General features: G+C 39.7%; 54 protein-coding genes (2 of these 54 running past the window's edge). 46 read left to right on the top strand and 8 right to left on the bottom strand.

The features are described from left to right. The 4 genes from thiI to NON16_RS01940 all read left to right on the top strand — a co-directional run. Positions 1–746, top strand: partial view of a tRNA uracil 4-sulfurtransferase ThiI gene (gene thiI, locus NON16_RS01955; protein WP_257346611.1) — the 3' portion only. It extends 463 nt beyond the left edge of the window; 746 of the gene's 1209 nt are visible here — the last part of the coding sequence; its start codon lies off the left edge, out of view; the stop codon is at positions 744–746. Positions 747–866: 120 nt separating this feature from the next. After that, positions 867–1055, top strand: a complete 189-nt coding sequence (locus NON16_RS01950; protein WP_257346609.1) for an alpha/beta-type small acid-soluble spore protein — start codon at positions 867–869, stop codon at positions 1053–1055. 120 nt (positions 1056–1175) lie between these two features. After that, a complete protein-coding gene (mbcS, locus tag NON16_RS01945; protein WP_257346607.1) occupies positions 1176–2771 on the top strand; it encodes an acyl-CoA synthetase MbcS in 1596 nt (531 codons plus the stop codon). Between the two features lie 55 nt (positions 2772–2826). After that, positions 2827–4416, top strand: coding sequence for an amidohydrolase (locus NON16_RS01940; protein WP_257346606.1), 1590 nt, complete (start codon positions 2827–2829; stop codon positions 4414–4416). Between the two features lie 66 nt (positions 4417–4482). On the opposite strand, the gene NON16_RS01935 is transcribed toward NON16_RS01940, so the two are convergent. Continuing rightward, entirely contained in the window at positions 4483–5280 is a 798-nt protein-coding gene (locus tag NON16_RS01935; RefSeq protein WP_257346604.1) for an NAD kinase, read from the bottom strand. Positions 5281–5712: 432 nt separating this feature from the next. On the opposite strand from NON16_RS01935, the gene sppA reads away from it, so the two are divergent. The 9 genes from sppA (at position 5713) to NON16_RS01890 (ending at position 13178) form a co-directional block, all read left to right on the top strand. Continuing rightward, positions 5713–6717, top strand: coding sequence for a signal peptide peptidase SppA (sppA, locus tag NON16_RS01930; RefSeq protein ID WP_257346602.1), 1005 nt, complete (start codon positions 5713–5715; stop codon positions 6715–6717). A gap of 10 nt (positions 6718–6727) precedes the next feature. Next, a complete protein-coding gene (locus tag NON16_RS01925; protein WP_257346601.1) occupies positions 6728–7222 on the top strand; it encodes an RDD family protein in 495 nt (164 codons plus the stop codon). A gap of 116 nt (positions 7223–7338) precedes the next feature. Further along, entirely contained in the window at positions 7339–8034 is a 696-nt protein-coding gene (locus NON16_RS01920; protein ID WP_257346600.1) for a DUF2953 domain-containing protein, read from the top strand. After that, the gene (gene ytfJ, locus NON16_RS01915) at positions 7982–8470 is read left to right on the top strand and encodes a GerW family sporulation protein (RefSeq protein ID WP_257346598.1); all 489 of its coding nucleotides are present in this window, start codon (positions 7982–7984) and stop codon (positions 8468–8470) included. The genes NON16_RS01920 and ytfJ overlap by 53 nt, the downstream gene beginning before the upstream one ends. A gap of 186 nt (positions 8471–8656) precedes the next feature. Then, complete coding sequence (gene tpx / locus NON16_RS01910; RefSeq protein WP_257346596.1) at positions 8657–9157, top strand: thiol peroxidase; 501 nt, start codon at positions 8657–8659, stop codon at positions 9155–9157. A 196-nt stretch (positions 9158–9353) separates the two neighbouring features. Beyond that, positions 9354–10343, top strand: a complete 990-nt coding sequence (locus NON16_RS01905; protein WP_257346595.1) for a class I SAM-dependent methyltransferase — start codon at positions 9354–9356, stop codon at positions 10341–10343. A 137-nt stretch (positions 10344–10480) separates the two neighbouring features. Beyond that, positions 10481–11668 carry an acetate kinase gene (locus NON16_RS01900; RefSeq protein ID WP_257346593.1) on the top strand — a complete coding sequence of 396 codons (1188 nt, stop codon included), beginning with the start codon at positions 10481–10483 and terminating at the stop codon, positions 11666–11668. Positions 11669–11782: 114 nt separating this feature from the next. Beyond that, positions 11783–12619: an EcsC family protein gene (locus NON16_RS01895; RefSeq protein ID WP_257346592.1), complete on the top strand. Its 837-nt coding sequence runs from the start codon at positions 11783–11785 to the stop codon at positions 12617–12619. Positions 12620–12665: 46 nt separating this feature from the next. After that, positions 12666–13178, top strand: coding sequence for a MogA/MoaB family molybdenum cofactor biosynthesis protein (locus NON16_RS01890; RefSeq protein ID WP_257346590.1), 513 nt, complete (start codon positions 12666–12668; stop codon positions 13176–13178). 556 nt (positions 13179–13734) lie between these two features. Here NON16_RS01890 and NON16_RS01885 read toward each other — a convergent pair. Beyond that, positions 13735–14049, bottom strand: a complete 315-nt coding sequence (locus NON16_RS01885) for a hypothetical protein (protein ID WP_257346589.1) — start codon at positions 14047–14049, stop codon at positions 13735–13737. Positions 14050–14209: 160 nt separating this feature from the next. On the opposite strand from NON16_RS01885, the gene NON16_RS01880 reads away from it, so the two are divergent. Both NON16_RS01880 and ald read left to right on the top strand, forming a co-directional pair. Then, on the top strand, positions 14210–14371 hold the full coding sequence (locus NON16_RS01880) for a hypothetical protein (protein ID WP_257346587.1): 162 nt from the start codon (positions 14210–14212) through the stop codon (positions 14369–14371). A 255-nt stretch (positions 14372–14626) separates the two neighbouring features. Further along, complete coding sequence (ald, locus tag NON16_RS01875; RefSeq protein WP_257346585.1) at positions 14627–15742, top strand: alanine dehydrogenase; 1116 nt, start codon at positions 14627–14629, stop codon at positions 15740–15742. A 121-nt stretch (positions 15743–15863) separates the two neighbouring features. Here ald and NON16_RS01870 read toward each other — a convergent pair whose 3' ends face one another. Further along, positions 15864–16964, bottom strand: coding sequence for a M24 family metallopeptidase (locus NON16_RS01870; protein WP_257346583.1), 1101 nt, complete (start codon positions 16962–16964; stop codon positions 15864–15866). A 242-nt stretch (positions 16965–17206) separates the two neighbouring features. On the opposite strand from NON16_RS01870, the gene NON16_RS01865 reads away from it, so the two are divergent. The 3 genes from NON16_RS01865 (at position 17207) to NON16_RS01855 (ending at position 19669) form a co-directional block, all read left to right on the top strand. Next, entirely contained in the window at positions 17207–17887 is a 681-nt protein-coding gene (locus tag NON16_RS01865) for a metal-dependent hydrolase (RefSeq protein ID WP_257346581.1), read from the top strand. A 137-nt stretch (positions 17888–18024) separates the two neighbouring features. After that, positions 18025–18270 carry a hypothetical protein gene (locus NON16_RS01860; RefSeq protein ID WP_257346579.1) on the top strand — a complete coding sequence of 82 codons (246 nt, stop codon included), beginning with the start codon at positions 18025–18027 and terminating at the stop codon, positions 18268–18270. A gap of 82 nt (positions 18271–18352) precedes the next feature. Beyond that, positions 18353–19669: a DRTGG domain-containing protein gene (locus NON16_RS01855; RefSeq protein ID WP_257346578.1), complete on the top strand. Its 1317-nt coding sequence runs from the start codon at positions 18353–18355 to the stop codon at positions 19667–19669. A gap of 84 nt (positions 19670–19753) precedes the next feature. On the opposite strand, the gene NON16_RS01850 is transcribed toward NON16_RS01855, so the two are convergent. Next, positions 19754–20050 (bottom strand): YtpI family protein, encoded by a 297-nt coding sequence (locus tag NON16_RS01850; RefSeq protein WP_257346577.1) that lies wholly within the window; start codon positions 20048–20050, stop codon positions 19754–19756. Between the two features lie 120 nt (positions 20051–20170). Here NON16_RS01850 and NON16_RS01845 point away from each other — a divergent pair, with 120 nt between their 5' ends. Continuing rightward, complete coding sequence (locus NON16_RS01845) at positions 20171–21106, top strand: DHH family phosphoesterase (RefSeq protein ID WP_257346576.1); 936 nt, start codon at positions 20171–20173, stop codon at positions 21104–21106. A 391-nt stretch (positions 21107–21497) separates the two neighbouring features. Here NON16_RS01845 and NON16_RS01840 read toward each other — a convergent pair whose 3' ends face one another. The 3 genes from NON16_RS01840 to NON16_RS01830 all read right to left on the bottom strand — a co-directional run bounded on the left by NON16_RS01840 (position 21498) and on the right by NON16_RS01830 (position 22626). Beyond that, the gene (locus tag NON16_RS01840; RefSeq protein ID WP_257346574.1) at positions 21498–21680 is read right to left on the bottom strand and encodes a YtzJ family protein; all 183 of its coding nucleotides are present in this window, start codon (positions 21678–21680) and stop codon (positions 21498–21500) included. A 103-nt stretch (positions 21681–21783) separates the two neighbouring features. Beyond that, positions 21784–22287: a sporulation membrane protein YtrI gene (ytrI, locus tag NON16_RS01835; RefSeq protein WP_257346572.1), complete on the bottom strand. Its 504-nt coding sequence runs from the start codon at positions 22285–22287 to the stop codon at positions 21784–21786. Positions 22288–22290: 3 nt separating this feature from the next. Further along, complete coding sequence (locus tag NON16_RS01830) at positions 22291–22626, bottom strand: YtrH family sporulation protein (protein WP_308216568.1); 336 nt, start codon at positions 22624–22626, stop codon at positions 22291–22293. Between the two features lie 164 nt (positions 22627–22790). On the opposite strand from NON16_RS01830, the gene NON16_RS01825 reads away from it, so the two are divergent. The 8 genes from NON16_RS01825 (at position 22791) to NON16_RS01790 (ending at position 33498) form a co-directional block, all read left to right on the top strand. Continuing rightward, complete coding sequence (locus NON16_RS01825; protein ID WP_257346568.1) at positions 22791–26162, top strand: DNA polymerase III subunit alpha; 3372 nt, start codon at positions 22791–22793, stop codon at positions 26160–26162. A gap of 179 nt (positions 26163–26341) precedes the next feature. Continuing rightward, positions 26342–27580, top strand: coding sequence for an NADP-dependent malic enzyme (gene ystJ, locus NON16_RS01820; protein WP_257346567.1), 1239 nt, complete (start codon positions 26342–26344; stop codon positions 27578–27580). 32 nt (positions 27581–27612) lie between these two features. Beyond that, positions 27613–28248 carry a FadR/GntR family transcriptional regulator gene (locus NON16_RS01815; protein WP_257346565.1) on the top strand — a complete coding sequence of 212 codons (636 nt, stop codon included), beginning with the start codon at positions 27613–27615 and terminating at the stop codon, positions 28246–28248. A gap of 41 nt (positions 28249–28289) precedes the next feature. Beyond that, complete coding sequence (gene accD, locus NON16_RS01810) at positions 28290–29147, top strand: acetyl-CoA carboxylase, carboxyltransferase subunit beta (RefSeq protein WP_257346563.1); 858 nt, start codon at positions 28290–28292, stop codon at positions 29145–29147. Next, a complete protein-coding gene (gene accA, locus NON16_RS01805) occupies positions 29147–30124 on the top strand; it encodes an acetyl-CoA carboxylase carboxyl transferase subunit alpha (protein WP_257346562.1) in 978 nt (325 codons plus the stop codon). The genes accD and accA overlap by 1 nt, the downstream gene beginning before the upstream one ends. A 175-nt stretch (positions 30125–30299) precedes the next feature. Next, positions 30300–31259 carry a 6-phosphofructokinase gene (gene pfkA, locus NON16_RS01800; RefSeq protein ID WP_257346560.1) on the top strand — a complete coding sequence of 320 codons (960 nt, stop codon included), beginning with the start codon at positions 30300–30302 and terminating at the stop codon, positions 31257–31259. 24 nt (positions 31260–31283) lie between these two features. Beyond that, complete coding sequence (gene pyk, locus NON16_RS01795; RefSeq protein ID WP_257346558.1) at positions 31284–33038, top strand: pyruvate kinase; 1755 nt, start codon at positions 31284–31286, stop codon at positions 33036–33038. A gap of 64 nt (positions 33039–33102) precedes the next feature. Then, the gene (locus tag NON16_RS01790; RefSeq protein WP_257346556.1) at positions 33103–33498 is read left to right on the top strand and encodes an FxsA family protein; all 396 of its coding nucleotides are present in this window, start codon (positions 33103–33105) and stop codon (positions 33496–33498) included. A gap of 100 nt (positions 33499–33598) precedes the next feature. Here NON16_RS01790 and ytvI read toward each other — a convergent pair whose 3' ends face one another. Continuing rightward, positions 33599–34717 carry a sporulation integral membrane protein YtvI gene (gene ytvI, locus NON16_RS01785; protein ID WP_257346555.1) on the bottom strand — a complete coding sequence of 373 codons (1119 nt, stop codon included), beginning with the start codon at positions 34715–34717 and terminating at the stop codon, positions 33599–33601. 337 nt (positions 34718–35054) lie between these two features. Between ytvI and NON16_RS01780 the strand changes: the two genes are divergently transcribed. The 19 genes from NON16_RS01780 to thrS (NON16_RS01690) all read left to right on the top strand — a co-directional run. Next, a complete protein-coding gene (locus tag NON16_RS01780) occupies positions 35055–35519 on the top strand; it encodes a DUF441 domain-containing protein (RefSeq protein WP_257346553.1) in 465 nt (154 codons plus the stop codon). A gap of 220 nt (positions 35520–35739) precedes the next feature. Continuing rightward, positions 35740–36855, top strand: coding sequence for a citrate synthase (gene citZ, locus NON16_RS01775; RefSeq protein ID WP_257346551.1), 1116 nt, complete (start codon positions 35740–35742; stop codon positions 36853–36855). Positions 36856–37028: 173 nt separating this feature from the next. Continuing rightward, positions 37029–38303, top strand: a complete 1275-nt coding sequence (icd, locus tag NON16_RS01770) for an NADP-dependent isocitrate dehydrogenase (protein ID WP_257346648.1) — start codon at positions 37029–37031, stop codon at positions 38301–38303. A 12-nt stretch (positions 38304–38315) separates the two neighbouring features. Continuing rightward, positions 38316–39254 carry a malate dehydrogenase gene (gene mdh / locus NON16_RS01765; RefSeq protein ID WP_257346548.1) on the top strand — a complete coding sequence of 313 codons (939 nt, stop codon included), beginning with the start codon at positions 38316–38318 and terminating at the stop codon, positions 39252–39254. A gap of 389 nt (positions 39255–39643) precedes the next feature. Then, positions 39644–40120, top strand: a complete 477-nt coding sequence (locus tag NON16_RS01760; protein ID WP_257346546.1) for a MaoC/PaaZ C-terminal domain-containing protein — start codon at positions 39644–39646, stop codon at positions 40118–40120. Positions 40121–40241: 121 nt separating this feature from the next. Further along, on the top strand, positions 40242–40952 hold the full coding sequence (locus NON16_RS01755) for a response regulator transcription factor (RefSeq protein ID WP_257346544.1): 711 nt from the start codon (positions 40242–40244) through the stop codon (positions 40950–40952). Continuing rightward, a complete protein-coding gene (pnpS, locus tag NON16_RS01750) occupies positions 40953–42671 on the top strand; it encodes a two-component system histidine kinase PnpS (RefSeq protein ID WP_257346542.1) in 1719 nt (572 codons plus the stop codon). It begins immediately after the preceding gene. A gap of 239 nt (positions 42672–42910) precedes the next feature. Continuing rightward, positions 42911–45547: a DNA polymerase I gene (gene polA, locus NON16_RS01745; protein WP_257346540.1), complete on the top strand. Its 2637-nt coding sequence runs from the start codon at positions 42911–42913 to the stop codon at positions 45545–45547. Positions 45548–45566: 19 nt separating this feature from the next. Further along, positions 45567–46394, top strand: coding sequence for a DNA-formamidopyrimidine glycosylase (gene mutM / locus NON16_RS01740; protein ID WP_257346538.1), 828 nt, complete (start codon positions 45567–45569; stop codon positions 46392–46394). 137 nt (positions 46395–46531) lie between these two features. Next, positions 46532–47182 (top strand): sporulation membrane protein YtaF, encoded by a 651-nt coding sequence (gene ytaF / locus NON16_RS01735; protein WP_257346536.1) that lies wholly within the window; start codon positions 46532–46534, stop codon positions 47180–47182. Between the two features lie 9 nt (positions 47183–47191). Beyond that, positions 47192–47782 (top strand): dephospho-CoA kinase, encoded by a 591-nt coding sequence (gene coaE / locus NON16_RS01730; RefSeq protein WP_257346535.1) that lies wholly within the window; start codon positions 47192–47194, stop codon positions 47780–47782. Positions 47783–47911: 129 nt separating this feature from the next. Next, positions 47912–48961 carry a glyceraldehyde-3-phosphate dehydrogenase gene (locus NON16_RS01725; RefSeq protein WP_257346534.1) on the top strand — a complete coding sequence of 350 codons (1050 nt, stop codon included), beginning with the start codon at positions 47912–47914 and terminating at the stop codon, positions 48959–48961. Between the two features lie 341 nt (positions 48962–49302). Then, positions 49303–49683 (top strand): adenosylmethionine decarboxylase, encoded by a 381-nt coding sequence (gene speD / locus NON16_RS01720; protein WP_257346532.1) that lies wholly within the window; start codon positions 49303–49305, stop codon positions 49681–49683. Between the two features lie 510 nt (positions 49684–50193). Beyond that, positions 50194–50655, top strand: coding sequence for a transcriptional regulator NrdR (nrdR, locus tag NON16_RS01715; RefSeq protein WP_257346530.1), 462 nt, complete (start codon positions 50194–50196; stop codon positions 50653–50655). A gap of 203 nt (positions 50656–50858) precedes the next feature. Beyond that, positions 50859–52253: a replication initiation and membrane attachment family protein gene (locus NON16_RS01710; protein ID WP_257346528.1), complete on the top strand. Its 1395-nt coding sequence runs from the start codon at positions 50859–50861 to the stop codon at positions 52251–52253. Positions 52254–52265: 12 nt separating this feature from the next. Further along, positions 52266–53201, top strand: a complete 936-nt coding sequence (dnaI, locus tag NON16_RS01705) for a primosomal protein DnaI (RefSeq protein WP_257346526.1) — start codon at positions 52266–52268, stop codon at positions 53199–53201. A gap of 71 nt (positions 53202–53272) precedes the next feature. Further along, complete coding sequence (gene ytxC, locus NON16_RS01700; RefSeq protein ID WP_257346524.1) at positions 53273–54178, top strand: sporulation protein YtxC; 906 nt, start codon at positions 53273–53275, stop codon at positions 54176–54178. 464 nt (positions 54179–54642) lie between these two features. Continuing rightward, positions 54643–56571, top strand: coding sequence for a threonine--tRNA ligase (gene thrS, locus NON16_RS01695; protein ID WP_372508721.1), 1929 nt, complete (start codon positions 54643–54645; stop codon positions 56569–56571). Between the two features lie 12 nt (positions 56572–56583). Beyond that, positions 56584–57671, top strand: partial view of a threonine--tRNA ligase gene (thrS, locus tag NON16_RS01690; RefSeq protein WP_257346520.1) — the 5' portion only. It continues 847 nt past the right edge of the window; only the first 1088 of its 1935 coding nucleotides appear in the window; the start codon lies at positions 56584–56586; the stop codon falls past the right edge of the window.

Genomic DNA, 57671 nt, shown 5'->3' with positions numbered 1-57671 from the left:
AACCTGAGGCTACCTTTATTAGTTGTCTAGACTTTCCAGGTGCAGGTGGCCTTCCAATCGGTGCAGGCGGAAAAGCGATGTTAATGTTGTCTGGTGGTATCGATAGTCCGGTTGCTGGTTATCTTACGATGAAGCGTGGCATTAGAGTTGAAATGGTCCATTTTCACAGTCCTCCATTCACAAGCGAACGAGCAAGACAAAAGGTCGAGGATCTAACAAAGGTTCTAACTCGATATGGTGGGACAATTAGATTACATGTCGTACCGTTTACAGATGTTCAACAAGCAATCAAAAAACAAATTCCAGATAATTATAGTATGACGATAATGAGACGATTAATGATGCGAATAACGGAACGGCTAGCTGCACAAAATGATGCACTTGCAATTACAACAGGAGAAAACCTTGGGCAAGTGGCAAGTCAAACACTACCAAGTATGCATACCATCAATGAAGTAACGAACCTTCCGATTATCCGCCCATTAATCACGATGGATAAACTAGAAATTATAGACCTATCCCATAAAATCGGCACGTATGATATATCTATCCGTCCATATGAAGATTGCTGTACAGTCTTTTTGCCATCTGCACCAAAGACAAAGCCAAACCGTGATAAAGCCAATCGGTTTGAACGCAATATGGATATTGAACAACTTATTGAAAAGGCAGTAGAAAATACGGAAACGGTTTATTTTACTGAAGCTGATGAAGAGAAAAAGGATGACTTCAAAAATCTTCTTTAGGAGAGGTATAAGGTTCAATAAGCAAGCCGACTAATTTCTTCTTTATCAACATTTACCACCATATGTTTGGTATGATTATCGCCTCAAATCACATCCTATGGTTACAAGGAGGTGAGAAACATGCCTAACAATAATCAACTTGTCGTACCAGGAGTTCAACAAGCAATTGATGCTATGAAGACAGAAATCGCATCTGAATTCGGTGTGAATCTTGGACCAGACTCTACTTCTCGTTCTAACGGTTCAGTTGGAGGAGAAATCACAAAACGTCTTGTTCAAATGGCTCAACAACAACAGCAAGGTCAATAATCAACAACTTTATAAATAATTGGCTTAAGGACTGACATTAATTGTCAGTCCTTATTTAAATGAAAATTTTCTAAAGATTATGTATAATGGGGATAAATATAAACAAGGAGGCAATCCATTTTGACTAACGAAAATTTAATCGCTCCTCAATCGTACAATGCAACTGAGGAAATGGAGAAATTTACGAAAGATCCTGCTCGTACAGCAATTAGATGGCGAGATGATGAGGGAAATGAACAACAAATTACATACAAAGATCTTTTTGGTCAAGTCAATCGATTGGCTGCATCTTTTCTATCGCTCGGTTTGGAAAAGGGTGACCGTGTTCTTGTCATGATGCCTCGGTTAATTGATACATATATCGTGTATTTAGCGAACTTAAAAGCTGGACTTGTAGTCATACCATGCTCAGAGATGCTTCGGCCAAATGACCTTAGTTATCGGATCAACCACGGTGAAGTGAAGGCTGTTATTGCTTATCACCCTTTTGCCTCAATCGTAGATGAAATAAAAGACCCGATTCCAAGTTTAACCTTTAAAGTTTCTGTTGGTGGTAATAAAGAGGGTTGGACAACGCTTGATCAACTGAAAGCAGATTCCGATTATGATGCAAATTATGAGTTTCCAGAAACAGATCGGGAAGATATGGCATTCTTATCTTATACATCAGGTACAACAGGGCAGCCAAAAGGAGTTGTACACACACATGGATGGACTTATGCCCATATACGGACAGCAGCCCGATCTTGGTTAGGGATTAAAGAAAACGACACCGTTTGGGCAACGGCTGGTCCAGGGTGGCAGAAATGGATTTGGAGTCCTTTTGTTTCTGTGCTTGGAATGGGTGCAACAGGATTTGTGTATCAAGGGAAGTTCGACCCAAACACATATCTAGATCTGCTTGAACAATATCAAATAAATGTATTATGCTGTACACCAACGGAATATCGTCTAATGGCAAAAGTTGATAACTTATCAGAATATAAATTGTCGAAATTACGTAGTGCCGTTTCTGCAGGAGAGCCCCTTAACAGGGAGGTCATTGATACATTTCAAAGATGTTTTTCAATAAATGTTCGAGATGGCTATGGTCAAACTGAGAATACATTGCTTGTAGGAATTGTTGAAGGGATGGAAGTACGACCAGGCTCTATGGGAAAGCCAACACCTGGAAATCGAGTTGAAATTATTAATGAAGAGGGTGTGCCTTGTGGAATAAACGAGGTTGGTGATATTGCTGTTCATCGGGATGCTCCTGCCCTGTTCAAGGAATATTTGAAAAACCCTGATCGAACAAAGATGGCGTTTAGGGGAGATTATTATTTGACAGGCGATAAGGCGAAAAAGGATGAGGATGGCTACTTCTGGTTTGAAGGTCGTGGCGATGATATTATAATTAGCTCGGGATACACAATTGGTCCTTTTGAGGTCGAGGATGCATTGGTGAAGCACCCCTCTGTCAAAGAGTGTGCGGTTGTATCAAGCCCTGATAAGGTTCGTGGCAATATCGTAAAAGCGTTTGTTGTACTGAAAAATCCCGCAGAATCTAATTCTAATGAACTTGTTGAAGATCTTCAAAACCATGTAAAAAAATTAACTGCACCATATAAGTACCCCAGAAAAATCGAGTTTATTAATGAGTTACCTAAGACGACTTCAGGGAAAATACGACGGATAGAGTTACGGATGAAAGAAAATCAATCTACGATAAATTGACCGATAAATCATAAATTTTATTAGCAATATTTGTGTGAGTGAGGATGATGAAGGCATGAGAACCTTATGGACGAATGGAACCATTTATACAATGGAAACAGAGGGTGAAACCGTAGAAGCAGTATTAGTAGAAAATGATAAGATCATTGCTATAGGAAATCGAGTGCAAATTGAAGGCGATTTTGAAATCGATGTCGTCAATGATCTTAAAGGTTCTGTCATGTATCCTGGTTTTGTCGATAGCCATCTTCATATGATTGGACATGGTGAAAAATTGCTTAGGTTAGACCTATCAGACTTGAGTTCTGCAGAAGAGATGCGTACTCGATTGAAAGAAAAGGTTTATTCGACTTCTGTTGGAGAGTGGATTATTGGGGAAGGGTGGAACGAAAACAATTTTGTCGACCGTAAAATTTTTCATCGCTTCGAACTTGATGAGCTTGCATCCCATCACCCAATGATGTTAACTCGAATTTGCAGGCACGCAATTCTCGCAAATACAAAGGCATTAGAACTAGCAGGAATTAAGGAGGATACACCTGATCCTCCTGGAGGTGTAGTTGTTCGGGATGCGAATGGATCACCGACCGGTTTTTTACTCGATACTGCCCAGGATCTTGTCAAAAATGTCATCCCAAAAGTAACTGAAGAATACATTGAACGTGCTCTTCGAACATCCGTGAATGATTTAACCCGACTTGGTTTGGTTGGTGGTCATAGTGAAGATTTAAATTATTACGGAGGATTTGAACGAACACATCAATCGTTCTTACGTGTGATCGGTCAGGATTTAAGTAAATTTAAAGTCAATCTATTGGTGCATCATGAAGTTGTAGATGATATGCATTCCAAAGGTTATCAACATGGTTACGGCAATGGTTATGTGGAATTTGGTGCCATGAAAATATTTGCTGACGGCGCACTTGGAGGGAGAACAGCATATTTAAGTAAACCTTATAATGATATGCCTGATACATATGGGGTTGCGATCCATTCATTGACTGGATTAAAGAAATTAGTTCGTAAAGCTCGCTCCTATCAAATGCCTGTTGCTATACATACGATAGGTGATTTGGCACTCGAATATGCCCTGTATGCCGTTGAAGAATATCCGCCATCTGATGGACTTCGAGATCGATTTGTCCATGGTCAGGTACTACGTCCAGATCTTATTGAACGATTGAAAAAGGTACCAGTTGTGATTGATATACAACCACACTTTGTAGCATCAGATTTTCCATGGGTGATTGAACGTCTTGGAGAAGAAAGAATGAATTACAGCTTTGCCTGGAAAACGATGATTTCTGAAGGAATTCCTTGTGCAGCTGGTTCTGATGCTCCAATCGAAACAGCAAATCCACTTTTAACAATATATGCTGCTGTGATGAGGAAAAAATCTGGCGATGCACATGAAGGATATTATCCAAATGAAAAGCTCACGGTTTATGAGGTTGTTGAGCTTTATACTAAGGGGAGTGCTTACGCTGTCGGAAAAGAAAATAGTATGGGAATGATCAAAAAGGGATTTAGCGCAGATTTTACCATCCTATCCGAAGACTTATTCAAGATAAACCCGGAACATATCCCATTTGTAAAAGTAATGCATACCGTAATCAACAATGAGATCGTGTACACTAACAATTAGATTCCGATAAAGAAGAGGAGTAGGGCAGACAAATCAGCCCCGCTCCTCTTTACTGTTGAACACGAATTATAAGAAACTTCGTTTAACTTTATGCCAAAAAGAATTATCTTTTAACTTAACAGTCTTGATCCGTTTATCCGTTAATTGTATTCGGATAAACTGACTGTTTCGGATACTTAGTGCTTCATTATCCATACCGATAATCGGAAACGTATTGCCGTCGTTAACCATCCTTATTTCTAAAGTCCGCTGGTTACTTAGAATGAAAGAGGAACCTAGTGTACGATAATGGTTATTGTTTATTGAAGCAACCTCACTTATCTGCATACAAGGAAGTTTTGGGTCCACGATGGATCCATTTAGTGATTTATTATAACCCGTACTTCCGGTCGGTGTTGAGATCACCATTCCGTCCCCTTTAAATCTCTCGAAAAATAATTCATCAATGTAGAGATCAAGTGATAAAGTCTTGATAATACCAGATCGGATTGAACATTCGTTTAAACAATAGAATGAGGCATCCTTATCGATTTGAACTTGGATGGTTGGGTATCGTCGTACTTCGATTTGCTCATTCATCATTGCATCGAGCATTCCTGATATATCGTCTAGTACAAAGTCGCAGTAAAAGCCAAGCTGACCTGTGCTTACACCAACATATAGGACATCGTCTCTAAAACCGGTTTTACGAACACTTTGTAAAAAAGCACCATCCCCGCCGATACTTGCGATGATGTTTGCGTCTTCAAATTGATCAACTAGGTTAAATCCGTTATCCAGTGCAACGCTTTTTAAACGCTTAATTTTATCTTCAAAAGGTGTAGCCGTTTTATGAAAAAAATAAATGTTTTTTCGTTCAGACATTCTTTTCCTCCCTATGTGAAGTTTGAGTAAAAGTCTTCGGTACTTATAAAGATTTTCTGTACAAGTAAAGAAAGTCCGGCGGTGACAGCCTCTTCGAAGGGGCTTCCAGTGACCTTCGTGACTACCCAGGGCGCTCGCTTGCGCTTTTCTTAAGAGATAAGAAAGTATAAAATTTTGTAGGCATAGAAGTGATGTCTAGCTCCAGCGCCTAGCCACTTGGATCACTTCAGTCCTCCTGCGGCGGCAACAGCCTCCTCGTCGGTCTTCCAGTGACCTTCGTGGCTAAGCAGGGCGCTTGCGCTTTTCTTATTTTATCTTCGTTTTATCTCACCCTTTTGTCAAATCTGCTTACGCGTTTTCTTTAAAAATATGGTATTCTTGAACAGGTATTGTACATTATACCAATTAGTACAAATTCGAAGGAGGCATAAAATGAACGGAAAACGTTGGGCAGCTCTGGGGATAGCCGTCTTCTTATTTATTGGATCGGTTGTCATCAATTTTTGGTCCTCAGCTGCCACTACTAACTTTGCCAATTTTCAAGACATATTATCTGATGAGGAAAAGTTCTCGGAAGAGATCATTGAAAAAGGAAGTTCCACTAATAAGATTGCTGTACTCACGGTTCAGGGAGTCATTCAGGATACAGGTTCTGCAACATCTGTTTTCCAGAGCGCGGGTTATAATCATCGACAATTTCTTGAGATGCTCGAACACGCTGGAGAAAGTAACGATGTAGAAGGGATTATTCTTCGCGTTAATAGTCCAGGCGGTGGAGTGGTTGAAAGTGCTGAAATCCATGACAAAATTAAAGAAATTCAAAAGAAGCACGAAAAGCCTATATACATATCGATGGGAACTATGGCGGCTTCTGGAGGCTATTATATTTCAACACCTGCGGATAAAATATATGCCCACCCATCCACATTGACAGGATCCCTAGGGGTAATCATTCAATCAATGAATTATGGTGAACTAGCAGAAAAGCTTGGGGTTAAGTGGGAAACAATAAAGAGCGGAATTCATAAGGATATCCTTTCACCAACAAGGGATATGACTGAGGAAGAGCGAAATATTTTACAATCAATTGTCGATAACTCCTATGATCAATTTGTAAATGTCATCGCAAAGGGAAGAGGAATCCCAGAAGAGAAGGTTCGTGAACTAGCAGATGGCAGAGTTTACGATGGGACACAAGCTAAATCATTAAATTTAGTCGATGAATTAGGAGACCTTGAAGATACGATAAAGTCAATGAAAAAGAAACTTGGTAACTCACATCTAAAGGTTGTACGTTACGAAACTGCGGTTGGACTGGATTCATTCCTAACAATGACTGCTAATAAAGTCCTGAATCCTAACAATGATCTGCTTGGCATTCAAAAGCTGTTCAACCAAACAAATACACCACAAATTAAATATTTGTATACGGAATAGGAGGATTGTAATGGAACATTCTGTATCACAAGACGAACAATTGGAGACGGAGGAACCGTCTGATCCCATCAAACCAAAAGCAAAAGTCGGTACTTACGCAGGGTTTTGGATGAGGTTTTGGGCGTATTTGCTTGATTTAATTGTTATCGGAAGCTTATATCGAGTTGTGGTATACCCCATTTTACGCGGGTTTGAAATACCCCTCGATGAAACATCTATGTTTTCGGTTGGGGCTGTATCCACAACTATCATCTTCTTTTTGTATTTTAGCTTGCTCACACGATTTTTTGGACAGACGCTTGGAAAAATGGTCTTTGCGATTCGTGTGGTTACGAAAGACTTGAATACAAAAGTCCCATGGTCAACGATTTTGTTTCGAGAGGTGGTAGGTCGCTTTATTAGTAAGGTAACCTGGATCGGGTATATAATTACGGGTGTTACCCCCGAAAAGAAAGCACTACACGATATTTTTGCAGATACAAGAGTAATCCATACACAGAAATAGGTATTCAATAAGCCTTGTCAGTACATAATGCTGATAGGGCTTTTTTTATAGGTAAGAAAGTTTTCTTTACACGTTAAGAGGTATAGAAGCATTCCCTGAGTCTGAGGTGGAGGAAGATGTATTGGGTTATTGGAATTGGTATTGTGGTTGTGATACTCTTAACCATTATTTTAATGAGTAAAGTTCGGATTTCAGTTATATACGGGCACCAATTAGGTCGGGATAACCTACTAATTAAGGCGCAATTTCTGAAAGGACTTATTCATTATTCGTGGCAACTTCCTTTGGATGAAACAGATGTCGCTGGGGATAACGCTCAATTGCACGTTCAGACAAAGAGCGAGTTTGGCAACAAAAAAAAGGAGTCGCAAAAAGATTTTACGGTAGAAGCAGACACTCTCATTCATAGAATTGAAAAAGTCAAAGAGTATGTGGATTCCGTATATCAACTTGGTAGAATCGTTCGACGATTTTTTAAACGAATTACTTTCGAGAAACTATTATGGGAAAGCCAAATTGGAACTGGGGATGCAGCATCAACTGGTATATTTTCTGGGCTATTGTGGTCAATAAAGGGTAGTATTGCTGGGTTTCTTAGTTTCACAGCAACAATGAAAGTACCTCCTATAATTGAGGTTACTCCTTCCTTTCAAATTAATGTAGTAAATACTAGGTTTGTATGTATTTTTTCATTTCGTTTAGGACAAGCTATGTTCGCAGCGTTTCAGGTCGCAAAAAATTGGAAAGGAAGGGAACATCATGTCAGAACATCCAATCCAGGGTTTGATGCAAACAGCGATGGAAAATATTAAAGAGATGATCGATGTCAACACAATCATTGGTGATCCAGTTGAAACACCAGATGGAAGTGTCATCTTAACAGTTTCGAAGGTAGGATTTGGTTTTGCCGCTGGGGGCAGTCAGTTTAAAGCGTCCTCAGAGCAACAATCGCGTGGTGGCTCTAATGAAGGAGATTCATTGCCATTTGGTGGAGGTAGTGGTGGAGGAGTATCGATTACCCCTATTGCATTTTTGATTGTAAACTCTTCCGGGGTGAAAACGATACATCTTGATAACAGTACCCACTTATATGAACGATTACTTGATTTAGCTCCGTCAGTTGTCGATAAAATTCAAAGAATGATGAACAATAATTCACAACAGCAATCAGGTCAGCAGCAACATTCGGATCAACAACAAACACATCGAAGAACAGAACGTCGTCCGAAGCAGGACCTTGATTTTTAAAGAACATAGTTCACAAAAAGGTGGTGACTCAAATAAAGAGTCATCACCTTTTTTCTCAAGGTGGAGATACAAACGTTCTATAAGCATACATGCAACTAAGGTAATCGCCAAACTTGAAACAATATCCTGTAAAGTTTAAGATTAAACTTGTCTAGTATATATATTATTGAAGGAGTTGTTTTGACAATGGCATCCGTAACGTTTAAAGAAAACCCGATTACTCTATTAGGAAATGAAGTAAAGGTAGGAGATAATGCTCCTGACTTTAAAGTGCTAGCAAATGATTTATCAGAAGTAACGCTTGAGGACACAAAAGGCACAGTTCGTATCATTACATCTGTACCTTCCGTCGATACTGGAGTTTGTGATCAAGAAGTTCGTCGTTTCAACGAAGAAGCAGGCAACCTTGACAATGTAAACATCCTAACAATCAGCAATGACCTTCCATTCGCTCAAAAGAGATGGTGTGCAGCTGCTGGTGTAGAAAATGTACAAACTCTTTCTGATCACCGTGACCTTTCGTTTGGAAAAGCATATGGTGTTGCAATCGAAGAGCTAAGACTACTAACTCGGGCAGTCTTTGTTGTTGATAGTAATAATAAAGTAACCTATGTAGAATACGTTAGTGAAGCAACGAACCACCCAGATTATGAAGCAGCAATTGAAGCTGCAAAATCAGCAAACTAAGTAAAACCAATTAATGATACTTGGAGGAGGCTCATCAAATGAGTCTCTTTTTGCTTTTTATTTCACGTTAAGAAAGTATAAATACTTTCTATAGTATAAGTTCAACTACAGCTCTGACTTCGCCTAAAGGCTCGGCAATCGCCGAGTTTTCTTTATGTTACAATAGGCTCAGAAGAACGTATAGGAGGGCTTAGGCATGCCAGATTTTAAAAAGGTAGAAACGTTATATGAAATGTTACATAATACAGCATCGATCCTTTCCAATAAAAGCAAGAAATCTTATTTAGACACACTAATAGAAACGGGAGAGTATTTATTACAAGGTGGATTACCTGACACTTTTGACAAGCAAACAACCGAGGCGCTCTTATCTTATTACAATAAAATTCAATTTGAAGAGCTATCTAAAGAGGAAATTCGCAAAGGATTCCAACTGGCAATTTTAAAGGGAATGCAAAAAAATATGCAATCACAGCACGCTATGACACCAGATGCTGTGGCAATGTTTATGGGGTACTTGGTCAATAAAACGATCCCGAATAAAGACCGAGTCACTTTATTAGACCCGGCGATTGGAACAGGAAACCTTGTTTCAGCAATCTTAAATCAGCAAGCCAAGCCTATTTTCAGCTATGGGGCTGAAGTAGATGAAACGATGATTAAACTAGCTTATGTCAGCATGAATGCTCAAGAACAGGATATTCAGTTATATCATCAAGATAGCATACAGCCACTTATGATTGATCCAGTAGATTTGGTTGTATCAGATCTTCCTGTCGGCTATTATCCAGATGAACAGACCGCTTCGAACTATCAATTAAAAGCAGGGAGTGGACATTCTTTTTCGCACCACTTAATGATTGAACAAGCATTGAACCATACTAAAGATGGTGGCTATCTTTTTTTCATTATTCCAAACTTCTTATTTGCTGGTGATGAGTCAAAAAGGTTGAATCAATTCTTAAAGGACGAGGCTGTAATACACGGTCTGCTTCAATTACCTCTAACGATGTTTAAGAAAGAGGAACAAGCGAAAAGTATCTTCTTTTTGCAAAAGAAGGGGGAGGGAGTACGCCCACCAAAAGAAGCACTTATGGCAGAGTTGCCTAGCTTCTCAGAACCAAAGGCACTTCAGAATATAATGCTGAAGATTGATAGTTGGTTCTCGGGTTCGTTTAAGAGTTAAATTTGAGTCTTTTGAGGAATCTGAAAATAAAGAATTTAAAGGGTAAACGCTTACCCACCTTGCAGTGCATGTCCTTATGGTGGTTTAATGGAGTAGCTTAGATTCATGAGCTTCAACGACAAAGGAGATGTCGATTAATGAATAAAATACTGGCGATTAACGCTGGAAGTTCATCGCTAAAATTCCAACTGTTAACCATGCCTGAGGAAGACGTGATCACTAAAGGCCTTGTCGAACGTATCGGGCTTCAAGATAGCATTTTTACAATTGAGGTTGATCGTGAAAAGAAAAAAGAAGTGATCAATATACCTGATCACTCTGTTGCTGTCAAAATGCTCTTGGATAAATTAACAGGCTACTCGATTATTTCTTCTTATGATGAAATAACGGGTGTCGGTCATCGTGTAGTTCATGGTGGGGAGAAATTTAACGATTCTGTGCTCATTACTGATGATGTGATAAAGGAAATCGAGGAAGTATCTGAACTTGCGCCTCTTCATAACCCTGCAAATGTTGTTGGTATCAAGGCGTTCAAGGAGATTTTACCCAATATACCAGCTGTTGCTGTATTCGATACAGCTTTCCATCAAACGATGCCTGAACGCTCATTTTTATATAGCCTCCCATATGATTATTATAAAGAGTTTGGGATTCGTAAGTACGGATTCCACGGCACGAGTCATAAGTATGTGTCACAACGATGTGCTGAAATGCTTGGAAGGCCAATTGAGCAGCTTCGTCTTATCTCTTGTCATCTTGGAAATGGGGCTAGTATCGCAGCAATTGAAGGGGGAAAATCCATTGATACTTCTATGGGATTTACACCGCTCGCTGGGGTTACGATGGGAACCCGCTCTGGTAATATCGATCCCGCTCTACTGCCTTACATTATGCAGAAAACGGGTAAGACCGCAGAAGAAGTACTCAATGTCTTGAATAAAGAGAGCGGATTACTGGGGGTTTCTGGATTTTCGAGCGATCTCCGTGATATAGAGGAGAAGGCTGAGGCTGGTATTGAACGAGCGCTCCTTGCCTTAGATGTATTTGCCGGGCGCATCCATAAGTATATTGGATCCTATGCTGCTAAAATGCATGGAATCGATGCGATTATTTTTACTGCTGGAATCGGAGAAAATAGCGATGTAATCCGTGAACGAGTAATGAGAGGTCTTGAGTTTATGGGTGTGTATTGGGATCCTGCTTTAAATAAAGTCCGTGGGAAGGAAGCATTTCTAAACTACCCACATTCTCCTGTAAAAGTAATGATCATTCCTACAAACGAAGAGGTCATGATTGCAAGGGATACTGTTCGACTTTCAAGTTAAATACTGGATCAAAAAAAGGGATTGTGCTCAGCCGCAATCTCTTTTGTGTGTACAAGATTCCCAAAACAGTAGGCTAAGTTTGGTATAATGGGAAAAAAGCTGGAGGTGCTTAATTTGAACTGGACTAAGAATGACAAACAAGTTTGGTATTCCATTGAGAAATGGGAAAGGGAGTACTTTACATATTATCCATCAGATTTTAGTAAAACATATGGCAAATGGTTTGATGAAGCTTTTGATAAACTCACTCCTTCTTATAAAACCAAAAGCCTTCAAATTGTAGACAATCTACTTTTTCATCTTCATTCAATTCTTTTAAATGCCCAGTTTCAGCGGGATTCAAAAGAACGGATCTTATTATCGATACAAGCTATGAATAAGGACGTTAAAGTATGGGAAGATCTCAAGGATTGCAGAATTGAACAATTACGATATATCGCTCATCATAACGTTGCGAAACATCGGTTACTATCATTTGCTCAAGGTGGTTTAAGTGGAGCAGGAGGAATTCTGTTTCTTGGACTAGATATCCCGGCTAGTATTGCAGCTCATCTCAGATCGATTCAAGTTGTTGCCTTGTCGTATGGGTATCCCATTCATGAGCCATATGAGACAATGCTATCATTGAAGGTTTTCCATGCAGCCACATTGCCTCGTCAGCATCAGCGTCAGGCGTGGGAACAATTGATGGTTGATATTTCTGATCAACAGTTAAATCCATATTTCTTTGAGTCAGAAGAAGTCGTTGCTGACAGTCGCTGGATAAGACATTTGGTCGGTTTAGTTGGGAAAGGTACGGTTTTGTTTATGCTCCGTAAAAGACTGATTCAGGGAATACCTTTAATGGGAATGGTGTATGGAGCAGCAACAAATTATCAGCTCTCCCGTCAAATTACAGATTTCGCTAATCAATTTTATCAAAAACGATGGCTTTTAGATAAAAAACAATAAAAACGTACATATCTAGATTTTTATAATGAAGGGGTGACCTGAAAATATGGGAGCAGAAGAACACAAGCGAGAAGCGCCCAAACATGTAAACACAATGATTATAACGGTGAGCGACACACGTATAGAACAAACGGACAAAAGCGGGAATTGGATTAAAGAGGAACTTCAACAAGCAGGTCATTCGATAGTAGAGTATACCATCGTTAAAGATGAAGCAACTCTTATTGAAGAGGCGATTCGAACAGGAACATTCGATCAGAGAATTGATGTTATTTTAATTAATGGAGGGACCGGTATTGCAAAGCGGGATGTAACTGTCGAAGTGGTAAAAGAGCTCATTAGCAAAGAAATTCCTGGCTTTGGTGAACTATTCCGTATGTTAAGTTACACTGAGGATATCGGTTCTGCAGCATTGTTAAGCAGAGCAATTGCAGGTGTATATGAAAATACGGCAATCTTTTCGATGCCAGGATCAACAGGTGCGGTCAAGCTCGCGATGAATAAGTTGATTTTACCGGAGATTAGTCATGTGGTCCGGGAAATTCGAAAAGACCTTTAAGAGGTGTTCAAAAAGTCCGGTAAAAATAGCTGTCGAATTTCTTCGTTCCTTGGAAAAGGAGTACGCTTTTCCTACGTGCGAGGCGATACTAGATGATAACCCTGGTGCTCGCTCTTTGCAGGAAGTACTTTTCCACTAGAGGTACATTCATTGTGCACCTGCGTCTAACTAGATCAGGCTACCGAAGAAGGCTTCCTAGGTGCAAGGCAACAATGATGTATTCCAAGTAGTCGCCTTTCTCGTGATTTTCGCGCTTCGGGCTCACACGAGGTGAGTCAGTTCAACGTTGTAACAGGACGTTACGAATTTAGTTGAACTTCACATATCGCGGCTCTTTTTGTCCTCCTTTTTGAACACGTACTTGAAGACCAAAAGCTAGGTGGAACAGAGAAGGAGCGACCCGACATCTCCTTTTTACACGTTAAAAAAGTATATAAATACTTTCTGTAGTATAAGCGCAACTAAGGCGATCGCCAGCGCTAAGGCTTGGCACTAGCCAAGTTTTCTTTATCGATGTTTTGGGTCAGCTCCTACCATAGTTGATTCTTTTATAAGATTAATGGTGGACTTTCATTGACACATGGTTCTGGGTACGATACCAGATCCATAGGTCATTGATAATTGATGCAAGTTCCGCTATGTCAGAATTTAGACGACAGGAGAGTTCGAAGTTCTCCTCTATATTCAATTGCTCCTGTTTTTGGTTGATTTCTATTTCAAGATCCTTAATTCGATCCGGAATCATTCCACGTATGTTTTCCCATTCAGATAAGATGGCTTCTTGTGTATATTTAGATTGATTTTCCCATATATCGTCAAACTCTGGTAATTTAATACCTAACCGTTGATCGTAAACGAATGAACTAGTCATTTCCACGATTCCCCCATTCTCGTACCATTGTACAAAAAAATCTTCAAACGTTCCATTGCTAATCTACCCATTCCATAAAAAATTCCCGATATTTGGAGCAAATACCGATCTGATGTGCACACATACTAAGTATAAACCGTAATCCAAAGGAGGTATTGATTTGCCACGACAAGAGAAGAAACCTCAAACATACGAATTCGACGAAAATGGTGAGATGGCTGTACAGCAACAGATCATGGATTCTTACCAAAGTGGTGTTATCGACCAAGAAAGTCAAAACCAAACATTTGCAAGCAAACGCGATCAAAACAAGTTGCGATAAATTGGACAGGGTGCGGGCTCCTTTTCGGTGTCCAAACCCTTGCTTATAAATGACTTTTTTACACGTTTGAAAAAGAAAATTTTTATGCAAAGATACAAGGTACAGCTCCATCGCCCAGGTTTGTAACTCGATTGAAAAGATTTTTCTTTTTCTTTTTCGAAATTGGTGTTATCTTTAAATTGGCATTCACTTGAGTGGAGGAAACATTGGCTTAAAATATTGAGGATTTGTCTGATTTAGGAGGTCGTACTTATTATGCGTATTGGAGTACCAATGGAAGTTAAGAATAACGAAAACCGTGTTGCTATGACACCCGCAGGCGTGGTCAGTCTTGTTACTGCTGGACATCAAGTATATATTGAACGAGATGCTGGCCTAGGCTCTGGTTTTACGAATGAACAGTATCAAGAAGCGGGTGCAGAAATTGTAGAAACCGCAATAGATGCTTGGAGCATGGATATGGTTATGAAGGTAAAAGAACCGTTAAAGGAAGAGTATCAATATTTCCGTGAGGATTTGATCCTTTTTACATACCTACATCTTGCAGCAGAACCAGACTTAACAAAAGCGTTAATTGATCATAAAGTTGTTGGTATCGCCTACGAGACTGTTCAATTACCGAACCGTAGCTTACCGTTACTAACACCGATGAGTGAAGTGGCTGGAAGAATGTCTACCCAAATTGGTGCACAGTTCCTTGAAAAGCCACATGGCGGAATGGGGATCTTATTAGGTGGAGTACCCGGTGTTAGACGTGGAAAGGTTACTGTTATTGGTGGAGGAGTCGCAGGAACGAATGCAGCGAAAATTGCTGTTGGGCTTGGTGCAAGTGTGACTGTCATCGACTTAAACCCTGAGCGCCTCCGACAGTTGGATGATATTTTTGGTTCTGACATTAATACACTCATGTCGAACCCTTTAAATATTTCTGAGGCTGTTATGGAATCTGATTTAGTTATTGGTGCAGTTCTAATTCCTGGTGCTAAAGCTCCTAAGCTTGTCAGTGAAGAAATGATTAAATCAATGAGAAAAGGTTCTGTACTCGTCGATATTGCGATCGACCAAGGCGGTCTTTTTGAAACAACAGATCGGATTACTACACACGATAATCCAACGTACGAAAAGCATGGAGTTGTACATTATGCAGTTGCGAATATGCCAGGTGCCGTTCCACGTACCTCGACCATTGCGTTAACGAATGTCACTGTACCATATGCATTGCAAATTGCTAACAAAGGATATGTTCAGGCTTGTACAGAAAATGAAGCGCTACTTAAAGGAATCAATACACTAGATGGATTTGTAACGTATAAAGCTGTTGCAGAAGCACATGGCTTAGAATATAAGGATTCCAAACATATAGTTATATAAAGAAAACTTGGCTAGCGCCAAGCTTTAGCGCAGGCGATCGCCTTAGTTGCGCTTATACTATAGAAAGTATTTTTATACTTTCTTAATGTGTAAAAAAGGGAGACGGATCGTCTCCCTTTTTTTATTCGATTATTAAGAGTTCCTTCGAGAACTTTGTAAGTGTTACATAGCCTTCAGATGTTACGACAATATCATCCTCAATTCTCACGCCTCCGACGTTTGGCACATATACGCCAGGTTCGAGCGTGTAAACCATCCCTTCTTGCATGGACTCATTATTCATGTCACTCATGGATGGATACTCATGAACATCGATGCCTAAACCATGGCCGATTCGGTGAAGAAAGTATTCTCCATATCCTTTTTCGGTAATATGATCTCTTGCTATTTTGTCTAAATCACCGATTCGGGTTCCTGGTTTACTAATATCCAGTGCCTTTTGTTGTGCATCTTTTACAATATTATAGATCTCTTTTTGTTGCTCATTAATGCTTTTATAAGCGACGGTTCTTGTAATATCCGAACAGTATCCTTTATGGACAACCCCCAGGTCAAATAGGACCATATCACCTGGCTTTAATGTGCGATCTCCAGGTTTACCATGTGGAAGGGCGGATTTATCTCCAAATAAGACCATTGTTGAGAAAGACATCCCGCTTACGCCTTTTTTCTTTAATTCATATTCGATTTCTGCGATAATTTCTACTTCTGCTTTTCCTTCTTCTAACGCACTCACACCGACTTCAACCCCGAAGTCAGCCAGCTCTGCAGCCTCGCCCAGGATCTTCAATTCATCTTCGTCCTTGACAACACGGAGTTGATTGACACATTCTTCTATACCAGTTAGCTTTGCATTAGGGTAAATGGATTGAAGCGCCATTGCACGTTCATAGTTAAGGTGTTCTTGTTCAATTGCAATAGAGTCAGCTTTGTTACCTTGATGTTCTAGTAATTCAGCTTTCAATTTTTCCCAAGGGTTTTCAGAATCGTTATAATCAACGATCGCATATTTCCACCCTGCATCTCTCGCTTGACTGCTTTCCATAGCTGGACAGACAAGGATTGGATCTTTATCTGGAAATAGACAAATTCCTAATAGACGTTCATGTGGTTCACAATAAAATGTTGAAAAGTAATAAACATTAGCTGTAGAGTTTACAAAAGCAAGGTCAATATTTTGCTCCTTCAACCAATGCGATGCACTCTTTAATCGTTGATTCAATGGTTTCACATCCCTTATTGATAATAGGCTGTATTTCTGTAACAACCATAACATATCTATTGTATAGGATATTCCCTCCTGTTTAAAGAAAAAGGGGTGTAGAGCATAGTGGTAGACGGGTATACACACTATAAGTTCTCTATAGGGTAATTACTGTACATCGCTAGAAGGAAAATAGCAGAAATAATCGAATGTTGTATACAGAATTCTTTTTAGAAATGAATGAATGAGGAGAGATAAACATGAATGTAACGTATTATGGACACTCAGTTGTTGGGATTGAGGCAAACGGAAACTCAATTTGGATTGATCCTTTTATTTCAGGAAATGAACAGTGTCACTTGAGGGCGGATGAAATCAATGCAGACGTTATCTTATTAACTCATGGGCATAATGACCATGTCGGTGACACTGTGGACATTGCAAAACGGTGTAACTCTCTTGTCGTCGCACCCTTTGAACTAGCCAATTATATTGGATCAAAAGGAATAGAAACTCATCCGATGCACATAGGTGGAGCATATGAGTTTGATTTTGGCACCGTAAAGTTTACTCAGGCTTTCCATGGTTCAAGCTTTACGGAGGAAGATGGTTCAGTCGTATATACGGGAATGCCAGCAGGAATTTTATTTAGTGCAGAAGGAAAAACAATTTATCATGCAGGTGATACCGCCTTGTTTTCTGATATGAAAATGATCGGGGAAAGAAACCGAATTGAATTAGCCTTCTTACCAATTGGAGACAACTTCACAATGGGACCGGAGGATGCGTCTGTTGCGGCAAGTTGGCTAAGGGCGAAAAGCGTTGTGCCTATTCACTACAATACGTTTCCGGTTATCGAGCAAGACCCTGAAGCGTTTGTTGATCGCTTGGAAGGGAAAAAAGGTATTGTGTTAAAGTCCGGTGAATCCATCGAATTGTAGTATCCAAATTATTAACGGCGAATTTTGAACCGTTTATACTACAATTATCTTCTTACTCCCTGAGTTAATGCATATGGTTTATATAACGGGCTAAGACAATCTTACGCGTTAAAAAATAAATCGGGGGAGTGGAAAAGATGAAGAATCGGATCCTACTGTCGTTATTACTTGCTCTAGCACTTGTCTATTTTGCTGTACCGTATTTGCCTGAAATGGGGACAGGTTTAAACTCTATGTTCTCGTTTTTATGGTTAGCATTCGCATTCCTTGTTATTGGAGGTAACTTTTCTACGTTGCTATTTGGAAAAGTTCGTGCTAATCAGACACACGTTCTGCGTAGAAAGCGTATTGCAGTGAACCGAAAACGAATTAGAGAATATTGAAATGTATGGTTTACCCTTAGTATAATAGGAAAGACTTAGCAAAAAGATTGTTGAGCGGACAGATGGAAAGTTTGGTGAAAAGATGCCGACAAAGCATGAACAAATTTTAGAATATATCGATAAACTTGAAATTGGTAGTAAGATTTCAGTAAGACAAATTGCTAAAGCTCTTTCTGTTAGTGAGGGAACCGCCTATAGGGCAATTAAAGACGCTGAAAATCAAGGATCTGTGAGTACGATTGAGCGGGTAGGAACGATACGAATTGAGAAGAAGCGCAAGGACAATATTGAAAAGTTAACCTTCGCTGAAGTTGTAAATGTGGTCGATGGTCAAGTGTTAGGCGGAAGGAAAGGGTTGCACAAGACACTGAACAAATTCGTAATTGGAGCGATGAAGCTTGAAGCGATGATGCGTTATGTAGACCCTGATAGTTTACTGATTGTCGGAAATCGGACAAAAGCTCACGCACTCGCCTTAAAAGCGGGTGCGGCTGTTTTGATTACGGGTGGATTTGAAGCCGATGAGAGTGTGACAAGACTTGCGGATGAGCTTGAATTACCCGTTATCACAACTAGTTACGATACATTTACGGTCGCTACGATGATTAACCGGGCAATTTATGATCAGTTAATCAAAAAGGAGATTGTTCTCGTTAGTGATATTACTACTCCTGTTTCGGTAACGAATTATTTGACAACAAGTGACTCTATAGCAACATGGTATGAATTAAACGAAATTTCTGGGCACAGTCGTTTTCCTGTAGTGGATCAGTCAATGCGTGTTGTTGGGGTCATTACTTCCAAAGACATTATTGGTATCGAACATCGTGTATCGATTGAGAAAGTCATGACAAAACACCCCTTAACTGTTCAGGGAACGACATCTGTAGCAAACGCAGCACATATGATGATTTGGGAAGGGATTGAACTATTACCTGTCATTGATCATCAACAAATGCTACAAGGAATTATCAGTCGGCAGGATGTCCTTAAAGCGTTGCAAATGATACAGAAACAGCCACAGGTAGGAGAAACCTTCGATGACTTAATTACAAGCCACATACAAGACATTGAAGATGAGAATGGAACCACATTTGCTTGTGAGGTTACACCGCAGATGACAAGTTACTTAGGAACGCTTTCATATGGTGTGATGACTACTCTTGTTTCAGAGGCTGGTAGCAGGGCATTGAGGAAACAGAAAAAGGGAGACCTTGTCATAGAAAACATCACACTTTATTTTCTTAAGCCAGTCCAGATGGAGAGTAAGCTGCTCATACAGCCTAAAATACTAGAGCTAAGCAGACGTTATGGAAAAGTTGATGTGGAAATTTATCATCGTGGAGAGGTTGTAGGAAAAGCATTAATGATGGCCCAGTTAATCGATCGGAATCTTTAGGAGGAGGTTCAAAAAGTCCGGATATCCTCCTTTTTGAACATCCTCTTTAAGTGAATCTCGTTAACTGAGCCGAAAATGTTGAGACTATGAATTTTCAGTTTCCTTAATAGCAAAAGGCAAAAAATACTTATAGGCTTTGTAGCCGAGGAAAATATTAAATATACCCAACACGAGGAATAGCCCACCAATTACAAGGTCGAATGTAGATTCATAAATAAACAATCGATTTAATCCAAACATAGAGATAAAGGTACCAAGGGCAATGTTTGCTTTCGCCTTAGTCCATTTCTTTAAGTAGGGAGCTTTCGTTCTCCATTCTTTAACTTTATAAAATATGTAAACAACTAATGATACAATGATGATGACGACTAATGCAGGCATTATTCTTCCTCCAGATCTTATATTCGTTCGATACCCATTGTAAAGGACTTTATAAGAAAAATCTATAAATAGGAATGAACATTACGTTACAGAAAAAACATACATAAAAAGGAGAACAAAATGAAAGACAAAATCATAAAGAAAATAGAAGAATACGATACAATTATTATTCACAGACACGTACGGCCGGACCCAGATGCTCTTGGATCACAAGGCGGCTTGTCCGAAATTCTGAAACAGAATTACCCCGAAAAAAGGATTTATGTAGTAGGTGAAGATGAACCATCTCTATCGTTTATGATGAAAATGGATGACATTAAAAAGGATGCTTACCAAGGTGCATTAGTCATTGTGTGTGATACAGCTAATGAAGCTCGTATAAGTGATTCTCGTTTTTCTTTAGGAGATTATTTAATTAAAATTGATCACCACCCTAATGAAGACAAGTATGGTAATTTAATATGGGTTGATACAAATGCAAGCAGTGTAAGTGAAATGATTTATGAGTTTTACCTACATGGAAAAGAATATAATCATTTTAAGCTTACAGAGAAGGGTGCTGAATTACTATTTACCGGAATCGTAGGGGATACGGGAAGGTTTTTATATTCAAATACGACTGAAAAAACGATGCATTATGCCGGTGAGCTAAAAAATTTCAATTTTAATAGTGCTGACATTTATGAAGAGATGTATAAAGTGCCGATGAATGTTGCCCGTTTGAATGGTTATGTATTATCAAATTTTAATTATATTGATCCAGGAGTAGGGTATATCTATTTGTCAAAAGAAGTGATGGAAGAGTTCCAAACAACCCCAACGGAATCGTCGCTTCTTGTGAATACGTTTTCCAATGTGGATGGGCTTAAAGCTTGGGTGTTTTTTGTTGAAGAGCCGGATCAAATTCGCGTACGTTTTCGATCGAAAGGGCCAATTGTCAATACAATCGCAGCAAAGTATAATGGGGGCGGACATCCGATGGCTTCGGGAGCAACCGTTTATACAATTGAAGAAACAAAACAGATCATTCAAGACTTAGTCGAGGTATGTAAGTAGGAAAAGGGTAAATAAGAAAAGCGCAAGCGCCCTGCTTAGCCACGAAGGTCACTGGAAGACCGACGAGGAGGCTGTTGCCGCCGCAGGAGGCCTGAAGTGATCCAAGTGGTTGGGCGCTGAAGCTGGACATTACATCCATGCCGCAAACTTTTATACTTTCTTTACTCATAAAGAAAACTTGGCAAAGCCAAGCCTTTGGCGCCGGCTGAGCCTTAGTTGCGCTTATACTATAGAAAGTATTTTTATACTTTTTTAACGTGTAAAAAAGGGCGATCGAGCATAGTGAAATCCGGCCTACTCCATTTGATGTCACATCAATCATGGTTGATGTGCCGGGCTCCTATGCTGATTGCCCTTACTTTTTACCGAGAAAGTTTTGTAAATAGAAAGGTTAAGGCTTAACTGGGGTAAACCAGGAACCAAGTTCTGTCACGTCCTCTTCAATATCGATGTTTAAGATGGCTGCTTCCTTTTTAATTAATGCAGCAACTTCTTTCGTTTCAGCGAATGCAGAGTATCCATTACGAAGTTTTTCAACCTTAACTCTTGCCATTTCTTTTCGATTGATAATCATACACATTCCCCTTTACAAATCTTCTTTATTCCTATTGTATACGATGGACTGGCTGTTTGCGAATCATCCTGCCTAAATGTCTCACAATTGTCAAAAAACGAGCTTACTTCACCCGTTCAACATTTAGGGTTAGTCGTAATGTTGTATAAAGATGCATTTGAACAACTTTAACCTCGAATTTATCCTTATCAATTAGGAAAGTTTTATTTTCTAAGGCTCTAACGAGTAATTGACTATTTTGAGCAACTGATTCGATATCTTTCGCGAGCACATCATGGAGTTCTTGGGTAATACTGTTCTTTAGGTCAAGTAATGTTAAACCTTTTAACTCGACTTTATCTTTGTTTAAAATAATAACATCTATTTCCTGCACAGTAAGATTTTTTTTGATTTCTTTGTTCTTCTCATCATACTCAGCTTCAAAGTGTTCGTTTTTATCCTTCAGCTCACTAATCCTTGCATCTCTTTCTTCTATTTTCGTTAAATAAAACTCCTGAAGTCCTCCAAAGCTTAATAAGAAGAAGAACCAACCGAGAATAAAGCCAATCACGATTCCAGCGAAAAAACGTTGATAACCTTTGCGTCTGTGAAGGGGAGGGATTCTCATGTGCTATTCCTCCTGCGTAATCCATTGAATTATGACCTGTCCAGTGTTTGCACCGAGTAAAGCAGCGATAATATATATGATTTGATTGAAAACCTCGATAAAGGAGCCTCCTAGAAAGCTACGTTCAAAATGATTGATTGCATCAAATGTACCTCCAATAGCAGCTACAATCGCCCATATTTTCAAACTCTTTGATAATTGGTGCATGGAAAAGAAGGGTGGTTTACCGATTAACATCATTCCGATGGCACCGATCAAACAACCGCCGAGTATTATGCCAAATGCAACAAAAAAGTAAATGATAATCGTTGATACGAATTTGCTTTCCAACATTTCAATCCCACCCTTATCCGTATCTCATCCAAACCTCTCTGTTTTATAATTATGGACAACCGCTCTTAAGTATGCTTGATTTATTGTGATGTTAAACTTGTTTATAATAGAACTTAGAATATTAAAATGGTGTTTACTTGATTTTGGAAAAACATTTAAGGAGGTGGACCATGAGCTTTGTACATCTTCATGTTCACAGTGAATACAGCTTACTTGATAGTGCTTGCAGGATCGATCAGTTAATTGACAAAGCGGTGCAGCTAGGCATGGGCTCATTAGCGATTACGGATCGTAACGTAATGTATGGAATCCTCCCTTTTTATAAGGCTTGTTTATCGAAAGGGATTAAGCCAATCCTTGGACTTGAAGTCGACTTACAAGTAACTGAAGACAATGAGGTGGAGAAGGATGAACCTTATCAGTTATTGTTGTATGCAGCAAACAACGAGGGATATCGTAACCTTATTGAACTAAGCTCTATTGCAAAAAGCAATGGATTACTTCGAGTTCAAGATATGCTCAATCGAAATGATGGCTTATTAGCAATCTCCTCTGGTGAGTATGGTGTTATTCAAAGGCTTCTAAGTAAGAATGAAAGTGAACAGGCAATAAGATTTAACGACTACTTTGGACGTTTATATAAAAAGGGCTTTTATTTAGGGATTGAAGATCATGGATTAGCAAGAGAGAAAGAACTCAACCTCCATCTTATTCAGTTTTCAAAAGAAAGGGATACGCCTCTTGTTGCGATGAACGAAATCCTGTACATAAACGAGGAAAATGCCCAAGCTTATGATGCATTGCAAGCAATTAAACATGGCAAGATGTTAACTGAATTGGAGGAGCAACGATTTCGAACGAATCAGTATTATTTCAAAAGCTCAGATGAAATGGAGAAGCTTTTCACACGACTTCCAGCAGTGTTAAGTGCGACAGCGGAAATTGCGAATAAATGCAATGTGAACATCGAGTTCGGAAACTATATCCTGCCTAGATTTCCGGTTCCCGATCATACGTCAAGCTCTTCCTATCTAAGAACCTTATGTGAGCAAGGGCTTATTGAACGGTATGGTAATCAACCGTCAGAAATCACTGTGGAACGATTATCCTATGAGCTTGGGGTCATTGACAGCATGGGCTTTAGTGATTATTTTTTAATTGTCTGGGACTTTATGAAATATGCGCGTGACAATGGAATTTTAACAGGTCCAGGACGGGGATCAGCAGCAGGATCTCTTGTTTCATACACGTTGCAAATCACACAGGTAGACCCAGTTGAACATGATCTATTATTTGAACGATTTTTAAATCCGGAACGAGTCACGATGCCAGACATTGATATTGATTTTCCAGATACAAAAAGGGATGATGTCATTCAATATGTCGCCGAAAAATATGGTCATGACCATGTTGCTCAAATTATTACATTTGGTACCTTAGCAGCTAAGGCAGCTATTCGTGATGTTGGACGAGTCTTGAATCTCGGTCAGAATTTAATTGATCGCATTGCGAAAATGATCCCCTCTCGACCTGGTATTACCCTAGAAAGGGCTTTAGTGGAATCCCCTTCTTTAAAAAGGACAATAGAGCAGTCCAGTGAAGCATCTGAGCTCTGGGCGATATCCAAAACAATCGAAGGATTACCAAGGCATGCTTCAACTCATGCTGCAGGTATTGTTATTAGCGATAACCCATTAACAGAGGTTGTTCCGATACAAGAAGGAAATGAAAAATTAGCATTAACCCAGTATACTATGGATGGGCTTGAAGCTATTGGGTTATTGAAGATGGATTTCCTAGGATTACGTAACTTATCACTTATAGAAGATATATTGAATGTAATTAAAGAAGATATAGGGCAAACGCTCCAACTGAATCACATTCCTTTTGATGATAAAAATACATACAAACTATTGAGCGAAGGGGATACAACCGGAATATTTCAGCTGGAATCTGATGGTATGCGCAAAGTTCTTCGGAAATTAAAACCATCTGAATTTGAAGACATCGTTGCAGTAAATGCTTTGTATCGACCGGGACCAATGGAAAACATACCTGTTTATATCGAAGGGAAACATGGTAACCGGATGGTTCATTATCCACATCCTGATCTCAAATCTATACTTGAAAAAACTTATGGGGTTATCGTATACCAGGAACAGATATTACAAATTGCCTCGAAAATGGCGGGCTTTTCTCTTGGAGAGGCGGATCTACTACGTAGGGCAGTCAGCAAGAAAAAAGCTGACGTGTTACACGAGCAACGGGAACACTTTGTCAATGGTGCACTTGAAAAGAGGTATACTTCAGAAACATCCAACAAGGTCTATGATTTAATTGTCCGATTTGCCAATTATGGATTTCCACGATCCCATGCGGTTGCATACAGTGTTATTGCCTATCAGCTTGCCTACTTAAAGGCCAATTACTCGACTTATTTTATGGCTGAACTCTTAACTAGCTCAATTGGAAACCAAAGTAAAGTAGCGGCGTATCTTAGTGAGGCACGGCAAAGAGAAATGACCGTGCTGCCCCCATCAATAAATAAAAGTCAACTCGGTTTTCAGGTTGATAATGGGGCGTTGCGAATTGGGTTGCTCGTTATCAAAAATGTCGGAGTGCGGGTAATTGAATCAATTCTTGAAGAACGAAAGCAAAGGGGTAATTACCGGGACTTATTTGATTTATGCAGACGTGTATCATTAAAGGTTATAAATAAACGGACCCTTGAGTCACTCGTGCTTGCCGGATGCATGGATGAATTTACAACAAATCGTGCACAATTACTCGCTACATTAGATAGTGCTCTTGAACATGGTGCTAAAATTCAAAAATCAGAAGAAGATGGGCAGTTTGATCTATTCCCAAATGAAATGGAACAGGCGTCACCTATTTATGCTTCTGTGCCGCCATTTCAGGAAAAGGAGAAACTCCAGTTTGAATTTGAGGCACTTGGCTTTTATTTATCTGGACATCCTATAGAACAATATAAAGAATTATTATCGGATTATAATCGGAGCTTAATTAGCCGGTTGAGCGATGAGCAACATAGATTACGAGTAGGGGCACTTGTTACAAAGGTTAAATCAATCAAAACAAAAAAAGGGGATTGGATGGCTTTTGTAAGTTTGAGTGATGAATCTGGAGAAATTGAAGGAATTATTTTTCCAAAAACGTATCGAACATATGGGGACTGTTTTGAAGTGGGAAGTTTTTTATTAATCGAGGGAAACGTTGATGCTAAGGATGATTTGAAACTAATCATTGAAAAAGCAGTAAATCTTCACACTTTAAAAACACCTAGTCAAAACAAGAAGACAAAACTGTTTTTGAAGGTCGAAACGAAGAAGCAAGATGAAGGTGCTCTGCATAATATCCAAAAGATTGTACTTCAATATCCGGGGAACACCGAGGTTATTCTATTTTATGAGCAAAGCAGTAAGACGGTCCGATTGTCCAAAGAATATAGTATTGACCCGATTGCCGATTGTATTATAAAGTTAGAGTCATTACTTGGACCGAAAAATGTCGTTTTAAAATGACGTATTATTTCTTTACACGTAGTATAGGTTTGTTATAATTAATGAGTCAAAAGGTGGTCAGACCACCTTGGATTGTATCGGACAAGCATCAAACAAATTTATTCATATGAATGGAAAAAGGCTTTTCGAATATAGCCATTACTTAAATTGAAGCCTAAAAGAATAAGGGAGATGAACCTATGTCTGTTTCTCGGGAAGAAGCACTGCACATGCATAGAGTAAACCAAGGTAAGCTAGAATCTAAATCAAAGGTTCCCGTGAGAAACGCTCGGGATCTAAGCCTCGCATACTCTCCAGGTGTAGCAGAGCCTTGCAAGGAAATTTATGACGATAAAAACAGAGTTTACGAATATACGATGAAGGGGAACACTGTTGCTGTTGTGTCTGATGGAACTGCTGTACTTGGCCTGGGAAATATTGGCCCTGAGGCAGCTCTTCCAGTTATGGAAGGAAAAGCGGTGCTATTTAAAAGTTTTGCAGGCGTCGATGCTTTTCCAATTTGCTTAAGTACAACCGATGTAGACCAAATCGTACAAACGGTTAAGCTACTTGAACCGACATTTGGTGGGGTAAACTTAGAAGATATTGCTGCACCGAACTGTTTTGTTATTGAAGAACGGTTGAAGAAAGAGACGAATATCCCAATTTTTCATGATGATCAACATGGTACAGCAATCGTTACGGTTGCCGGCCTTGTGAATGCATTAAAGGTAACAAAAAAGTCGATGTCATCGATAAAAGTTGTTGTAAACGGTGCTGGTTCAGCTGGTATTGCCATCATAAAACTGTTAAATCGTTTTGGTGTCAAAGATATCATTATGTGTGACTCTAAAGGTGCTATTTATGAAGGGCGTTCATATGGGATGAACCGAGTTAAGACTGAAGTGGCACACTTTACGAATAGACAACAGGTTGAAGGCTCGCTTGAGGAAGCTGTAAAAGGAATGGATGTATTCATAGGTGTTTCGGTTGAAGGAGCACTTACACCAGATATGATCCAAAGTATGAATGACAATCCCATTATTTTTGCAATGGCTAACCCTGTTCCAGAGATTATGCCAGATAAAGCCAAAGAAGCAGGGGCGAAGGTAATTGGAACAGGTCGATCTGACTTTCCTAACCAAGTAAACAACGTGCTCGCATTTCCGGGAATCTTTCGGGGTGCGCTAGATACAAGATCCACTCATATTAACGAGGAAATGAAAAAGGCAGCAGTCTATGCAATTGCCGAATTAATTGATATTAACGATTTGTCAGAGGATTACGTAATCCCGGGACCTTTTGATCCGAGAGTCGCCCCAGCCGTAGCTGCAGGGGTTGCGAAGGCAGCAATGGAAACAGGGGTAGCGAGAATTAAAGTGGATCCTGAAGAAATATCTGAGAAAACACGTAGGCTTGCAATCATCGATGAAGATTAGGCAATCAATCGGTAAAGCAGGTGGTGGATAACATGACAACAAAACCGAGGGAAAAAGTATTTATCGAAATCCTTAAACGTTTAAAGTCGATCATGTTGAGCGATCAGCTGCAAGCCGGTGATAAATTGCCATCTGAACGTGAGCTATCGGAAAGACTTAATGCTGGAAGATCTTCCGTACGAGAAGCTCTCCGTGCCATGGAACTTCTCGGGCTAATAGAGACAAGACAGGGCGAAGGTACTTACATTAAAGAAGCGAGAAGACACAGACTCGTTGAGGTGCTAGCTTCTTTTATCTTAAATGACGACACTGCAAAAAGTGAGCTTGCAGAAACAAGAAGCATAATTGAAAAAAACGCGATAATCCTTGCGTCTGATAGAAGGACGGATACCCAGTTAGATGTGCTAGAGCAGTCTGTCCAGAAAATGAGAGAACAACGTGTAATTGAGGATTTTGGCAGAGTCGATCGTAATTTTTTCCAAAAAGTGATGGAAGCTGCTCACAACTCTCTCCTACAACGATTATGGATTGAACTTATTGAGTATGACTATACTTCATTTCCAAGGGAACATTCGTATTCCCTTACAGACTATGAAAAGATATTATTGATGATTAAAAACGGTATTGAGCTTGAACAGTTTGAAAAGCTTGAACGTTTCCGAACATAAATAGTGAAAGTTATTTAGGGGATTCATGGAGGTGCAAGAACTTGTTAAAAGACCTGTTTGCAAAAAAACGTAAGTATGCAACGATACCCTCTGAAAGATTAAAGCAGGACGTACCAGAAGGCATCATGACCAAATGTCCAGAATGTAAGGCGATCATGACTACAAAAGAGTTAAACAAAGCTTTGAAGGTATGCATTTCCTGCGGCCATCATTTTCGAATGACAGCACAGGAAAGAATCGGAATCACAGTCGACAATGATACGTTTGAGGAATTGTATCAAGGAATGAAAACAGAAAACCCACTCGACTTTCCTGATTATCTTGAACGAATCGAAAAGGACCGTACCAAAACAGGAATTAATGAAGCTGTTGTTACTGGTAAGGGTTCAGTTGGTGGAAATCCAGTTGTTTTAGCAGTAATGGACGCCCACTTCCGAATGGGGAGTATGGGATCTGTTGTGGGTGAGAAAATTACTCGCGCAATTGAGTTAGCGACTGAAGAAAGAAAACCATTTCTTATATTTACTGCTTCTGGTGGTGCTCGTATGCAAGAGGGTGTATTAAGTTTAATGCAAATGGCTAAAACAAGTGTTGCACTTAGACGCCATCATGAAGAGGGTTTATTATTCATTTCAATTATGACACATCCTACTACGGGTGGGGTTTCTGCAAGCTTTGCATCGGTTGGGGATTATAATTTCGCTGAACCCCGAGCGCTCATAGGTTTTGCAGGTCGACGGATTATTGAGCAAACCATTCGGCAGGATCTACCAGATGACTTTCAAACATCTGAATTTCTTTTGAAGCATGGACAATTGGATGGTGTTATCCATCGTTCAAAGCTAACATCAACACTAACAACGATATTGGATATTCATCAGACAGGAGGTGAAGAGTAATGGTTGGAGAATTAGATTTTGAACGGCCAGTAGTTGAATTAAGAAACAAAATTACTGAATTGAAGACATTTATGGATGAAAAAGGGATTGATCTGTCTGATGAAGTTCAACGACTAGAAGAACGCCTAGAAAAGGTCGAGAAAGAGGTTTACGGGAAAATGACTCCATGGGATCGAGTTCAAATTGCACGACATCATGAGCGACCAACCACGTTAGATTATATCAACCTACTCTTCACGAACTTTCTTGAGATGCACGGAGATCGATTATATGGTGACGATGAAGCGATTGTCGGTGGAATTGCCAAGTTTCATGGACTGCCCGTAACAATAATTGGGCATCAGCGTGGGAAAGATACAAAGGAAAATCTTCGTAGGAATTTCGGAATGCCACACCCAGAGGGATACCGCAAAGCTCTAAGATTAATGAAACAAGCGGAAAAGTTTAACCGACCGATTATCTGTTTGATGGATACGAAAGGTGCATATCCTGGTATGTCTGCAGAAGAGCGTGGCCAGAGTGAGGCGATTGCTCGTAATTTGATAGAGATGGCAGGGTTAAAGGTTCCCGTCATTTGTGTCGTAATCGGTGAAGGAGCAAGCGGTGGTGCTCTTGCGATTGGTGTCGGGAACCATGTTCATATGCTTGAAAATTCGTGGTACTCGGTTATATCACCTGAGGGCGCTGCTGCATTGTTATGGAAGGATTCTACACAAGCTAAGCGAGCGGCTGAATCTATGAAGATCACAGCACCTGATTTATTGGAGATGGGCATTATTGATACGATGATTCCTGAAGTGAAAGGTGGAGCCCACAAAGATCCAAAAAAACAGGCTTCACTTATTGAAGAGGCTCTTCAATCTTCTTTGGAAGAATTGTTGAAAATGAACAGTAAGGAATTGGTTGACCACCGATACGATAAGTACAGAAAAGTCGGACAATATACAATTGAAAACGATTCCATTAGCATTACTTAAGGAAAAGAGGATGACTCTAAAGGAAAGACAAGCTGCTTCTAGTATGAAGAGTGTGAAGTTGCTTTTTCCCTAGTGAGTACCCTCTTTTTTCTTTGCGCGCTTGTGTATTGTCTTCTATTTTGGAACATGATATTTTTAGAACACAACTATACGATTACGATGGGGTGAAAGATAGATGAAACGGATTGGAGTATTAACAAGTGGAGGAGACAGCCCGGGCATGAACGCAGCTGTTCGTGCTGTCGTCAGAGAGGCAATTTATCAAAATCTTGAAGTATATGGAATTTTTCACGGCTATTCAGGTCTGATTTCAGGAAATATAGAAAAGATGGAGCTCGGTTCTGTAGGAGATATTATTCATCGGGGCGGTACGATACTTTACTCGGCTAGATGTGAAGAGTTTAAAACCGAAGAAGGTCAAAGGAAAGGAGTCGAACAATTAAAAAAGTTTGGCATTGAAGGATTAGTTGTTATTGGAGGCGATGGCTCTTATCGTGGCGCACAAATGTTGACAAAAAGCGGTTTTCCAACGATCTGCCTTCCGGGAACCATCGATAACGATATTCCAGGCACAGATTATACGATCGGATTTGATACTGCACTGAATACAGTGATTGATGCAATTGATAAAATCCGTGATACGGCTACGTCACATGAAAGAACGTATATCATTGAGGTCATGGGGAGAAATGCAGGTGATATCGCGCTTTGGTCTGGTTTAGCAGGTGGCGCAGAAACGATTTTAATTCCGGAACAAGAATTCATGATGGAGGATATTGTAAATCGTCTGAAACGTGGGCATGATCGTGGGAAGAAGCACAGTATTATTGTTGTTGCGGAAGGTGTCGGTAGTGGTGTGGATATTGCTTCCCAAGTTAAAGAAGCAACTGGGTATGAAACCCGGGTATCTGTACTTGGGTACATACAGCGTGGAGGATCACCAACAGCATTTGATCGCGTTTTGGCAAGCAGGCTAGGTGCAAAGGCTGTACAGATGTTAATAAATGGTAGTGAAGGAAGAGCAGTTGGAATTCAGAGAAACCGACTTGTAGACCATGATATTAGTGAAGTGCTTGCGAAGCCTCATGAAATAGACATTGATATGTATCAGCTTTCTAAAGAATTATCGATATAAGTGGGAAATTCGAGGAGGATAATAATGAGAAAAACCAAAATAGTTTGTACGATTGGACCTGCAAGTGAAACGATTGAAACGTTAACAAAACTTATTGATTCAGGGATGAATGTTGCTCGCTTGAACTTTTCCCATGGGGATTTTGAAGAGCATGGCGCACGGATTTCAAACATTAGAAAGGCTGCAGAACAAACGAAACAAACTGTAGCGATCTTACTTGATACGAAAGGTCCAGAAATTCGGACAGGAACACTGAAGGACGGTGAAATAAGCTTACAATCTGGTCAGGATCTCATTGTTTCTATGGAGGAAATTATGGGCGACGAGACAACTATTTCAGTTACTTACCCTGACCTTGTTCATGATGTAAAAGAAGGTTCGAAAATTCTACTCGATGACGGGTTGATTGAACTAGAGGTAGTTCGGATTCAACATAGTCAGCTTGTAACACGTGTTCTAAACAGTGGTATTCTAAAAAATAAAAAGGGTGTCAACGTTCCGAATGTTTCAGTCAATCTTCCTGGAATAACTGGAAAAGACGCGAAGGATATTGAATTCGGGATCAATCAAGGCGTCGATTTTATAGCGGCTTCCTTTATTCGAAGGGCTTCTGATGTGTTAGAGATTCGAGAAATTTTAGAACGACATAATGCTGATCACATCCATATAATCCCTAAGATTGAAAATCAAGAGGGCGTTGATAACATCGACGAGATTCTAGAAGTATCTGACGGGCTGATGGTTGCTCGAGGCGATCTCGGGGTGGAGATTCCAGCCGAGGACGTCCCGCTTGTTCAGAAGAAATTAATCCAAAAATGTAATGATCTTGGCAAGCCGGTAATTACAGCTACACAAATGCTTGACTCAATGCAGAGAAACCCTCGTCCAACTCGAGCAGAAGCGAGTGACGTAGCAAATGCGATTTTTGATGGGACAGACGCGATTATGCTTTCTGGGGAAACAGCAGCAGGATCTTATCCTGTGGAAGCTGTCCAGACGATGAATAAAATTGCAACGAAAGCAGAAAGTGCTCTAAATCATGCGGAAATTCTTCACTCACGAAGTAAATCAAGTAGACTTACTGTTACGGATGCAATTAGCCAGTCTGTATCCCATACCGCATACAACCTTAATATAGCGGCGATTATTGCACCAACTGAGAGCGGTCATACTGCGCGTATGATTTCGAAATACCGTCCAGAGGCTTCGGTTATTGCGGTAACTAGTTCAGAAATGGTATGTAGACGTATGTCGCTTGTATGGGGTGTCGTACCGCAGATTAGTGAAGAAGCAAAATCAACCGATGAACTCTTGGATATCGCTGTTAACGCCTCATTAGAATCTGGAATTGTTAACCATGGGCATCTTGTGTTAATCACCGCGGGTGTTCCAGTTGGTGAAACAGGTACGACCAATCTAATGAAAGTCCATGTTGTTGGTGATGTGATTGCCAAAGGACAGGGGGTCGGACAAAAGTCAGTTGCTGGGAAGGTTGTTATTGCCAATCGTGCTGAAGATGCAGTTCTTAAAGTGCAAGAAGGCGATATACTTGTTACAATTGGAACAGACCGTGATATGATTCCTGCCCTTAAGAAGGCTTCAGCGATTATCACCGAGGAGGGTGGCTTAACTAGTCATGCAGCAGTGGTAGGGCTAAGCTTAGGTGTGCCGGTCATTGTTGGTGTTGACAACGCTACGAATCTTTTTACAGAGGGTCAGGAAATCACGATAGATGGTTCACGAGGTGTTGTTTACAGCGGAAACACTAGCGTTCTATAAAGGGCTACAATTGATAAATGGAAACTTCTGCCCGATAACTATTTGAACAGATAGGGGCTGCGTAATGTTTCGAATAGTAATAGTACTACTAATTATCATTCCTGCATTAGAAATTGGTATATTGATTTGGTCTGGCCAAACGTTTGGCATTCCTGTAACCATTTTACTCATACTGGCAACTGGGGTTATTGGTGCATGGTTGGCAAGGCGCGAGGGGATGGAGGCACTTCGTCTTTCCCAAGTCCAATTACAAAATGGGCAAGTACCAAGTGATGTAATACTTGATGGGATATGCATTCTCGTAGGTGGAACCTTACTTCTAACACCTGGGTTTATAACAGACACAACAGGTTTTCTGCTTTTATTCCCGTATACCCGCGCCGTTGCAAAGTTATGGATGCGTCGGTATATTCAAAAGAAAATGGACAATGGTCAGTTCTCTTTCACCTTTCGCAGATAGGAATTCTAAGAGGTAAATGTCTTTTACGAGAAACAAGAGTGATTCGGATTGGGATGCCCACTTTTGAATCACTCTTATTTCTGCTGTTTTATTAATTCTGTTAAGAAGCTTTCTTTCCTTTAATAAAGTTCCATAAATCTTGGAACACGTTCGCTTGGTTTAAAGCACGAATGATAACGAGTGTTACCGGTCCAATAATCAAGCCTAGAAACCCAAACAATTTAAATCCTACAAAGAGTGAAATTAAGGTAGCTAATGGATCAAGTCCTATACTGGAGGATAAAATTTTCGGCTCCATAACTTGTCTCTGGATAATGACGACTCCATATAGAATAGAAAGACCAATGGTTAATGTGTATTCTTCAGTGATGAATGAAAAAATAATCCACGGGACGAAAACCGCACCTGTTCCAAGGTAAGGAAGTAGATCAACAAGCCCTGTTAAGATTGCAATCGTGATCGCGTAATCGACCTGGAGGATGAGAAGACCGACTAGCACAATAGCGGCTGTAATTGATATTAAGGTCAGTTGGGCTTTTACAAATCCAAAAAGCGCTTTCCGCAGTTCACGGTAAACATTTTGACCACTTTCGACAGTTCGCTCAGGTGTACGCCTAGCTAACCAGCCCTGAAATCGATACCAATCCTTACTTATGAAGAAGGTTGCTAACAAAGAAAATATCATAACCGTTACAACATTAGGTAAGCTTAGTAGAAAATTTTGTAAACCCGATAAGACCGATTGCACAAACTCTTTCACATTAGCTGTAATATTTTCTCCTACAGACTGAATGTTGTTGATAACGGATTCCCGCTGTGAGGGATCAAGCTGTTTAAACATGGCGGCAAGGTCATAATAAATCGGCAAAATTTGTTGGGTGAAATACGTTTGTGCAAAGTTAACAAGTGTTTTTGTATGTTCCGGTATAACTTCAGAAAGGTATCCGAAGCCTGAAATCATTTCACTAATCAGAAGGGTAACGAATCCGGCAATTAACCCGATCAAGATCAAAATGACAACGAGAACGGCTAGACCTCTTGGCATTTTTCCTTTATGCTCAAGAAGGTTTACAACTGGATTTATCATAAATGCAAGAATTAGTGCTATGATAAAAGGATAGGTTACTTGTGCAACATAATAAAGTGCGAGAACAGAGAGATAAATAATGGCTACTACAAGTAGAAATCTGAGAAAACTATAAATATATTGAAGGTTCACCGTATCGAATCCTTTCTACTAGGCTGAATTCATTATAAGAGGTTGTTCAAAAAGTCCGGTCAAAATAACTGTCGAATTTCTTCGTTGCTCGGTCTCTTCGGTCCTCACGTATTAATAGCATACGTTCCGGTCCTCAAGACTTTCGCGCCTCGAACTTCTTGGCTCTTTTGATCCTCCTTTTTGAACACGTATTATAAGATGTACTTTCCCGTTTTTGTATCATCCAAAACGATGGATACTAGACAATAATAATGAATCGATCCTTTAGTAGTGGTATCAGTTTTACATTAAAAAGGTAAGAAAATATACACTCTGGATGCATAGAAGGAAGTGAATAATGCTAAACCAAGCATCTTTATTCCTGGTTGTCCTCCTGGCAATCGCGATCTGGGCGAAAAATAAATCCCTTATGATCGCCATCGTGTTTTTACTCGTAATTAAGTGGGTTGGTCTTGGAGATAAGGTATTTCCCCATTTTCAAAAAAAGGGGATTGAGTGGGGCGTAACCATTATTACAATTGCTGTGTTAGTTCCGATAGCTACTGGTGAAATTGGTTTTAAACAACTAGGTGAAGCGATGAAGTCTTATTACGCTTGGATTGCACTCGGATCAGGAGTTGCGGTTGCCCTCATTGCAGCAAGCGGTCTTAAACTTCTTGCTGAAGATCCACATATTACCACAGCATTAGTTTTGGGTACGATTCTCGCTGTTAGTTTTTTGAATGGAATTGCCGTTGGCCCCTTAATAGGTGCGGGTATTGCATATCTTGTGATGCGTCTTGTGCAAATGATTATCGGTTGAAAATGAGAATTTCCTTGATAGATATAAGGTTTTCAAGCCTTAGGCGTTCACAAAAATCAGATAATTGTTTATAATTGTACTGTATGTGTTTTATCCTTCCTTAATTAAAATGTTTACTTAACAGTTTAGATTCATTTAATTAGTGTATACATGTAAGCATTTTCTTTTATTTATTTGTTTAGAATGACCCGAGAAAATTACTTTAAAAGGAGAGAGAGCCATGACAACGACTAAAGGTTTAGAAGGCATTGTAGCCACGACCTCTTCAGTAAGTTCGATCATCGATGGTGTACTAACGTACCGAGGTTATAACATCGACGACCTTGCAGAGCATGCAAGCTTTGAGGAGACTGTATACTTATTATGGTATGGTAAACTACCTACTGAAAAAGAATTAGCCGAATTTAAAGGGAAGCTATCTTCACAGTACGCAGTACCATCTGAAGTTATGGACATGCTAAAGCAGTATCCTCTAAATGATATCCACCCAATGGCTGGAGTACGGACAGCTGTATCCTCTTTAGGGTTATATGATGAGAAAGCGGATGATATGAGTGAAGAGGCTAACCTAAATAAATCGATTAGCCTTTTAGCTAAGCTGTCAACAATTGTTGCAGCATTTTCAAGACTTCGTGACGGTAAAGAAATAATTGAGCCAAAAGAAAACTTAAGCTATGCAGGAAACTTCTTATACATGCTAAATGGAAATGAGCCGGATGAGATTTCTGAAAAGGCGATTAATAAAGCGCTCGTATTGCACGCTGATCATGAATTAAATGCATCAACATTCACTGCCCGTGTTTGTGTGGCGACATTATCAGATCTCTACTCAGGTGTAACTGCTGCTATTGGCGCTCTAAAAGGTCCATTGCATGGCGGTGCAAACGAACGTGTTATGAAGATGTTATCCGAAATTGGTGAAGTTGAGAACACTGAATCTTATTTAAAGGATGCACTCGAGCGCAAAGAAAAAGTTATGGGATTTGGACATCGAGTCTATAAGGATGGCGATCCTAGAGCGAAGCATTTACGTGAAATGTCCAAGCAATTAACAGGAATTACAGGTGAAACAAAATGGTATGAAATGTCACTGAAGCTTGATGAGCTAATGACAAATCAAAAAGGATTGCTACCTAATGTGGACTTCTACTCTGCATCTGTTTACCACAGTCTCGGTATTAAGCATGACTTGTTCACACCGATATTTGCAATGAGTAGAGTATCTGGCTGGTTAGCTCATATCTTAGAACAATATGATAATAACAGATTGATTCGTCCACGTGCGGAGTATATTGGACCACCAAAGCAAGAGTTTATTCCAATTGAGAAGCGATAATTTTTGAAAAGTAGAGGATGACTACAATGGGAATCAGGCAACTAACGACTGATTGCTCGCTCAGTAGTGTCTGTTTTCTCTATGGGTCATCATCATCTTCGTCAATAAGAAGTCAAAACTGAATAAATCTGTTACGATAGGTATGAAAAACATTTATAGTCCAGGAGGTAATAATTTTGTCAAACGGAGAACGTATTACTGTAGATAATGGTGTGTTAAACGTACCAAATAATCCGATTATCCCTTATATTGAAGGTGATGGAACAGGTCCTGATATTTGGGCTTCTGCTTCAAAGGTACTTGAAGGAGCTGTTGATAAGGCTTATAACGGTGAGAAAAGGATCGTTTGGAAAGAGGTTCTTGCAGGTCAAAAAGCGTACGACAAAACTGGAGAATGGTTACCATCTGAAACGCTCGATGTGATTCGTGAATACATATTGGCGATTAAAGGACCATTGACTACACCTGTGGGCGGTGGAATCCGTTCCTTGAACGTGGCGTTGCGTCAGGAGTTAGATCTATTTACATGCCTAAGACCTGTTCGTTATTTTACTGGTGTGCCCTCACCTGTTAAAAAGCCAGAGGATACCAATATGGTCATTTTCCGTGAAAACACGGAAGACATCTATGCAGGAATTGAGTATGCAAAAGGATCCGACGAAGTAAAGAAAGTCATCCGATTTCTTCAAGAAGAAATGGGCGCAAACAAAATTCGTTTCCCTGAAACATCTGGAATCGGAATTAAACCTGTTTCTGAAGAAGGTACAAAACGTCTTGTACGTGCGGCGATCGAGTATGCACTAAACGAAGGACGTAAGAGTGTAACACTTGTACACAAAGGTAACATCATGAAGTTCACTGAAGGTGCCTTCAAGAACTGGGGTTATGAAGTTGCTGAACAAGAATTCGGTGACAAAGTATTCACATGGTCAGAATATGATCGCATTGTTGAAAAGGATGGGAAAGATGCTGCAAACAAAGCACAATCTGATGCAGAAGCAGCCGGAAAGATCATCATTAAAGATTCCATAGCTGATATTTTCCTTCAACAAATTCTTACTCGTCCAGCAGAATTCGATGTTGTTGCAACGATGAATCTGAATGGTGACTATATTTCAGATGCACTAGCAGCACAAGTTGGTGGAATCGGAATTGCTCCGGGAGCGAACATTAACTATGAAACAGGACATGCAATCTTTGAAGCTACTCATGGAACAGCACCTAAGTATGCTGGAATGGATAAAGTGAACCCATCTTCTGTCATTCTTTCTGGTGTATTGATGCTTGAGCACATCGGCTGGAGTGAAGCAGCAGAAATGATTATTAAATCCATGGAAAAAACGATTGAAAGCAAAGTTGTCACATATGATTTCGCTCGTTTAATGGATGGGGCAACAGAAGTGAAATGTTCTGAGTTCGGTGATGAACTCATCAAAAATATGGAGTAGGGGGTAGAATCCATGGCTAACAAACGAAATAAAATTTCTGTAATTGGTGGCGGATTTACTGGTGCTACTACTGCATTTATTGCTGGACAAAAAGAACTAGGGGATGTCGTTCTTGTTGATATTCCACAAATGGAAGATCCTACAAAGGGAAAAGCGCTTGATATGTTAGAAGCAAGCCCTGTACAGGGGTTTGATTCAAAAATTACAGGGACAGCAAATTATGAAGATACAGCTGGGTCTGATATCGTAGTCATTACTGCAGGAATTGCACGTAAGCCCGGTATGAGCCGTGATGATCTTGTTAATACCAACGCAAAAATAATGAAAAGTGTAACTCAGGAAGTTGTGAAGCACTCCCCTGATTGTACAATTATTGTATTAACAAACCCAGTTGATGCAATGGCATACACTGTTCTTAAAGAATCCGGATTCCCTAAAAACCGAGTGATCGGTCAGTCTGGAATATTAGATACAGCTCGTTTTTGTACGTTCGTAGCTGAAGAGTTGAATCTTTCTGTGAAGGATATTCGCGGATTCGTTTTAGGTGGCCATGGGGATGACATGGTTCCATTAATCCGTTACTCCAATGCTGGTGGAATTCCTCTAGAAAAATTAATCAGTAAAGATCGTCTTGATGCAATTGTTGAGCGTACGCGTAAAGGCGGCGGAGAAATCGTTCAACTATTAGGAAATGGTAGTGCGTATTATGCACCTGCTGCTTCACTAGTTGAGATGGTTGAAGCGATCCTGAAGGACCAACGAAGAGTACTTCCTTCAATAGCTTATCTTGAAGGTGAATACGGTTACGAAGGAATCTGCCTTGGCGTACCAACAATTATTGGTGGAAACGGTCTTGAAGAAATTATTGAGCTTGACCTTACATCAGAAGAGAAAAGTGAACTGGATAAGTCTGCCGAATCTGTCCGTAATGTAATGAATGTTTTAGCATGAAAATGGCACAATAATCATGGCAAAAGCTAGGATTATTATGTGAAAAAGAAGGAATTCGAAGCTATTGCTCGAATTCTTTCTTTACACAATAAGAAAGTACAAAATTTTGTTGCAGAGGTGTAATGTCTAGCTCCAGCACCCAGGTGCTCGAGGTCGCTTCGATTCTTCCACAAACACAAAAAACGTGTTGTGTTTCAGAATCTCCAGCGCTTGCACTAAAGCATAAGTGCAACTAAGGTAATCGCCTAAAAGGTTTGGCGTTTACCAAGTTTTCTTTATCGCACCTAAGCAGGGCACTTCCGCTTTTCTAATAATGTCAGAATGTTTTTACCACTCTGGCATTTTTAATAACAAAGAATGTAATCGCTTACTTCTAAGGAGGGAACAGCATGTTATTAGGTAAAAAACGAAAATTAGGAAGAAAGATTGATGAGATTAATGTCGGTGAGAGGTTAGAAATAACAGAAACGATTGAAGATAAGGACCTTCTATTGTACTTAGGATTAACAGATGATAATAATCCGCTATTCATTCAACATGATTATGCATCGTTAACGCCATTTAAGAAACCAGTCGTGCCGCAAATTATGTTAATGGGCTTTATAACATCATCTATTAGTAAATTCCTTCCTGGTCCGGGTAGTTCGATATTAAAACAAAACTTGTCATTTCCGAATCCTGTCTATCATTATGCTACGATTATATTGAACTTTGAAGTTACAGAGGTTCAATCTGAGAACCACCACATAACAATCGCTGTTAAAGGGCAGGATGAATCTAAGGAAGTTATTATAGATGGAGAGATTGTTGTATGTCCGCCATATGCTCCACGTTCCATTACAGCTAGAACATTTGATAATTTTTAAGGAAATGTAAATATTCGTTAACAAAAAAGTCGTTTTCGTCTTTTTTGTTTTTTTTTTGGATTTTATATGTGAGAATAAAAATGGAAGTAGAAACAAACCTTAGCGGAGTGAGGGAATCGACATGAGAGAGAAAGTACTAGTAATTGAGGACGAATCGTCAATTAACACATTGCTTCAATTTAATTTAGAACAAGCCGGGTTTGAAGTTCTTACGGCAATGGATGGACTAAAGGGGTTAGAAATAGCGAAAGCAGAAGAACCTGATTTAATTGTTCTCGACTTAATGTTGCCAGGGATGGATGGACTAGACGTTTGCAAAAATTTACGTCAGAGCCAATACATGATCCCTATTCTGATGCTTACAGCAAAGGATGACGAATTCGACAAGGTACTTGGCCTCGAGCTTGGGGCGGATGATTATTTAACAAAGCCGTTTAGTCCGAGGGAAGTTGTTGCCCGTGTAAAAGCGATTTTAAGACGGAGCCAACATTCTGCTGTGTCCTCCGGACCTAATGACCATCAACCAAAGTCACTCATAATTGGTGATCTGAAGGTTTATCCGGATAATTATGAAGCATTTTTTCAGGATCATGTCCTTGAGCTAACACCTAAAGAATTCGAGTTACTTGTCTATCTTGTTACGAATAAAGGGCGTGTCCTTTCCAGAGAGCAGCTGCTAAGTGCGATTTGGAATTATGATTTTGTAGGAGATACTAGGATTGTCGATGTCCATATTAGCCATCTTCGTGAGAAGATTGAGCAGAATTCTAGAAAACCAGTCTACATTAAAACAATCCGAGGATTGGGGTATAAATTGGAGGGCCCTCAGTAAATGACGAATTTTCGCGGGCGTATTCTAACGGCCTTTATTGTTTTCACAACCATTATCTTTATTTTGCTTGGATTACTGATTGCGAACTTATCAATTGGGAGTATGGAGAGACAGAAACTTCAGGCGTATAGGTCTCAACTTCAACTTATTTCAAACTCTGTTAGCGAAACGGAGGTATCCAAGAAGGAGTTATTAAGAATAGCTGAGGATATCGAGGGAGAGCTCACTATGTTTTCCGGGAATGGTGAGGTTGTAGCCACGACATTACCAAAAGAGCAAATCATTAATCCTAAACGGATAAATTTTGATACGAATGGCATACAACAGTTGGAACGGGAAGGATTTACTGATTTTGTATTGTCTTTATCAAATGGAGAATCTAGTGGCTCTCTAGTACTTACACTATCGGATGCGATAGTCAGCAGTGATATTCGAAAAAGCTGGTTTCCAATTTTGCTCTCACTCTTTATTGGCTATGGAATTCTAATTTATCTGACTTTCCGATTAACAAACAAACTGGCTAGACCAGTCGATGATGCGATACGAGTTGCAGGTGAACTTACGAGGGGCAATTTCAAAGCAAGAAGTCATGAATACCAATTGAGGGAGCTTGGTGCACTTAATCATTCTTTAAATGTTCTTGCACGTAATTTGGAGCAAATGACTCGGTTAAGGGAAGTAGAAAAAGAGCGTATGAAGACGGTGATCGATAACATGGGAAGCGGGCTCCTATTGATCGATTCCAAGGGATACATAAATTTAATCAATCGATTTTATAAAGAAACATTCATGGTAGATGGCAATGTTTTGAATGATAAAATGTACCATGAGATTATGCCGCACAGGAATGTAGTTGAACTGGTGGAAGAAACATTCCTGACTGAAGAAACGGTTCGAAAACAAATCCTGTTATCGGTAGGGATCACGAGAAAGCATTTTGATGTTACGTGTGTACCGATTTTAGGTCAGGGTGAGACATTAAGAGGAATTATTCTTGTTTTCCATGACATTACTGAGCTTAAGAAGCTTGAGCAAGTTCGACGAGATTTTGTCGCGAATGTTTCTCACGAGCTAAGGACACCAGTCACCTCCTTAAAAGGGTTTGCAGAAACTTTATTAGATGGGGCTATGAAGAATGAGGAACTATGTGAAAAATTCTTAACCATCATTTGGAAGGAAAGTGATCGTCTACAGAAGCTGATTAATGATTTACTTGATTTTACAAAGATGGAACAAACAAATTTTCAATTGGACTTACAGTGGATAAATGTAGAGACAATTATGGAAGATGTCCAAACTTTGCTTGAATCTAGAGCGAAGGAAAAAGGAATTGACTTGATTGTCTCGACCGATGGTGATCTTTATATGGAGGGTGATACCTCTCGGGTTCAACAAATATTAATTAATCTTGTAAACAATGCATTAAGCTATACATCCTCAGGTGGAACGGTGAAATTAATCGGACAAGAGGACGCTGGGAAAGTAAATATTGCAGTGGAGGACACAGGGATTGGAATTAAAGAGGAGGAAATCCCACGTATTTTTGAGAGATTCTATCGAATTGATAAAGCACGAAGTAGAAATTCAGGTGGTACCGGACTTGGATTAGCAATCGTGAAACATCTGGTAGAAGCGCATAAGGGATCGATACAGGTGAAAAGTAAGTCGAATGAAGGGACGACATTTTTTCTTTCGTTTTCTAAGATTAAACGAAGATAGATTAGAGAATCGTCAAAAAGGAATCTATAACTTTACAAAAGATTTACACATATTTGATTCTGCATTTATATGGATCCGATATAGTAAGGTTGTAAATCCTTTTTTGAATGATCCCCTTTTTCCGGGATTGGCTCAGTTTCCTCTGAGTCAATCCTCTTTTTTTGTACAAACGAGTTTTTGAACGTATACTTACAAACGTGGTAGAATAAATTTAGTGTGTTTCACGAGGAGGAAGTCGAATGAGTGAAAATAAAGTCGTACTTATCGATGGAAATAGTATTGCTTATCGGGCGTTTTTTGCACTCCCTCTTTTAAATAATGATAAAGGGGTCTATACGAATGCAGTTTACGGATTCACTATGATGCTTTTAAAGGTTCTAGAGGAAGAATCCCCTACACATGTGCTTGTTGCATTCGATGCGGGTAAAACGACATTCAGACATAAAACATATCAAGAGTATAAAGGTGGTCGTCAGAAGACACCTCCGGAACTGTCGGAACAATTTCCGATTATTCGCGAGCTTTTAGATGCATTTAAAATTAAACGCTATGAGCTTGAACAATACGAAGCAGATGACATCATCGGAACATTAGCGAAACATGCAAATTCGGACCTATGGGATGTCAAAGTCATCACAGGCGATAAAGACCTGTTGCAGCTTGTTGATAAAAATGTGAAGGTCTCCCTTACTCGAAAAGGAATTACAGACGTGGATACATATGACCTTCAACATGTTGAGGAACGCTATGGGTTAACACCCGAGCAAATTATTGATATGAAGGGGCTTATGGGTGATAGCTCTGATAACATACCTGGAGTTCCGGGAGTCGGTGAAAAGACTGCGATCAAACTTTTAAAAGAGTTTGGTACTGTTGAGAATGTACTTGAATCGATTGATAAGGTGTCTGGTAAGAAGCTTAAGGAAAAGCTTGAGGACAATAAAGAGCAGGCAGTAATGAGTAAAAAGCTTGCGACAATCGATGTGAATTCACCTATTGATGTTCAATTAGACAATTGTGAGTACCATAATGACGTTTCTGATAAAGTGGTTATGTTGTTTAAAGAATTGGGATTCAATTCTTTACTAGAAAGGATTGATCCTGGGGCTTCTGTAGAAGCTGAAAAGCCAACAGAAAAGATTACCTATGACATACTTGAAAACGTCTCACAATCAGAGCTTGGTGCAAATGCAGCGATTATTATCGAGTGTTTAGAAGAGAACTATCATCATGGTGATATATTAGGATTCGGTATTGTATGCGAGAAAGGGAAGTATTTTATTCCGACTGATATCGCCTTAAAATCAGATTCGTTTGTTACCTGGTTAGAAGATGAAACGGTTGACAAATATGTTTCTGATGCAAAACAGTCAATCGTCTCGTTAGCTTGGAAAGGAATTCATTTAAAAGGAGTTACGTTTGATGCTCTAATTGCCTCGTATCTCTTAAATCCATCCGAATCTGCTCATGATATTCACTCGATTGCTTCACGTCTTGGATTAAACGGCGTCTCAAGTGATGAAGCAGTGTACGGTAAAGGGGCAAAACAAAAAGTCCCAAGTCAGGATGTACTTGGTGAACATATTGTTCGCAAAGCAAATGTGCTTCAAGAAATTGTACCGAAGTTGCAGGATAACATCGAGAAAAACGAACAGGGTGATCTATTTTATAAATTAGAGATGCCTTTGTCTTTGGTTCTTGGTGAGATGGAGCAACAAGGCGTTCAAGTCGATGTAAAACGACTTCAGGATATGGGTTCAGAACTGGAGGATCAGCTCAAGAAAATAGAAAAGAAGATTTATGAGCTAGTTGGCACAGAGTTCAATATTAATTCTCCAAAACAGCTTGGAGAAATCTTGTTTGAGAAACTTCAACTCCCAGCAATAAAGAAAACAAAAACAGGATACTCGACTTCAGCTGATGTACTTGAAAAGTTAAAGGACAAGCACGAAGTAATCGAGGAGATTCTCTATTATCGACAGCTTGGGAAATTAAATTCGACCTATATCGAAGGGTTGTTGAAAGTTGTAAACCGTGAAACAAATAAGATTCACACTCGATTTAATCAAGCACTCGCTCAGACTGGTCGTCTCAGCTCGATCGATCCAAATTTACAAAATATCCCGATTCGATTAGAGGCAGGAAGAAAGATTAGACAGGCGTTTGTGCCATCTGAAAAAGACTGGGTAATGTTTGCAGCTGACTATTCTCAAATCGAATTACGGGTGTTGGCACACATTGCTCAGGACGATAAATTAATTGAAGCCTTCAACAATGAATTAGACATTCATACCAAAACTGCAATGGATGTCTTTCATGTTTCGGAAGATGAGGTGACTTCCGACATGCGACGTCAGGCAAAGGCTGTAAATTTCGGTATTGTTTATGGAATCAGTGATTATGGACTATCCCAAAACCTTGGTATCACCCGAAAAGAAGCTAAACAATTTATCGAGCGTTATTTCGAAAGTTTTCCAGGGGTAAAGCAATATATGGACGATATCGTTAAGCAGGCGAAACAGGATGGTTTTGTAACAACGATGTTAAATCGCAGAAGGTACTTACCTGAAATTACAAGTAGAAACTTTAATTTGAGAAGCTTTGCGGAACGGACCGCAATGAACACACCGATTCAAGGGTCGGCAGCCGATGTTATTAAGAAGGCGATGGTTGACATGGCTCTGCGAATAAAAAAAGAAGGGCTGAACACTCGTATGCTCTTACAAGTACATGACGAACTAATATTTGAAGTTCCTAAAGATGAGATCGAGATATTGGAGAAAATCGTTCCAGATGTTATGGAGCACGCAATCCAGTTAGATGTCCCATTAAAGGTAGACTATTCTTACGGGGACACCTGGTATGATTCCAAGTAAATAGTGAAGGTGATCAATAATGCCTGAATTACCAGAGGTAGAAACGGTTAGAAGAACACTTGAAACATTGATAATCGGAAAGAAAATAAATGATGTTAAGGTAAGATGGCCGAAGATCATTAAACAGCCTGATGATGTGGAACAGTTTCGGTTATTAGTAATCGGTCAAACGATTCAGTCGATTGGAAGAAGAGGAAAGTTCCTTAAAATTGTTATGAATGAGATTGTACTGGTCTCCCATCTGCGCATGGAAGGTCGCTATCTCGTCTCAAATAAAGAAGATGAAGTGGATAAACATACCCACGTTATATTCTCATTTACCGATGGAACAGAGTTAAGGTATCGGGATGTACGGAAATTCGGTACGATGCACGTATTCAAGCTAGGAGAGGAAGAAAAGGATCTTCCTCTTTCCCAGCTTGGACCTGAACCGTTATCGGATCAATTTACCCCGGACGATTTAATGGCTTTATTCCAACGAACGACTCGAAAGATTAAACCAGTTTTGTTAGATCAAACGGTTGTTGTCGGTCTCGGAAATATTTATGTGGATGAAGCGTTATTTAAGGCGAAAATTCATCCGGAGACTGCAGCACGATCCTTGAATAAGAAGCAGGTAAATGAACTGCATCAAGCAATTGTGGAAACACTGAAAATTGCTGTCAATCACGGTGGAAGTACGATTCGTTCTTATGTTAATTCACAAGGAGAGATGGGGATGTTTCAACAACAACTTGCGGTTTACTCACGCAAAGGTGAACCTTGCTCTACATGTGGAAATGAGATCTTAAGAATTGTTGTTGGAGGGAGAGGTACACACTTCTGCCCAACGTGTCAGGCCAATTGATCGTTCGAAAGGTGACCTCCTAACCTAGATACAAAGTAAAGAGACTTTAGAAGTTTTGATGAAAAATAAAATGTCGTACGTCGGATGGGCACCTCCCATATACTATCCTAGCAAGAAAGCAGGGAGGGTTCATCGGCGTGACTAGTTGGATATCTCTACTAACCTTGACCATTGCTGTGAGTATGGACAGCTTTGGTGTAGGTGTCACTTACGGAATTCGTAAGATGAAAATCACTTATTTTTCGATTTCTTTGATTGCTTTCTGTTCAGCAATGGTGTTGCTTGCTTCAATGAATGTAGGTACGATCTTAAGTACGTATATATCAGGAGAATTCGCAGAAACAATCGGTGGTGTTCTGCTTATCTTACTAGGCTTTTTTGTACTGTGGCCATTGTTTAAATCGAAATCTGAATCAACAAAACAAAAAGAGCCATACAGATCGCCATCTAAGTACATCTGGAACAAGGAGATCCGATCTCTTGGCATTGTTATTCAGATCTTAAGATCACCTGATGCAGCAGACATCGATCGTTCAGGAACAATTACTGGATTAGAGGCGTTATTGCTTGGAATAGCTCTTTCCCTAGATTCATTTGCAGCTGGAATTGGTGCTTCGTTACTTGGATTTCCACATTTGCAAACAGCTTTGATTGTGGCCATTATGAGTTCCGTATTTCTGATAGCTGGAATGAAGGTTGGACAATTGTTTTCCTCTGTTTCATTCATTCGGTTAATAAGTTATTTGCCAGGGGTATTACTTGTTATTTTAGGTGTATTAAAATTGTGAGGTGTTATCGTGATAATTGGTTTAACAGGAGGGATCGCAAGCGGAAAGAGTACGATTTCTTCAATGATTAAAAAGTTGAATATTCCTGTAGTTGATGCTGACCTAATCGCTCGGGAGGTTGTCCAACCGGGCGAAGAGGCACATAAGCAAATTATTGAGGCATTTGGTCAGGAACTGTTATTACCTGATCAATCGATAGATCGAAAGAAGTTAGGTACGATTGTATTTAACGATACCGAAAAGAGGCAAATACTTAATGGGATCGTCCATCCTGCAGTAAGAAAGAGCATGATTGATCGAAGGGATATGTTCCTTGAAGATCATCAAACCGTTGTATTGGATATCCCATTGCTATTTGAGAGTAAATTGACGCATTTCGTAGATCGAACTATCCTTGTGTATGTAAGTGCTGAAACACAATTGAAACGGTTAGTGGAGAGGGATAATTCCACCGAGGAAGAAGCAGTTTCAAGGATTCGCTCACAGCTTTCCCTGGAAGATAAACGAGAATGGGCAGATGCAATTATTGATAATAATGAGTCTGTTCAACAAAGTAACGATCAGCTTGTACATATTCTTAATAGCTGGGATGTTCTATAAAAAGGTCGGGCTACGGCCTTTTTTTAGATTTTAAATAAAATAAAAGGTTCCCAATTGCATAATATATGTTATACTACTTTTAGATTTAGAGAATAAAGTATAGCACTTTATAGTGGAGGGATAATCATCATGAAAGCAAAAGTAGCCATAAATGGGTTTGGACGTATTGGAAGAATGGTTTTTCGTAAAGCGATGAAAGATCAACATTTAGATGTTGTTGCGATAAATGCAAGCTATCCTTCAGAAACACTTGCACATTTAGTAAAGTACGATAGTATCCATGGAACGTATGATCTAGACGTTGAAGCACGTGAAAATGCTTTAATCATAGACGGTAAAGAAGTTAAACTGGTTAGCAGTCGTGATCCAAAACAGCTTCCTTGGAAAGAAATGGGCGTTGATATCGTTATCGAAGCGACAGGTAAATTTACATCCAAGGAAACAGCTGGTTATCATATAGATGCTGGTGCAAAAAAGGTTATTATTACTGCACCTGGTAAAGAAGAAGATATCACAATCGTAATGGGAGTAAATGATGACGCTTACAACTCGGCAGAACACGATGTCATTTCCAACGCATCTTGTACAACGAATTGTCTTGCTCCAGTCGTAAAAGTATTGGATGAACAATTTGGAATTGCGAATGGCGTGATGACTACGGTTCATGCTTATACAAACGATCAAAAAAACATTGATAACCCACATAAAGACCTTCGTCGTGCTAGAGCTTGTGGTCAATCCATCATCCCTACTTCCACTGGAGCAGCAAAAGCAATTGCAAAGGTCCTTCCACAGATGGAAGGGAAGCTACATGGCATGGCTTTACGTGTACCAACTCCAAACGTTTCTCTAGTCGACTTAGTTGTCGATGTCGAAAAAGACGTTACGGTTGAACAAATAAATGATGCGTTTAAAGCGGCTTCTCGAGGCTCCATGTACGGTGTTCTTGGTTTTAGTACTGCACCACTTGTATCAATTGACTTTAATGGAGACGAAAATTCTTCAATCGTGGACGGTTTATCAACTATGGTTGTTGAGGATCGAAAAGTGAAAGTACTCGCATGGTATGATAATGAGTGGGGGTATTCTTGCCGCGTAGTAGACCTAGCAGAAATGGTAGCTGATAAGTTGAATGAAGTTAAGGTTATTCCGGAACAAAAGGTTTTAGGTACTGCATAAAATTACGAATTGAAAAGAAGTGGCTGTCCAAGGTTTTTAAAAGCCTTATGTGATAGTCCCTTTTTCTTTATTTGGACTATATTTTTGTAATTAATGTTTGCTAACGTAGTGGAATCTGCTTAAATCATTATTCTTAAATGGTCAAAAAATATCTCGTTTCATCTTGCAAAAACAATGTAAAAGAAGTATACTATTCTTCGTGAACTTCAGTTATAAGCAATATAGGGACTGAATGCTACTTAAAGGGTTAGGACCTCTTTGGACTAACTTTCCCCCGTGGTGGATGTTCATTTCCGCATGCTTTTGAAGGCATGATCTTTAAACAAAGGGGGACTATGCATATGGATACAATGGGACGTCACGTAATTGCAGAGCTTTGGGGATGTGACTCAGAAAAGCTGAATAATATATCTTATATCGAACAACTCTTCGTTGAAGCTGCACTTAAATCAGGTGCAGAAGTTCGTGAGGTAGCTTTTCATAAATTTGCGCCCCACGGTGTAAGCGGTGTGGTGATCATTTCGGAATCACATCTTACGATACACAGTTTTCCAGAGCATGGTTATGCTAGTATTGATGTTTATACATGTGGAGATCTAGATCCGAGTGTTGCTGCAGATTATATTGCAGAGGCATTGGGTGCAACTTCCAAAGAGAATTTAGAGGTGCCACGTGGAATGGGTCCAGTGAAAATCGGACAAAAAAAAGTAACTGCACTATAAAACGAATATGACCTTGCTACTTGGGAAGTAATCTTGCTTTCCTTAACGTATGAAAATAGGACACAAAGGTGTGCGTAAAGCACACCTTTTTATACGTTAAGAAGGTATAAAAATACTTTCTATAGTATAAGCGCAACTAAGGCGATCGCCTGCGCTAAGGCTTGGCGCTAGCCAAGTTTTCTTTATGTATAAAAAAATTAAGATGGGGCTCGGAAATTAGCGAGATCAATCGAAATATCTTGTCATTGACAGTCCTTTCTACTATCATTATGTAAAGGGATTACACTATTGTCCGTGTGAATTTGTAAATTAAAATTAGGATTATTTTTAATATAGTATAGGGAGAATGGCTTTACCAAGTTTTCTTTACACGTTAGAATGTATAACTTTTCAGCAAGAAGCAAATAGAGGTTGAGGAAAAGTTTAAGTCCTAAGTATAAGTGCAGCTAAGGCTCAGCCTGCACCAAAGGCTTGGCTTTACCAAGTTTTCTTTATGATGGGGTTGGTTAAATGCGGTGTCCGAATTGTCAAAACAATGGTACCAGGGTGTTAGATTCTCGGCCTGTTCATAGTAGCCGTTCGATTCGAAGGCGGCGTGAGTGCGAGGAGTGTAATTATCGTTTTACAACGTTTGAGACGGTTGAGGAGATTCCGTTGGTTGTCGTGAAGAAAGAGGGCACAAGGGAGGAGTTCAATCGGGATAAGCTTCTGAGGGGGTTGATTAAGGCGTGTGAGAAGCGTCCTGTTCCGTTGGAAGTATTAGAGGATGTTGTGAATAGTGTTGAGAAGGATTTGCGTAATAATGGTGTGTCTGAGGTGCAGAGTAAGGATATTGGTGAAATGGTGATGGATCATTTGGCTTCGGTTGATGAGGTTGCTTATGTTCGGTTTGCATCTGTGTATCGACAATTCAAGGATATTAACGTGTTTATAGATGAGTTAAAGGATTTGATTAAGCGTGAGAATGAGTAAGGAGCTTAGTTATTAGTAAGCTCTATCAAGAGAGCTTATCTGTTTTTAAGCTCTTTTCTGCATTTCTGTACTTGCATTTTTGCTTCCCTTCTGGTTTCATCTCAACTGAGGTACGGTGCGCTTCATGCGTGGCATCACGCTTCCGATACATTTAGGGAGTTGTGGTCTTGAACAATAATAAGATGGTAGGAGGGCCTGACAGGATGGAAAATCATTGGAAAGAATTGCTTCCGGTTGATCGATATACGGTATTTAGCAACGGAATCATTCGTCCGGATGATTTACGCGTTGTCACGATGCTTTACCAACCACTTATAGGAGCGAATGCTTATAGTGTGTTTATGACACTATTCAGCGAATTAGATTCAAAAGAAATCGAAAGTAAGCCTTCAAGCCATCATAGTTTAATGAGCCATACTCAAATGAATTTACAGTCCATTTATGAAGCACGGAAAAAGCTTGAAGCAATTGGACTTTTAAAAACCTTTCAAAAGAAAACAGACGATGAACGTGTGTTTATATATGAAATTCAACCAGCATTAGACCCTGAACAATTTTTTCAAGATGATGTCTTAAGCATTTATTTATATGGCCGGCTCGGAAAACAGCGCTATATAGAAATAAAAAGAAGGTTTACGTACACTCACCCTGAAATACCCGATTATCAGGATGTTACAGCCAATTTTAACGATGTGTTCACATCATTACATGCATCTGAAATGCGCTCAGGCTCTCAATCGGATATCCATAATACTAGTAATGAAAAGGATACCAAGTATAGGAAACATTACAATGGAACGTCACCCGAATTTTCTGGGGAAGATTTTGACTTTGAAACGCTTGTTCGTGATTTGAGCAGTTTCATTATTCCATCAGAAGTTTTGACAGAAGACCTTAAAGAGGCAATTTTACGAATAGCCTTTATATATAAGATCTCTCCACTTGATATGAGTAGTATCGTTCAACAGGCTTACTTCAAAGACGAGGAACTAACAGCAGAAAAATTAAGAAGAGAAACCCGGCGTTGGTATAAAATTGAAAAACCAGGCCAACAGCCAACCTTAAGTGATCGCAATCAGGCTTCATCTATAACTTCTACTGAATCGTCTGCTCAACAGACACCAGAAGAAATGATGGTTAGAACTTTTGAAATGATCTCCCCTCGCGTCTTGCTGGAAAAATACAGTGAAGGGGGTAGAGCGGCTGCTTCAGATTTGAAGCTGGTGGAATCGATAATGTTTGAGCAAAGACTTCCTTCAGGGGTTGTTAATGTACTAATTGATTATGTGTTGAATACGAATGACATGAAATTAATTCATAGCCATGTCGAAAAAATAGCGAGTCAATGGAAACGCAAGAAAATTTCAACCGTTCGAGGGGCAATGGCAGTTGCAAAAGCAGAGCATCAGAACTACCAAACTTACAAACAGCAAAAAAATAAACCAACAGGGTACCGGCAGCAGAGGAGAAATGATGTTCGAAAAGACACATTACCGAAATGGATGACATCTTCCAAAGGGGAGTCCTCTTCAAAAAAGGACGAACCTGTATCAGAAAACGAGAAAAAGTGGCTTGAAGAGTATTTGAAAGGTCTATAGGGGGTGTGAAACTTGAAATCAATATCGGAAGCGATGAAAGACTTTCCAGAACGGGATACCATTCAAAAACAGCTGGCTACATATAAGAGGGAAGTCCTCACGAATCCTGAGTGGAAGGCTTTTTATCGAGCCCACTCTGAAATAACGGATCAAATGATCGACCGAAGCTTGCCTAAGTTATTAGAATATGTTGATGGGAGAAAGAATTGTGAGGGTTGCACAAGCTTGGCTACCTGTCAAAATATGATTAATGGTTATGAGCCTGAATTATTCATTAACGGGAAAACGATTGATATTAGATATAACCGCTGCCGGACTAGAATTGCCTCCGATGAGTTTAAAAAAGTACAGTCATTAATTAAAAGTTATTCCATCCCTAAAGAAATTCTTTCGGCTACCTTTGAACAATTTGAACAGGATGGCCGTGACCGCTTTAATGCCCTTAGACTTGCTGGTGACTTTATAAAATCAATGGAAAATGAATCAGATGGTTTTAAAGGACTTTATTTTTACGGTGATTTTGGTGTGGGGAAGACATTTTTGATGGGAGCGATTGCCAATGCTCTTGCGAAGAAAAAAGTTCAAACGATGCTCGTTTATACACCAGATTTCTTCCGAGAAATGAAAACTTCTATAGGTGACCAAACTGTGGACGAAAAACTCGAAGTCATTAAAACAGCTCGAGTCTTAGTTTTGGATGATATTGGAGCTGAGTCAATGTCTAGTTGGGTAAGAGACGAGGTGCTTGGTTCGATTTTACAATATCGGATGATGGAGCAATTGCCAACCCTTTATACTTCTAATTACGATTATGATGAGCTTGAAGAGCACATGTCGTATTCACAAAAGGGTGGAGTTGAGCAGTTAAAGGCAAAACGAATTATGGAACGGATTAAGCATTATACGACGCCTGTTTATATAGGCGGTAAGAATCGCCGCGAACGTTAAGGGTAGTTAAACTGAATAATCTTCCTTGACCTTCATATATTGTAGCAATGAGGGTTATACAAGGAGGATTAATGTTGGTAACCATTTTTTTTGAGGATGAACATGAAGGATTATATTTGTATATGCAATTGAAAAATTTACTTGGCAATAAGAATTTTGCACGTTCAAATTCAATCTACATTCAATTTACGGAATCCAATGCATTGGAAATTGGCATAAAAAAGGATGATCCTATTTCTGATATGGTCAAACCCTCCATTTTACGTCTGATTGCGCGTCATATTATAGAAACAAATGAAGATGACTGGGTCATACACAATTTGGAGCAAAACTTTTACTATACGGATGAAGATGAACAACAGCAAATTCTAACGATTGTTCAAACTTTACTTGATGGGGAAAATAGGGATATCCCAGAAATACTGAATTTCCCTTCAAGAGAGGAAGTAATCATTGAATCTCTTAATGACTTCTTCATGAATCAAATAATGTTTTCCTATGAATCCTTTCTTCAATTTCGGTTAAAGCAATATCATGAACAACTCTCCAAGTATATAGAATGTGCTATTGATGAGTACAAACTTGAACAGGAATATCAGGAGTTTGTTCATATGCTTCGCCAGCTTATAAAAGAAAAGGCATCGTTGTTTTCAGTGGTACACCTTGTTCACCAGGGTGAAGATTACAGATTACTTAATGAACATTACTATGAGTTAACAAAAGCTGACATTAAACACTTAATCAGCTTTAATGACTATGCAAAAACGTTTTCGATAGCTTCGGAATTATTAAAACTTTTAATAAACCTTGCTCCGGGTAAACTTTTTTTGTACACTAAGGATGAAGATGCATCAATGAATCAGACTATTTTGAACGTATTTCAGGAACGGGTTCAAATTCTGCCATACTCAAATTTTGAAGTGCAAAAAGGGTTTGGTAAAAATGGTCGATCAATAGGTCTTGATTTTCCTGGTTAAACTCCATATAATACTACATAAATCATTTGCTATATCGAAAAGTTACGAAGAGGACTTGAGATCTTTTAAACGGGTTGCCAGAGAGAAGAGCCATCGGCTGAAAGCTTTTCACTACGTAAGAGACCTTACCACCTCTGAACTTCAACGGTGAAATCGAAGTATCCGTTGACGGCCATTGCCCGTTAATCAACCTTAAGTGTCGGCTTGTAACGTCTGTTACATCCGGAACGAGGGTGGAACCGCGAGTACAACACTCGTCCCTTTTCTAGGGATGGGTGTTTTTTATTTGCTTAGAGAACGAATAAAATTTAATTGCATAGATGTAATGTCTAGCTGCAGCGCCCAGGTGCTCGAGGTCGCTTCGATTCTTCCACAAACACAAAAAGCGTGTTATGTTGCAGAATCTCCAGCGCTTTTCGCACCTGAACAGGGCGCTTCCGCTTTTCTAATATACAGGAGGGTGGCTGCTTATGTCACAAGTAAAGATTACATTTCCAGATGGCACAGTTAAAGAATTTAAACAAGGAGTAACAACAGAGGATATAGCAGCTTCAATTAGTCCTGGTTTGAAGAAGAAGGCAATTGCCGGTAAGCTGGGTGATCAACTTATCGATTTGCGACATCCGATCGAGCGGGACGGAACGATAACAATTGTAACTCCAGATACTAAAGACGGGCTGGAAATGATTCGTCATAGTTCAGCTCACTTGATGGCGCAGGCGATTAAGCGGATCTTTTCCAATGAAAAGATCAAGCTTGGTGTTGGACCCGTAATTGAAAATGGGTTTTATTATGATATCGATATGGAGCATCGTCTAACGGAAGAGGATTTTCCAAAAATCGAAAAGGAAATGAAACGAATCGTCGATGAAAACTATGAAATTCAACGTGAAGAAGTGAGCCGAGAGGAAGCGATTCGCCGATATGAAAAGCTTGGCGATGAGCTGAAGATAGAATTGATAGAAGCAATTCCGGAGGGAGAAATGATCACTTTTTATCATCAAGGTGAATTTTCAGACCTTTGTCGCGGCCCTCATGTTCCACAAACGAGTAAGCTGAACGTATTCAAGTTAATGAACCTTTCCGGAGCATACTGGCGTGGGGATAGTGATAACCAAATGTTGCAGCGTGTATATGGTACCGCTTTTAACAAAAAGACGGAGCTAGATGAACACCTGCATTTCCTAAAAGAGGCGAAAGAGAGGGACCATCGTAAGCTTGGAAAAGAATTAGGGCTATTCATGTTTTCTGAGGAAGCCCCCGGAATGCCGTTTTATTTACCAAAAGGCCAGATTATTCGAAATGAACTGGAGGCTTTTTCTCGAGAATTGCAACAAAGCTACGGTTACGATGAGGTTCGTACACCATTAATGATGAATCAACGCTTGTGGGAAAAATCTGGTCACTGGGATCACTACAGGGAAAACATGTATTTTACAGATGTAGACGATATAACGTTTGCGTTAAAACCGATGAACTGTCCAGGACATATGCTGATTTATAAGGATACACTTCATTCCTATCGCGACCTCCCAATCCGGATGGCTGAATTTGGACAAGTTCACCGTCACGAGTACAGCGGTGCGTTAAATGGGATGATACGTGTTCGTACATTCTGTCAAGATGATGCACACATTTTTGTAACTTCAGATCAGATTGAAGATGAGATTAAAGATGTCATTCGATTAATCGATCACATTTATTCGACATTCGGCTTCGATTATTCCATTGAACTTTCCACACGTCCGGAAGATTCTATGGGTAATGATAATTTATGGAGTAAGGCGGAGGGTGCTCTTGAAAATGTCCTCACCGACCTCGATCTTGACTTTAAAATCAATGAGGGAGATGGTGCATTTTACGGCCCGAAAATTGACTTCCATATACACGATGCTTTAAAACGTAGTCACCAATGTGCAACCATTCAATTAGACTTTCAAATGCCAGAGAAGTTTGACCTTTCGTATATTGATGAACGAAATGAGAAAGTAAGACCTGTCATTATTCACCGTGCGATTTTCGGGTCAATCGATCGCTTTTTCGGCATACTCGTTGAACATTTTGCGGGTGCTTTCCCAACATGGCTCGCACCAATTCAAGCTAAAGTGCTACCTGTTTCTTCCGTACATGAGGATTATGCTGCAACAATTAACGCTCAGCTAAAAGGCCTCGGGATTCGTACCGAGTTCGATACTAGAGAAGAAAAACTCGGGTACAAAATACGGGAAGCACAAATGCAAAAAGTCCCTTATATGATCGTTGTCGGGGATGATGAGGTGAACTCAGGTACAATCAATGTAAGAAAATATAGTGAAAATGAATCAACAAAAGTCTCAATTAATCAATTAAAACAGTCTTTACAACAAGAAATACAAGATAGAAACTTACAATAGGAGTGTAAAAATATGCCGCAAGTTAAAATAACATTTCCCGATGGAACAGTAAAAGAGTTTGAACAAGGAGTAACAACTGAGGACATAGCAGCATCGATCAGTCCTGGATTAAAGAAGAAAGCAATTGCAGGTAAATTAGATGACGAGTTAATTGATTTACGTCGTCCTATTAAACAGGATGGAACAATTAATATTGTAACTCCAGATACAGAGGAAGGGCTGGAAATAATCCGTCATAGTTCAGCTCACTTGATGGCACAGGCGATTAAGCGCGTCTTTTCAGATGAAAAGATCAAGCTTGGTGTCGGTCCCGTAATCGAAAATGGGTTTTATTATGATATCGATATGGAGCATCGTTTGACGGAAGAGGATTTTCCGAAAATCGAAAAAGAAATGAAACGAATCGTTGATGAAAATCATGAAATCCAGCGTGAAGAAGTAAACCGTGAGGAAGCGGTCCGCCGTTACGAAGAGATTGGCGATGAGCTGAAGGTGGAATTGATTGAAGCGATTCCAGAGGGAGAAAAGATCACCTTTTATCATCAAGGTGAATTTTCAGATCTTTGCCGCGGCCCTCATGTTCCACAAACAAGTAAGCTGAAAGTGTTCAAGCTGATGAACCTTTCCGGGGCTTATTGGCGTGGGGATAGTGACAACCAAATGCTACAGCGTGTCTATGGTACCGCTTTTAATAAAAAGTCGGAACTAGAAGAGTACTTACATTACCTTGAGGAGGCAAAAGAACGAGATCACCGTAAACTTGGCAAGGAGCTTGATATTTTTACTGTTTCCCAAAAAGTCGGTCAAGGACTTCCTATCTGGCTTCCAAAGGGTGCGACAATTCGTCGTGTTATAGAGCGGTATATTGTTGATACGGAGATCAAGTTAGGATATGACCACGTTTATACCCCTCATCTTGGAAGTGTAGAATTATATAAAACTTCCGGACACTGGGATCATTATAAAGATGATATGTATCCTGCGATTGAAATGGATAATGAACAGCTTGTATTGAGACCGATGAATTGTCCACACCATATGATGATTTATAAAAATTCGATGCATAGCTATCGTGATTTACCTGTACGCATAGCCGAGCT

It is taken from the genome of Pseudalkalibacillus decolorationis (assembly GCF_024609785.1).
Taxonomy (GTDB): domain Bacteria; phylum Bacillota; class Bacilli; order Bacillales; family Fictibacillaceae; genus Pseudalkalibacillus; species Pseudalkalibacillus decolorationis.
This window is presented reverse-complemented; position numbering and strand designations above follow the sequence as displayed.

What these genes read in the sequence shown, in the direction of transcription:
- NON16_RS01950 (WP_257346609.1), top strand. Translation starts at nt 867, where the DNA reads ATGCCTAACAATAATCAACTTGTCGTACCAGGAGTTCAACAAGCAATT.
- NON16_RS01940 (WP_257346606.1), top strand. Translation starts at nt 2,827, where the DNA reads ATGAGAACCTTATGGACGAATGGAACCATTTATACAATGGAAACAGAG.
- NON16_RS01935 (WP_257346604.1), bottom strand. Translation starts at nt 5,280, where the DNA reads ATGTCTGAACGAAAAAACATTTATTTTTTTCATAAAACGGCTACACCT.
- sppA (WP_257346602.1), top strand. Translation starts at nt 5,713, where the DNA reads ATGAACGGAAAACGTTGGGCAGCTCTGGGGATAGCCGTCTTCTTATTT.
- NON16_RS01925 (WP_257346601.1), top strand. Translation starts at nt 6,728, where the DNA reads ATGGAACATTCTGTATCACAAGACGAACAATTGGAGACGGAGGAACCG.
- NON16_RS01920 (WP_257346600.1), top strand. Translation starts at nt 7,339, where the DNA reads ATGTATTGGGTTATTGGAATTGGTATTGTGGTTGTGATACTCTTAACC.
- ytfJ (WP_257346598.1), top strand. Translation starts at nt 7,982, where the DNA reads ATGTCAGAACATCCAATCCAGGGTTTGATGCAAACAGCGATGGAAAAT.
- tpx (WP_257346596.1), top strand. Translation starts at nt 8,657, where the DNA reads ATGGCATCCGTAACGTTTAAAGAAAACCCGATTACTCTATTAGGAAAT.
- NON16_RS01905 (WP_257346595.1), top strand. Translation starts at nt 9,354, where the DNA reads ATGCCAGATTTTAAAAAGGTAGAAACGTTATATGAAATGTTACATAAT.
- NON16_RS01900 (WP_257346593.1), top strand. Translation starts at nt 10,481, where the DNA reads ATGAATAAAATACTGGCGATTAACGCTGGAAGTTCATCGCTAAAATTC.
- NON16_RS01890 (WP_257346590.1), top strand. Translation starts at nt 12,666, where the DNA reads ATGGGAGCAGAAGAACACAAGCGAGAAGCGCCCAAACATGTAAACACA.
- NON16_RS01885 (WP_257346589.1), bottom strand. Translation starts at nt 14,049, where the DNA reads ATGACTAGTTCATTCGTTTACGATCAACGGTTAGGTATTAAATTACCA.
- ald (WP_257346585.1), top strand. Translation starts at nt 14,627, where the DNA reads ATGCGTATTGGAGTACCAATGGAAGTTAAGAATAACGAAAACCGTGTT.
- NON16_RS01865 (WP_257346581.1), top strand. Translation starts at nt 17,207, where the DNA reads ATGAATGTAACGTATTATGGACACTCAGTTGTTGGGATTGAGGCAAAC.
- NON16_RS01860 (WP_257346579.1), top strand. Translation starts at nt 18,025, where the DNA reads ATGAAGAATCGGATCCTACTGTCGTTATTACTTGCTCTAGCACTTGTC.
- NON16_RS01855 (WP_257346578.1), top strand. Translation starts at nt 18,353, where the DNA reads ATGCCGACAAAGCATGAACAAATTTTAGAATATATCGATAAACTTGAA.
- NON16_RS01850 (WP_257346577.1), bottom strand. Translation starts at nt 20,050, where the DNA reads ATGCCTGCATTAGTCGTCATCATCATTGTATCATTAGTTGTTTACATA.
- NON16_RS01845 (WP_257346576.1), top strand. Translation starts at nt 20,171, where the DNA reads ATGAAAGACAAAATCATAAAGAAAATAGAAGAATACGATACAATTATT.
- NON16_RS01840 (WP_257346574.1), bottom strand. Translation starts at nt 21,680, where the DNA reads ATGATTATCAATCGAAAAGAAATGGCAAGAGTTAAGGTTGAAAAACTT.
- ytrI (WP_257346572.1), bottom strand. Translation starts at nt 22,287, where the DNA reads ATGAGAATCCCTCCCCTTCACAGACGCAAAGGTTATCAACGTTTTTTC.
- NON16_RS01825 (WP_257346568.1), top strand. Translation starts at nt 22,791, where the DNA reads ATGAGCTTTGTACATCTTCATGTTCACAGTGAATACAGCTTACTTGAT.
- ystJ (WP_257346567.1), top strand. Translation starts at nt 26,342, where the DNA reads ATGTCTGTTTCTCGGGAAGAAGCACTGCACATGCATAGAGTAAACCAA.
- NON16_RS01815 (WP_257346565.1), top strand. Translation starts at nt 27,613, where the DNA reads ATGACAACAAAACCGAGGGAAAAAGTATTTATCGAAATCCTTAAACGT.
- accA (WP_257346562.1), top strand. Translation starts at nt 29,147, where the DNA reads ATGGTTGGAGAATTAGATTTTGAACGGCCAGTAGTTGAATTAAGAAAC.
- pfkA (WP_257346560.1), top strand. Translation starts at nt 30,300, where the DNA reads ATGAAACGGATTGGAGTATTAACAAGTGGAGGAGACAGCCCGGGCATG.
- pyk (WP_257346558.1), top strand. Translation starts at nt 31,284, where the DNA reads ATGAGAAAAACCAAAATAGTTTGTACGATTGGACCTGCAAGTGAAACG.
- NON16_RS01790 (WP_257346556.1), top strand. Translation starts at nt 33,103, where the DNA reads ATGTTTCGAATAGTAATAGTACTACTAATTATCATTCCTGCATTAGAA.
- NON16_RS01780 (WP_257346553.1), top strand. Translation starts at nt 35,055, where the DNA reads ATGCTAAACCAAGCATCTTTATTCCTGGTTGTCCTCCTGGCAATCGCG.
- citZ (WP_257346551.1), top strand. Translation starts at nt 35,740, where the DNA reads ATGACAACGACTAAAGGTTTAGAAGGCATTGTAGCCACGACCTCTTCA.
- mdh (WP_257346548.1), top strand. Translation starts at nt 38,316, where the DNA reads ATGGCTAACAAACGAAATAAAATTTCTGTAATTGGTGGCGGATTTACT.
- NON16_RS01760 (WP_257346546.1), top strand. Translation starts at nt 39,644, where the DNA reads ATGTTATTAGGTAAAAAACGAAAATTAGGAAGAAAGATTGATGAGATT.
- NON16_RS01755 (WP_257346544.1), top strand. Translation starts at nt 40,242, where the DNA reads ATGAGAGAGAAAGTACTAGTAATTGAGGACGAATCGTCAATTAACACA.
- pnpS (WP_257346542.1), top strand. Translation starts at nt 40,953, where the DNA reads ATGACGAATTTTCGCGGGCGTATTCTAACGGCCTTTATTGTTTTCACA.
- polA (WP_257346540.1), top strand. Translation starts at nt 42,911, where the DNA reads ATGAGTGAAAATAAAGTCGTACTTATCGATGGAAATAGTATTGCTTAT.
- mutM (WP_257346538.1), top strand. Translation starts at nt 45,567, where the DNA reads ATGCCTGAATTACCAGAGGTAGAAACGGTTAGAAGAACACTTGAAACA.
- NON16_RS01725 (WP_257346534.1), top strand. Translation starts at nt 47,912, where the DNA reads ATGAAAGCAAAAGTAGCCATAAATGGGTTTGGACGTATTGGAAGAATG.
- speD (WP_257346532.1), top strand. Translation starts at nt 49,303, where the DNA reads ATGGATACAATGGGACGTCACGTAATTGCAGAGCTTTGGGGATGTGAC.
- nrdR (WP_257346530.1), top strand. Translation starts at nt 50,194, where the DNA reads ATGCGGTGTCCGAATTGTCAAAACAATGGTACCAGGGTGTTAGATTCT.
- NON16_RS01710 (WP_257346528.1), top strand. Translation starts at nt 50,859, where the DNA reads ATGGAAAATCATTGGAAAGAATTGCTTCCGGTTGATCGATATACGGTA.
- ytxC (WP_257346524.1), top strand. Translation starts at nt 53,273, where the DNA reads ATGTTGGTAACCATTTTTTTTGAGGATGAACATGAAGGATTATATTTG.